Annotated in this window: 45 protein-coding genes and 1 pseudogene; 24 read left to right on the top strand and 22 right to left on the bottom strand. The window is 72.5% G+C overall.

Annotated elements, in window-relative coordinates; translation table 11 throughout:
- Positions 1-16 precede the first annotated feature (16 nt).
- The 3 genes from ACZ7J0_RS28895 (at position 17) to ACZ7J0_RS28885 (ending at position 3,816) form a co-directional block, all read left to right on the top strand.
- Positions 17-1,189 carry an acyl-CoA dehydrogenase family protein gene (locus ACZ7J0_RS28895; RefSeq protein ID WP_470892212.1) on the top strand — a complete coding sequence of 391 codons (1,173 nt, stop codon included), beginning with the start codon at positions 17-19 and terminating at the stop codon, positions 1,187-1,189.
- Positions 1,190-1,597: 408 nt separating this feature from the next.
- Positions 1,598-2,716, top strand: coding sequence for an Rv3169 family protein (locus tag ACZ7J0_RS28890; protein WP_470892303.1), 1,119 nt, complete (start codon positions 1,598-1,600; stop codon positions 2,714-2,716).
- 29 nt (positions 2,717-2,745) lie between these two features.
- Positions 2,746-3,816: a phosphotransferase family protein gene (locus ACZ7J0_RS28885; RefSeq protein WP_470892210.1), complete on the top strand. Its 1,071-nt coding sequence runs from the start codon at positions 2,746-2,748 to the stop codon at positions 3,814-3,816.
- A 9-nt stretch (positions 3,817-3,825) separates the two neighbouring features.
- Here ACZ7J0_RS28885 and ACZ7J0_RS28880 read toward each other — a convergent pair whose 3' ends face one another.
- Entirely contained in the window at positions 3,826-4,230 is a 405-nt protein-coding gene (locus ACZ7J0_RS28880) for a hypothetical protein (protein WP_470892208.1), read from the bottom strand.
- Positions 4,231-4,446: 216 nt separating this feature from the next.
- Between ACZ7J0_RS28880 and ACZ7J0_RS28875 the strand changes: the two genes are divergently transcribed.
- The 4 genes from ACZ7J0_RS28875 to fxsA all read left to right on the top strand — a co-directional run bounded on the left by ACZ7J0_RS28875 (position 4,447) and on the right by fxsA (position 8,503).
- A complete protein-coding gene (locus tag ACZ7J0_RS28875; RefSeq protein ID WP_393649683.1) occupies positions 4,447-4,887 on the top strand; it encodes an Lrp/AsnC family transcriptional regulator in 441 nt (146 codons plus the stop codon).
- A 66-nt stretch (positions 4,888-4,953) separates the two neighbouring features.
- Positions 4,954-6,564: an amidohydrolase gene (locus ACZ7J0_RS28870; RefSeq protein WP_470892206.1), complete on the top strand. Its 1,611-nt coding sequence runs from the start codon at positions 4,954-4,956 to the stop codon at positions 6,562-6,564.
- A 534-nt stretch (positions 6,565-7,098) separates the two neighbouring features.
- Positions 7,099-7,878 carry a polyprenol monophosphomannose synthase gene (locus ACZ7J0_RS28865; RefSeq protein WP_470892204.1) on the top strand — a complete coding sequence of 260 codons (780 nt, stop codon included), beginning with the start codon at positions 7,099-7,101 and terminating at the stop codon, positions 7,876-7,878.
- Between the two features lie 46 nt (positions 7,879-7,924).
- On the top strand, positions 7,925-8,503 hold the full coding sequence (gene fxsA, locus ACZ7J0_RS28860) for an FxsA family membrane protein (RefSeq protein WP_470892202.1): 579 nt from the start codon (positions 7,925-7,927) through the stop codon (positions 8,501-8,503).
- 113 nt (positions 8,504-8,616) lie between these two features.
- Here the strand turns inward: fxsA and ACZ7J0_RS28855 are convergent, their stop codons facing one another.
- The 4 genes from ACZ7J0_RS28855 to yczE form a co-directional block, all read right to left on the bottom strand.
- Entirely contained in the window at positions 8,617-8,991 is a 375-nt protein-coding gene (locus tag ACZ7J0_RS28855; RefSeq protein WP_026278069.1) for an RNA polymerase-binding protein RbpA, read from the bottom strand.
- Positions 8,992-9,245: 254 nt separating this feature from the next.
- Positions 9,246-10,613, bottom strand: a complete 1,368-nt coding sequence (locus ACZ7J0_RS28850) for an MFS transporter (RefSeq protein WP_470892200.1) — start codon at positions 10,611-10,613, stop codon at positions 9,246-9,248.
- A gap of 70 nt (positions 10,614-10,683) precedes the next feature.
- On the bottom strand, positions 10,684-11,448 hold the full coding sequence (locus ACZ7J0_RS28845) for a glycerophosphodiester phosphodiesterase (RefSeq protein ID WP_470892198.1): 765 nt from the start codon (positions 11,446-11,448) through the stop codon (positions 10,684-10,686).
- Complete coding sequence (yczE, locus tag ACZ7J0_RS28840; RefSeq protein ID WP_470892196.1) at positions 11,445-12,158, bottom strand: membrane protein YczE; 714 nt, start codon at positions 12,156-12,158, stop codon at positions 11,445-11,447. Before yczE ends, ACZ7J0_RS28845 begins: the two co-directional genes overlap by 4 nt.
- Before the next feature lie 64 nt (positions 12,159-12,222).
- Between yczE and ACZ7J0_RS28835 the strand changes: the two genes are divergently transcribed.
- The gene (locus tag ACZ7J0_RS28835; protein WP_470892194.1) at positions 12,223-13,737 is read left to right on the top strand and encodes an SCO1417 family PLP biosynthesis transcription factor; all 1,515 of its coding nucleotides are present in this window, start codon (positions 12,223-12,225) and stop codon (positions 13,735-13,737) included.
- 416 nt (positions 13,738-14,153) lie between these two features.
- Here the strand turns inward: ACZ7J0_RS28835 and ACZ7J0_RS28830 are convergent, their stop codons facing one another.
- Entirely contained in the window at positions 14,154-15,734 is a 1,581-nt protein-coding gene (locus ACZ7J0_RS28830; RefSeq protein WP_470892192.1) for a hypothetical protein, read from the bottom strand.
- 36 nt (positions 15,735-15,770) lie between these two features.
- A complete protein-coding gene (locus ACZ7J0_RS28825) occupies positions 15,771-15,965 on the bottom strand; it encodes a hypothetical protein (RefSeq protein ID WP_215073481.1) in 195 nt (64 codons plus the stop codon).
- A gap of 329 nt (positions 15,966-16,294) precedes the next feature.
- On the opposite strand from ACZ7J0_RS28825, the gene ACZ7J0_RS28820 reads away from it, so the two are divergent.
- The 4 genes from ACZ7J0_RS28820 (at position 16,295) to ACZ7J0_RS28805 (ending at position 22,345) form a co-directional block, all read left to right on the top strand.
- Positions 16,295-16,687, top strand: a complete 393-nt coding sequence (locus ACZ7J0_RS28820) for an ankyrin repeat domain-containing protein (RefSeq protein ID WP_470892190.1) — start codon at positions 16,295-16,297, stop codon at positions 16,685-16,687.
- A gap of 231 nt (positions 16,688-16,918) precedes the next feature.
- Positions 16,919-18,346 (top strand): HEAT repeat domain-containing protein, encoded by a 1,428-nt coding sequence (locus ACZ7J0_RS28815; protein ID WP_470892188.1) that lies wholly within the window; start codon positions 16,919-16,921, stop codon positions 18,344-18,346.
- A 67-nt stretch (positions 18,347-18,413) separates the two neighbouring features.
- Complete coding sequence (locus tag ACZ7J0_RS28810; protein ID WP_470892186.1) at positions 18,414-18,758, top strand: hypothetical protein; 345 nt, start codon at positions 18,414-18,416, stop codon at positions 18,756-18,758.
- Positions 18,755-22,345, top strand: a complete 3,591-nt coding sequence (locus tag ACZ7J0_RS28805; RefSeq protein ID WP_470892184.1) for a hydantoinase B/oxoprolinase family protein — start codon at positions 18,755-18,757, stop codon at positions 22,343-22,345. Before ACZ7J0_RS28810 ends, ACZ7J0_RS28805 begins: the two co-directional genes overlap by 4 nt.
- On the opposite strand, the gene ACZ7J0_RS28800 is transcribed toward ACZ7J0_RS28805, so the two are convergent.
- From ACZ7J0_RS28800 to ACZ7J0_RS28785, 4 genes are read right to left on the bottom strand one after another with little or no spacing between them, the layout of a single operon-like run.
- Positions 22,346-23,206, bottom strand: a complete 861-nt coding sequence (locus ACZ7J0_RS28800; RefSeq protein ID WP_470892182.1) for a 5-oxoprolinase subunit C family protein — start codon at positions 23,204-23,206, stop codon at positions 22,346-22,348.
- Positions 23,203-23,829, bottom strand: coding sequence for a 5-oxoprolinase subunit PxpB (gene pxpB / locus ACZ7J0_RS28795; RefSeq protein ID WP_470892180.1), 627 nt, complete (start codon positions 23,827-23,829; stop codon positions 23,203-23,205). Before pxpB ends, ACZ7J0_RS28800 begins: the two co-directional genes overlap by 4 nt.
- Entirely contained in the window at positions 23,826-24,590 is a 765-nt protein-coding gene (locus ACZ7J0_RS28790) for a LamB/YcsF family protein (RefSeq protein WP_470892178.1), read from the bottom strand. The genes pxpB and ACZ7J0_RS28790 overlap by 4 nt, the downstream gene beginning before the upstream one ends.
- A 26-nt stretch (positions 24,591-24,616) precedes the next feature.
- Complete coding sequence (locus ACZ7J0_RS28785; RefSeq protein ID WP_470892176.1) at positions 24,617-25,897, bottom strand: MFS transporter; 1,281 nt, start codon at positions 25,895-25,897, stop codon at positions 24,617-24,619.
- Positions 25,898-26,040: 143 nt separating this feature from the next.
- Here ACZ7J0_RS28785 and ACZ7J0_RS28780 point away from each other — a divergent pair, with 143 nt between their 5' ends.
- The 4 genes from ACZ7J0_RS28780 to ACZ7J0_RS28765 all read left to right on the top strand — a co-directional run bounded on the left by ACZ7J0_RS28780 (position 26,041) and on the right by ACZ7J0_RS28765 (position 34,647).
- Positions 26,041-26,757: a GntR family transcriptional regulator gene (locus ACZ7J0_RS28780; protein ID WP_470892174.1), complete on the top strand. Its 717-nt coding sequence runs from the start codon at positions 26,041-26,043 to the stop codon at positions 26,755-26,757.
- Between the two features lie 90 nt (positions 26,758-26,847).
- On the top strand, positions 26,848-28,374 hold the full coding sequence (locus tag ACZ7J0_RS28775; protein ID WP_470892172.1) for a hypothetical protein: 1,527 nt from the start codon (positions 26,848-26,850) through the stop codon (positions 28,372-28,374).
- A gap of 484 nt (positions 28,375-28,858) precedes the next feature.
- On the top strand, positions 28,859-29,764 hold the full coding sequence (locus ACZ7J0_RS28770) for a hypothetical protein (RefSeq protein ID WP_470892170.1): 906 nt from the start codon (positions 28,859-28,861) through the stop codon (positions 29,762-29,764).
- A 29-nt stretch (positions 29,765-29,793) separates the two neighbouring features.
- On the top strand, positions 29,794-34,647 hold the full coding sequence (locus tag ACZ7J0_RS28765; protein WP_470892168.1) for a hypothetical protein: 4,854 nt from the start codon (positions 29,794-29,796) through the stop codon (positions 34,645-34,647).
- A gap of 29 nt (positions 34,648-34,676) precedes the next feature.
- On the opposite strand, the gene ACZ7J0_RS28760 is transcribed toward ACZ7J0_RS28765, so the two are convergent.
- Positions 34,677-35,159 (bottom strand): hypothetical protein, encoded by a 483-nt coding sequence (locus ACZ7J0_RS28760; protein ID WP_470892166.1) that lies wholly within the window; start codon positions 35,157-35,159, stop codon positions 34,677-34,679.
- A 377-nt stretch (positions 35,160-35,536) separates the two neighbouring features.
- Here ACZ7J0_RS28760 and ACZ7J0_RS28755 point away from each other — a divergent pair, with 377 nt between their 5' ends.
- From ACZ7J0_RS28755 to ACZ7J0_RS28740, 4 genes are read left to right on the top strand one after another with little or no spacing between them, the layout of a single operon-like run.
- The gene (locus tag ACZ7J0_RS28755) at positions 35,537-38,374 is read left to right on the top strand and encodes a nitrate- and nitrite sensing domain-containing protein (RefSeq protein WP_470892164.1); all 2,838 of its coding nucleotides are present in this window, start codon (positions 35,537-35,539) and stop codon (positions 38,372-38,374) included.
- Positions 38,371-38,811 (top strand): roadblock/LC7 domain-containing protein, encoded by a 441-nt coding sequence (locus tag ACZ7J0_RS28750; RefSeq protein ID WP_470892162.1) that lies wholly within the window; start codon positions 38,371-38,373, stop codon positions 38,809-38,811. The genes ACZ7J0_RS28755 and ACZ7J0_RS28750 overlap by 4 nt, the downstream gene beginning before the upstream one ends.
- A 10-nt stretch (positions 38,812-38,821) precedes the next feature.
- Positions 38,822-39,370, top strand: a complete 549-nt coding sequence (locus tag ACZ7J0_RS28745; RefSeq protein WP_470892160.1) for a DUF742 domain-containing protein — start codon at positions 38,822-38,824, stop codon at positions 39,368-39,370.
- Positions 39,351-39,956 carry a GTP-binding protein gene (locus ACZ7J0_RS28740; protein ID WP_470892158.1) on the top strand — a complete coding sequence of 202 codons (606 nt, stop codon included), beginning with the start codon at positions 39,351-39,353 and terminating at the stop codon, positions 39,954-39,956. The genes ACZ7J0_RS28745 and ACZ7J0_RS28740 overlap by 20 nt, the downstream gene beginning before the upstream one ends.
- Before the next feature lie 111 nt (positions 39,957-40,067).
- On the opposite strand, the gene glpK is transcribed toward ACZ7J0_RS28740, so the two are convergent.
- The 6 genes and pseudogenes from glpK to ACZ7J0_RS28710 all read right to left on the bottom strand — a co-directional run bounded on the left by glpK (position 40,068) and on the right by ACZ7J0_RS28710 (position 45,908).
- Entirely contained in the window at positions 40,068-41,579 is a 1,512-nt protein-coding gene (gene glpK / locus ACZ7J0_RS28735) for a glycerol kinase GlpK (protein ID WP_470892157.1), read from the bottom strand.
- Positions 41,580-41,670: 91 nt separating this feature from the next.
- Entirely contained in the window at positions 41,671-42,432 is a 762-nt protein-coding gene (locus ACZ7J0_RS28730) for an MIP/aquaporin family protein (protein WP_470892155.1), read from the bottom strand.
- 216 nt (positions 42,433-42,648) lie between these two features.
- Positions 42,649-43,839: a lipid-transfer protein gene (locus tag ACZ7J0_RS28725; protein ID WP_470892153.1), complete on the bottom strand. Its 1,191-nt coding sequence runs from the start codon at positions 43,837-43,839 to the stop codon at positions 42,649-42,651.
- Between the two features lie 113 nt (positions 43,840-43,952).
- Positions 43,953-44,321 (bottom strand): annotated as a pseudogene (locus tag ACZ7J0_RS28720) (Zn-ribbon domain-containing OB-fold protein); the annotation flags it as partial.
- A gap of 289 nt (positions 44,322-44,610) precedes the next feature.
- Complete coding sequence (locus ACZ7J0_RS28715) at positions 44,611-44,958, bottom strand: Mpo1-like protein (RefSeq protein WP_470892151.1); 348 nt, start codon at positions 44,956-44,958, stop codon at positions 44,611-44,613.
- Positions 44,959-45,089: 131 nt separating this feature from the next.
- Positions 45,090-45,908, bottom strand: coding sequence for a M15 family metallopeptidase (locus tag ACZ7J0_RS28710; RefSeq protein ID WP_470892149.1), 819 nt, complete (start codon positions 45,906-45,908; stop codon positions 45,090-45,092).
- Between the two features lie 191 nt (positions 45,909-46,099).
- Here ACZ7J0_RS28710 and ACZ7J0_RS28705 point away from each other — a divergent pair, with 191 nt between their 5' ends.
- Complete coding sequence (locus tag ACZ7J0_RS28705; protein WP_470892147.1) at positions 46,100-46,630, top strand: NUDIX domain-containing protein; 531 nt, start codon at positions 46,100-46,102, stop codon at positions 46,628-46,630.
- Between the two features lie 111 nt (positions 46,631-46,741).
- On the opposite strand, the gene ACZ7J0_RS28700 is transcribed toward ACZ7J0_RS28705, so the two are convergent.
- A complete protein-coding gene (locus tag ACZ7J0_RS28700; protein WP_470892145.1) occupies positions 46,742-49,099 on the bottom strand; it encodes a glycoside hydrolase family 31 protein in 2,358 nt (785 codons plus the stop codon).
- Positions 49,100-49,313: 214 nt separating this feature from the next.
- Between ACZ7J0_RS28700 and ACZ7J0_RS28695 the strand changes: the two genes are divergently transcribed.
- Complete coding sequence (locus ACZ7J0_RS28695; protein ID WP_470892143.1) at positions 49,314-51,290, top strand: acetoacetate--CoA ligase; 1,977 nt, start codon at positions 49,314-49,316, stop codon at positions 51,288-51,290.
- Positions 51,291-51,315: 25 nt separating this feature from the next.
- On the opposite strand, the gene ACZ7J0_RS28690 is transcribed toward ACZ7J0_RS28695, so the two are convergent.
- Complete coding sequence (locus ACZ7J0_RS28690; RefSeq protein ID WP_470892141.1) at positions 51,316-52,635, bottom strand: aminotransferase class I/II-fold pyridoxal phosphate-dependent enzyme; 1,320 nt, start codon at positions 52,633-52,635, stop codon at positions 51,316-51,318.
- A gap of 112 nt (positions 52,636-52,747) precedes the next feature.
- Here ACZ7J0_RS28690 and ACZ7J0_RS28685 point away from each other — a divergent pair, with 112 nt between their 5' ends.
- Together ACZ7J0_RS28685 and ACZ7J0_RS28680 are read left to right on the top strand one after the other, a co-directional pair.
- Positions 52,748-53,956, top strand: a complete 1,209-nt coding sequence (locus tag ACZ7J0_RS28685) for an MFS transporter (protein WP_470892139.1) — start codon at positions 52,748-52,750, stop codon at positions 53,954-53,956.
- A 23-nt stretch (positions 53,957-53,979) separates the two neighbouring features.
- Positions 53,980-54,870 (top strand): hypothetical protein, encoded by an 891-nt coding sequence (locus ACZ7J0_RS28680; protein ID WP_470892137.1) that lies wholly within the window; start codon positions 53,980-53,982, stop codon positions 54,868-54,870.
- A gap of 87 nt (positions 54,871-54,957) precedes the next feature.
- Here the strand turns inward: ACZ7J0_RS28680 and ptsP are convergent, their stop codons facing one another.
- The gene (gene ptsP / locus ACZ7J0_RS28675; protein WP_470892135.1) at positions 54,958-56,628 is read right to left on the bottom strand and encodes a phosphoenolpyruvate--protein phosphotransferase; all 1,671 of its coding nucleotides are present in this window, start codon (positions 56,626-56,628) and stop codon (positions 54,958-54,960) included.
- A gap of 81 nt (positions 56,629-56,709) precedes the next feature.
- Positions 56,710-57,159: a PTS sugar transporter subunit IIA gene (locus ACZ7J0_RS28670; RefSeq protein ID WP_470892133.1), complete on the bottom strand. Its 450-nt coding sequence runs from the start codon at positions 57,157-57,159 to the stop codon at positions 56,710-56,712.
- Positions 57,160-57,671: the final 512 nt, after the last annotated feature.

Below are 57,671 nucleotides of genomic sequence, written 5' to 3'. Positions count from 1 at the left end.
GGAGGAGAGCGCCGCAATGCCCGACCGCGCCCCGCAGCCGGTGGAACGACAGCTGCCCACCGAGGAGTCCAGGGATCTCATCGCTCTGGTACGCGACATGATCCAGCGAGAGATCGCACCCCGCGCGGCCGAGGAGGAGGAAGCGGGGCATTTCCCCCGCGAGGTCTTCTCCCTGCTCTCCGAATCGGGACTGCTCGGTCTGCCCTACGACTCCGCGTACGGCGGCGGGGACCAGCCGTACGAGGTCTACCTCCAGGTACTCGAAGAACTCGCCGCCGCCCGGCTCACGGTCGGCCTTGGCGTCAGCGTGCACTCCCTCTCCTGTCACGCCCTCGCCGGCTACGGCAGCAAGCAGCAGCAGTCGGACCATCTGCCCGCCATGCTCGGCGGCGGACTGCTCGGCGCGTACTGCCTCTCGGAACCGGCCTCCGGCTCGGACGCGGCGTCGCTGCGCACCAAGGCCGTGCGCGACGGTGACGACTGGATCATCACCGGCACCAAGGCGTGGATCACGCATGGCGGAGTCGCCGACTTCTACACCGTGCTCGCCCGCACCGGCGCCGAGGGAGCGCGGGGGATCACCGCGTTCCTGGTCCCCGGGGACGCGGAAGGGCTGACCGCGGCCGCGCCCGAGAAGAAGATGGGCATGAAGGGCTCGCCCACCGCCCAGCTGCACTTCGACGGCGTACGGGTTCCCGACGCGCGCCGGATCGGCGATGAGGGCCAGGGCTTCGCGATCGCGCTCTCGGCGCTCGACTCCGGGCGGCTCGGGATCGCCGCGTGCGCCGTCGGCGTCGCGCAGGCGGCGCTGGACGAAGCGGTCGCGTACGCCACCGGGCGGCAGCAGTTCGGCCACCCCATCGCGGACTTCCAGGGGCTGCGCTTCATGCTGGCGGACATGGCCACGCGGATCGAGGCCGGCCGTGCGCTGTACCTGGCGGCGGCGCGGCTGCGGGACGCCGGCCGGCCCTTCTCCCGGGAGGCGGCGATGGCCAAGCTGTTCTGCACCGACGCGGCGATGCGGGTGACGACCGACGCGGTCCAGGTGCTCGGCGGCTACGGCTACACCGCGGACTTCCCGGTCGAGCGCTATATGCGCGAGGCCAAGGTGCTGCAGATCGTCGAGGGCACCAACCAGATCCAGCGCATGGTCATCGCCCGTCACCTTCTGGGGCCGGAGTCCCGCTGACCCGGGGGGCCCGGTCCGTCCAGGCGGGGGCCGCCGCGAGCCGGTTCCACTCCGGATCGCGGCGGCCGGGCAGTGTTCTGCCGTCCCTGGCCCACTGGTGGAGCATGACGCGGTAGATCGGCGGATCCGGCGGCTGCGGAACCGATTCTTCGAAGCCGGGCGTCGTCAGGCGCCGCCGCCGCCGACCGTGGCCGCCCGTGGAGTAGAGCGTGTTCATGCCGGGCCCAACGTGACCCGCCGCGCCCGGGTCACCCCCCGGCGCATTCGAGCGCCAGTTCGCGGCCTACCCGGTCGCCCGCCTCCCGCTGCCCCCGCGTCCGCCGCGGATGATCCGCGCACGCGAGTATGGCCTCCCGAAGGGTTTCTGACGTACCGTCAACTTCCCTTTCCGAGCAGGAGGCAGGCGTGCTGGACGACCGACCGATCGCCCTCGACGAGTACCCCGTGCACCAGGCACCGCTGTCGATGAAGCACCACGTCAGCGGCGACCGCAACGCCTACGACCGCTGCATCTTCCATGTCTTCGACCACAGCGGCCGCGCTCTGCTCATCGCCGGCCTCGGGGTCTACCCCAACACGGGCGTCATCGACGCCTACGCCACCCTCCGCGTCGGGGACCGTCTGCACGCCGTCCGCGCGTCCGACGCGCTCGGCGACGACCGGCTCGATCTCTCCGTCGGCCCGCTGCGCATCACCGTCGACGAGCCTCTGAAGAGGCTCACCCTGCACTGCGACGCGGACCCGGACGACCCGGACTCCCTCGCGTACGACATCACCTGGGCCGCTGCCTTCCCGGCCGTCTGGGAACCCCACCACACCCAGCGCCGGGGCGACCGTCTCACCCTCGAAGGGCGCCGCTTCGTCCAGGCCGGCAGCTGCACCGGCGTCATCCGGGTGGGTGGCGAGGAGATACCCGTGACGCCGGGGGAGTGGACCGGTACCCGCGACCGCAGCTGGGGCGTGCGCCCCATCCCCGGCGAAGAGCCGGGCCGCGGCGACGAGTTCCGCCCCGAGGGTTTCCACTGGCTCTGGATCCCGATGCGCTTCGAGGACCGGTTCCTCATGGTGATCGCCCAGGAGGACGCCGACGGCTACCGGACCCTCAACGAAGCCGTTCTCGTGCGCAACGGGCAACGCGACACCCAACTCGGCTGGCCCCGCACCGACATCACCTACCGGCCCGGCTCCCGTGATCCCGAGCGCGCCGTCATCCACCTCACCGACCAGAGCGGCGCGCCCCTGGAGATCGGCGTCGACATCCTCGCCTCCTCCCCGCTCGCCGTGGGCGCCGGCTATCCGCCCGCCGCCGACTGGCAGCACGGCACCTGGCAGGGACGAGGCTGGAGCGACCGCCGGGTCTACGACCTCTCCGACCCGGCCGCCCACCCGATGGCCGCCTTCGGTGTCACCGACCACGCCGCCCGCTTCACGCTCGACGGCCGGATCGGACACGGGATCTTCGAACACGGTTCCTTCGGCCGCCACGACCCGAGCGGCTTCAAGGACTACACGTCCACCGCCGACTGACGCCGACCAGACAAGCGAGGCAACCGAGAATGGCCACGGCCCCCCGTCCCCGCACCTCCACCCGCGACCCCGAGGAACTGGCCCGGCGGCTGACCGTCTGGCTGGAGCGCCGACTGCCCGGCGCGAAGGTCTCGGGTCTGAGGGTCCCCGAGTCCAACGGCATGTCCAGCGAGACCCTGCTCTTCGACATCGACCACCCCGAACCGCCCGTACGGGCCTGCGCGTTGCGCCTCGCCGCCGACCCCGAGGCGTACACGATCTTCCCCGTCTACGATCTGCGGACCCAGTACACGACGATGCGCGACGTCGCCCGGCACACGGACCTGCCCGTGCCGCGCGTGCTCTGGCTGGAGGAGGACCCCACCCACCTCGGCGCGCCCTTCTTCCTCATGGAACGCGTGGAGGGCCGCGTACCGCCCGACGTCATGCCCTACACGTACGAAGGGAACTGGCTCCACGCCGCCACCGACGCCGAACGGGCCGGCCTGGAAGAGGCCACCCTCTCCCTGATAGCCCGGCTGCACGACCAGTACCCGGCCGGACCCGTCGAGGGCAGCGCCCTGCGCCGCCATGTCCGGGCACAACGCGACTACTACGCCTGGGTCGTCGACGGACGGCCGCGCTCACCGCTCATCGAGAGCGCCTTCGACCGGCTGGAGGCCCTGTGGCCCGCCGACGAGGGCACCGCCGTCCTCAACTGGGGCGACGCCCGCATCGGCAACATCATCTACGACGGCTTCGCACCCGCCGCCGTCCTCGACTGGGAGATGGCGGCGCTCGCCCCGCGCGAGGTGGACCTCGGCTGGACCGTCTATCTGCACCGCTTCTTCCAGGACCTGACCGTCAGCTTCGGACAGCCTGGCCTGCCCGACTTCCTGCGCCGCGAAAGGGTGGAGCGCAGATACGCGGAACTCACCGGGCACACCCCGCGCGACATGGATTTCTACACCCTCTACGCGGCCCTGCGGCACGCCATCGTGATGCTGCGCGTGGCCTACCGTCAGGTCCACTTCAACGAGGTGAGCGTGCCGGAGAACCCGGACACGATGATCCTGCACCACGCCGAGCTGGCCGCCATGGTGCAGGGAACGTACTGGTAGGGCGAGGGCTCAGGCCGCGCGCCGCATCGGCGGCACCCTGAAGGGACGCGAGCCCGGACCGCCGACGTGCGAGAAGGGCTGCGTCCGCCAGTCGAGTCCCTGGGGGAGCGTCAGCAGCAGCGCCGTGTCCTGCTCGAGGACCTCGAGCGTCTCGTCCGCCGGACGCGCGTCCGCGGCGGCGCGGCCCGTGCCGGCACAGACCGACAGGACGAACGGGTTCCACGGCGTCGGGCACAGCGCGTGCTCCGGGAGCCGGTCCTCGTCCGCCAGCAGCGCGATCGGCTGGGCGCAGTCCGGGCAGATGACCCGGAACATCTCAAAAGTGTCGTATGCGTCGAGTTCGTCGGACTCTTCGATGTCGACGGAACTGACAGGCTCCGGTTCAGTACGTCCGGTGCGCTTCACGCTCTGCATGGGAATCTCCCCCTCGGGTGGGCCGATCAGGCACTCATGGCCTCGACCACAGCAAGCACTTCCCTTCGCGCGCGCCGGATAACCGTGAGGTCACGGCCGACTGCGGTCCCATACCTGTGGTCTTCGTCACATGCCCGTCGCAGATGCCCCGCAGATGCCCCTTCCGGCTCGTCTGCGACTGTGCCGTTTCCCCTCCGGGGCAATAGGTTGATCGGCATGGAGGAGCTGGATCGTCAGATCGTTGAATTGCTCGTCAAGGACGGGCGCATGAGCTACACCGACCTGGGCAAGGCCACGGGCCTGTCCACGTCGGCGGTTCATCAGCGCGTACGCAGGCTGGAACAGCGCGGGGTGATCCGGGGCTACGCCGCGGTCGTCGACCCCGAGGCCGTCGGCCTGCCCCTGACCGCCTTCATCTCGGTGAAGCCGTTCGACCCCAGCGCCCCCGACGACACCCCGGACCGGCTCGCCGACATCCCCGAGATCGAGGCGTGCCACAGCGTCGCCGGCGAGGAGAACTACATCCTCAAGGTGCGTGTCGCCACCCCCCTCGAGCTGGAACACCTGCTCACCCGGATCCGCACCCAGGCCGGAGTCTCCAGCCGCACGACGGTCGTCCTCTCGACGCCGTACGAAGCCCGGCCGCCCCGTATCTAGGGGCGGTCGTCGCAGCCCTCCGGGCGGACGACGCTCCTTCGAAAGGCCGCCCCTAGGCTGGTCACCATGACCGAGAGCGAACACCGCACCGTGCTGCTGCGCGGTGGAGACGTCCACAGCCCCGCCGACCCCTTCGCCACCGCCATGGTGGTGGAACGCGGACATGTCGCCTGGGTGGGCTCGGAGGGCGCCGCCGACGCGTTCGCCTCCGGCGTGGACGAGGTCATCGACCTCGAAGGCGCCCTGGTCACCCCCGCCTTCGTGGACGCCCACGTCCACACCACCGCCACCGGTCTGGCCCTCACCGGCCTCGACCTCACCGGCGCCGTGTCGCTCGCCGAGGCGGCGGAGCGCATTCGCGCGTACGCCACCGCCCGCCCCGCCGACCGGATCCTCATCGGGCACGGCTGGGACGCCTCCCGCTGGCCGGAGGGACGCCCGCCGCGGCGCGAGGAGCTGGACGACCTCACCGGCGGCCGGCCCCTCTACCTCACCCGCGTCGACGTCCACTCGGCCGTCGCCACCACCGCCCTGCTCGACCTCGTGCCTGACATCCGCTCCACCTCCGGCTACCGCGACGGCGAACCCCTCACCGGCGACGCCCACCACGCCGTACGCGCCGCCGCCTACGCCGCGCTCTCGCCCCAGCAGCGGACCGACGCCCAGCGCGCCGCCCTGCGGCACGCCGCCTCCCTCGGCATCGGAACGGTGCACGAGTGCGGCGGTCCCGACATCTCCTCCGAGGACGACTTCACCGGACTGCTGAAGACCGCCGCCGAGGAGGCCGGACCCCGTGTCGTGGGCTACTGGGCCGATCTCGACGTCGCCCGCGCCCGCGCCCTCGGCGCCCTGGGCGCGGCCGGAGACCTCTTCGCCGACGGCTCTCTCGGCTCGCACACCGCCTGCCTGCACGAGCCCTACGCCGACGCGGCCCACACCGGCGCGGCGCACCTCGACGCGGCCGCCGTCGCCGCCCATGTCGTCGCCTGCACCGAGGCGGGCCTCCAGGCCGGCTTCCACGCCATCGGCGACGCCGCCGTCACCGCCGTCGTCGACGGCGTCCGCACCGCCTCCGAAAAGCTCGGCCTCGCCCGCGTCCGGGCCGCCCGGCACCGCGTCGAGCACGCCGAGATGCTCACCCCCGAGACCATCGCCGCCTTCGCCGAACTCGGACTCACCGCCTCCGTACAGCCCGCCTTCGACGCGGCATGGGGCGGCGACGAGGGGATGTACGCCGAGCGCCTCGGCGTCGAGCGGGCCCGCACGCTCAACCCGTACGCGGCCCTGCTGCGCACCGGCGTCCCGCTGGCCTTCGGCTCGGACAGCCCCGTGACACCGCTGGATCCGTGGGGAACCGTCCGCGCCGCCGCCTTCCACCGCACCCCCGAGCACCGGATCTCGGTGCGTGCCGCCTTCACCGCCCACACCCGCGGCGGCTGGCGGGCCATCGGCCGCGACGACGCGGGGGTCCTCGTGCCCGGCGCCCCGGCCGACTACGCGATCTGGAGCGCCGACGAGCTGGTCGTCCAGGCGCCGGACGACCGGGTGGCCCGCTGGTCGACCGACCCCCGCTCCGGAACGCCCGGGCTGCCCGACCTCACCCCCGGCGGCGACCTCCCCGTCTGCCTGCGCACGGTGGTCTTCGGACAAACGGTTTTCGTGCGGCCGAACGCATGACATAGGCGCATTTCGTACCGCCGATCGATGCCCGCACTGCTCCTCCACGCACTCCGGAGTCTCCCCGCTGACCAGGCGGTATCGAGTATCGCCGCAGGTCGTACGACTGTTGACAGCGAGGCGCCACCGGCCGGTAGGTTCGGCCGAGTCCACCACAGGACGTCCGACCGGTCGAGCTTCCACGCAGTCGTCGAACGCCGCTGGGTCATGGGGTGGTGTGCCGCACCGGCGCACCATCACCGGGAGCCAGGTTCAGCGCCCGCGCCTCGGGAGCGAGGGAAGGTTTCTTCCGGATGGGGGTCCCCCCTGCTCCCTCAGGAGCTCGGGGGAGGGTGCGACCCGGGTGGGGCCCGGACGTTCAGTAGACAACGGCTCTCGGTCGACCCGCAGCCAGCGGGTCCCAGGTCGGCCCGAAGGACACCGGGCCCCGATCCGCAGTTCCGTCCGCGCGGCGCTCGAACACCGTGCCGCCGCGGCGCCGCCCCGAAGGCTCGCTATGGTGGGTTTCTGCGTACGGACATCAAAGGGGCAGTAGTGAACGACGGTGGCCAGAGGCGATACGGCCCGCTCGGCAGAGCCTTGGTGATCATCCCCACCTACAACGAGGCCGAGAACATCAAGCCCGTCGTCGCCCGGGTGCGCAAGGCCGTGCCCGATGCGGACATCCTCGTCGCCGACGACAACAGCCCCGACGGCACGGGCAAGCTCGCCGACGAGCTGGCCGCCGAGGACGACCACGTCCACGTCCTTCACCGCAAGGGCAAGGAAGGCCTCGGCGCGGCCTACCTGGCGGGCTTCCGCTGGGGCATCGAGAACGGCTACGGCGTTCTCGTCGAGATGGACGCCGACGGCTCCCACCAGCCGGAGGAGCTGCCCCGGCTGCTCACCGCCCTCAAGGGCGCCGACCTCGTCCTCGGCTCCCGCTGGGTGCCCGGCGGCCGGACCGTCAACTGGCCCAAGTCCCGCCAGTTCATCTCCCGGGGCGGCAGCCTCTACTCGCGGATCCTGCTCGACGTCCCGATCCGCGACGTCACGGGCGGCTACCGCGCCTTCCGCGCCGAGACCCTGGAGGGCCTCGGCCTGGACGACGTGGCCTCGGCCGGCTACTGCTTCCAGGTGGACCTGGCACGCCGCGCCGTCGGCGCCGGTTTCCATGTGGTGGAGGTGCCGATCACCTTCGTCGAGCGCGAGCACGGCGACTCCAAGATGAGCCGGGACATCCTCGTCGAGGCGCTGTGGCGGGTCACTGGCTGGGGCATCACCGCGCGGGCGAACCGCCTGCTCGGCCGGGGCTCCTCCAAGCCGTCCTCCTGATCACCCCTTTACGCCGCCCCGGCGGGCCGCCGGGCACACTGGGAGCATGACGACCGGCCCCACCGCCCCCTCGCCCGCACGCAAGCGCTCACGCGCCCGCACTTTCGTTCCCCTCGGCGTCGCCGCATGGCTGGTGCTCGAGATCTGGCTGCTCACCCTCGTCGCCGGCGCGGCCGGCGGCTTCGCCGTGCTCGGCCTGCTCGTCGCGGGCGCCGTCCTCGGTGCGGCGGTGGTCAAGAAGGCGGGCCGGCGCGCCTTCCGCTCCCTGACCGAGACGCTCCAGCGGCAGCAGTCGGGACTCGCGCCCGCCCAGGACCCCAAGAGCACCGGAAACGGTCTGCTGATGCTCGGCGGTCTGCTGTTGATGCTGCCGGGCCTGATCTCCGACGTGCTCGGTCTGCTGCTTCTCCTGCCGCCCGTCCGCACGGTCGTCGGCCGGTCCGCGCAGAAGACGCTGGACCGCACGATGCGCGGCGCCGTTCCCGGCGGCCTCGGGGGCGCCTTCCAGCAGGCCCGGATGTACCGCCCGGACGGCAAGGTCGTCCAGGGCGAGGTGATCCGTGAGAACGAGCCGGGCGGTCCTCGCGGCGGGACCGAGGGCTCGCGGCCGCCCCTCACCCCCTGAGCGTCACCCCGGGCACGGGGGAGCGCCCTTGACGGCACGCGAAAGAGCCGCGGGGCGCGGTACACACTCGGTGTACCGCGCCCCGCGGCTCAGTTTCGCCTGAAGTGGTGCGCTTAGGCGGACTTCCGGCTGTCGCGCGGATGCACGGCAATGTTCATGGCACCGGAGCGCAGGACGGCCAGCCTCTCGGCCAGCACCTCCTCCAGCTCTTCGCGGGTGCGCCGCTCCATGAGCATGTCCCAGTGCGTACGCGCGGGCTTGCCCTTCTTTTCCTCGGGGCCGTCCCCGTCTACGAGGAGTGCCTGGCTTCCGCAGACCTTGCACTCCCACTCCGGCGGAATCTCCGCCTCGACCGAGAAGGGCATCTCAAAACGATGTCCCTTCTCGCATGCGTACTCCACCGCCTGGCGCGGGGCCAGATCGATGCCGCGGTCGGTCTCGTAGCTGGTCACCACGAGGCGCGTGCCGCGAAGAGCTCGCTCACTCATGAATCGTGCCTCCCGGGCTTGTCGCCCACAGGACAGGTGTCGCTGTCGTCGTCATCCGGTCAACGTCCGGTCGGCGGTAAAGATTCCCGTTGCGGGTCATGCGTCGCCCGTCGTGCCGCCCCTTGTTGTACCCACCAGTGCCCGGTTTGTCACATCTGGCAGCAGATGTCACCCAGCGTCTTCACTTCTTGAGCACGCAGTAACGGTCCGCCTGGCAGGCCAAAGGCGTACACTACCGGTTTTCACTTCAACGGCTAAATCCGTTCCGGAACGGGGTTTCCCGCAGCGGCTACCGCACGCCTCACGGGTACCCGCGCCAGCAGCGCGAAACCCACCCCGAAAAAGATCACCAGCGAGATGATGGCATCCCGATAACTGCCGGTCAGCTGGTACGCGAGGCCGAAAACCAGCGGCCCCAGCCAGCTGAGACCGCGATCGCTCATCTCGTAGGCCGAGAAGTACTCGGCCTCCTTGCCGCGCGGCACCAGGTGTGAGAACAGCGAGCGCGACAACGCCTGACTGCCCCCGAGGACCAGGCCGATCGCCGCCGCCATACCGAAGAACCAGACCGGCGCCCCGGCCGGCAGGAAGTACCCGGCGGCCAGGATCAGCGTCCAGACGGCCAGCGACCCCAGGATCGTGCGCTTGGCGCCGTACGAGCGGGCCAGTCGTCCCATCCCCAGCGCCCCCGCCACCGCCAGGATCTGGACCAGGAGCACCGCGGTGATGAGCGTCGTCTGGTCGAGGCCCAGCTCCTCGGAGCCGTAGATCGACGCTTGCGAGATCACCGTCTGCACGCCGTCGTTGTAGATGAGATAGGCGAGCAGGAAGGACAGCGTCAGCGGGTGGCGGCGCATGTCCTTGAGGGTCGCCGTCAACTGGCTCCACCCGCCGCCGACCGCGCCCTCGCCGCCCTGCACCACCCGCCGGTCGCGCAGCCGCCGCAGCGGTACGAGCGTGAACGCGCCCCACCACAGGCCCGCCGACGCCAGACAGATCCGAATCGCCGCCCCCTCCGACAGGCCGAAGGAGTCGTGGCCGGAATACAGGACCAGATTGAGGACCAGCACCAGCGCGCCCGACGTGTAGCCGAAGGCCCAGCCGCGTGAGGAGACCGCGTCCCGCTCGTCCGGTTCCGCGATCTGCGGCAGATAGGCGTTGTAGAGCGCCATCGACACGGCGAGCGAGGCGTTCGCGACGATGAGCAGGAAGGCGCCCAGTAGATAGCGGTCACCGTCGAGGAAGAACATGCCGGTCGTCGCGGCCGCCCCGAGATACGCCGCGACGGCCAGCAGCGGCTTCTTGCGCCCCGTACGGTCCGCGGCGGCCCCCACGGCCGGCATCGCGAGCACGGCCACCACGATCGACGCCGAGACGGCGTACGCGAACAGCGACCCCGCGCGGACCGGGATGCCCAGCGGATGGACGAACCCCTCCGCGTCCGCCCCCGCCTTGGCGACCGAGGTCAGATACGGGCCCAGGAAGACCGTCAGCACGCTCGTCGAATAGACCGAACACGCGAAGTCGTAGAAATACCAGCCGCGTTGCTCGCGTCTGCGGTCGCCGGGACCGGCGGTGTGCCCGCCGGTGGCTCCCTCTGTGTCGACGGTGTCGCCGCTCACGCCCGCGCCCCCTCGTTCGTCCCCGTGGCGAAACGCCCCGCCCGGAGGGCCGGACCCGGACTCCCGGTCGTCAGACCCAGACTCCCCGGTCGGTGAGCACCGTGCGCAGCGTCTCCAGATGATCGGTCATGATGCCATCCACCCCCAGGTCGAGGAGAGTGCTCATGCGCTCCGGATCGTTGACCGTCCACACATGGACCTGGAGGCCGCGCGCGTGCGCCGTGTCGACGAACCGGCGGTCCACCACCCGTACGCCGTTCTGGCTCTCCGGGACCTGCGCGGCGACCGCGCCCCTCCGCAGCGCCGCCGGGATCCCGTACGACCGCAGACGCAGGCCGAGCACCCCGCCCACGCCGTACGACGTGGCCAGCCGGGGACCCGCCAGCCGCAGCGCCCTCGCCACCCGCCCCTCGTTGAACGAGCCCACGCACACCCGGTCCCAGGCGCCCCTGCGGCGTACCAGTTCCATCAGCGGCGCGAGGGCCGACTCCGCCTTGATGTCGACGTTCCAGCGGGCGTCCGGGAACTCCTCCAGAAGATCCTCGAACAGTGCCAGCGGCTCCTTGCCCGCCACGCGCGCCTGGCTCACCGCGCTCCACGGCAGATCCCGGATCCGGCCGCGGCTGTCCGTGACCCGGTCCAGGGTCGCGTCGTGGAAGGCGACCAGCGCGCCGTCCGCCGTCGTGTGCACATCCGTCTCGAAGTAGCGGTATCCGGCCGCGGCGGCCCGCCGGAAGGCGGCCGCGGTGTTCTCGAGACCCTCCGCCGTTCCGCCGCGGTGGGCGAACGGGATGGGCGCGGGGTGGTCCAGGTAGGGGTGGCGTACGCGAGTCACCGCCGCAGTATCGCCTGCTTCGGTGTCCCGGAGGCGACCACGGTGCTGCCGTCGCCCTGAGCGGGGATGGCGAAGACGCGCAGGAAGACCTGCGCGAGCGGGCCGATGGCGAGCGCGTAGAGGACCGTGCCGACGCCCAGCGAGCCGCCGAGCAGGAAGCCGGTGACGACCACCGCCACCTCGATCGCCGTCCGGACCAGCCGGATCGAGCGGCCGGTGGCCCTGTGCAGACCGGTCATCAGCCCGTCACGGGGTCCGGGGCCGAAGCGGGCCGAGATGTACAGACCCGTCGCCACCCCGTTGAGGACGATGCCGGCCGCCATCACCGCGATCTGCGCGGCCAGGCCGTGGCCGTCGAGGTCCGGGACGAGGGCGAGGGTGCCGTCCATCGCGATCCCGATCGCGAAGACGTTGGAGACCGTGCCCAGGCCCGGCTTCTGCCGGATCGGGATCCACAGCAGCAGCACCGCCGCGCCCACGATGATGGAGACCACGCCGATCGTGAGACCCGTGAGCTCGGCGAGACCCTGATGAAGCACGCCCCACGGCTCCAGTCCGAGGCCGCCGCGGACCAGAAGCGCCGAACTCGCCCCGTACAGAGCCAGTCCGACATAGAGCTGAAGCAGGCGACGGGTGAGATGCCGGCCGGGTCGGCCGGAGGCGTCGGACAAGATGTGCCCCCCTGGTGTGGTGGTAGTGGACTGGTTCATGACACTCTGTGGCTGTGGATCGGATGCCAACCAGGGCCAATTCGAGGAAGGTGGACTGAGTTCCATGGCGCAGTGGACTTCGGCGGTGGGACCGGCCCAGCTGGCCCGGCAGCTCAACGCGCAGCAGCCCCGGCCCGCGGGCCCCGGCACCCGAAAGCCTCCCGCCTACCGCGGGCTGGCCGACGGGATCCGCCTGCTCGTGCTCGAAGGCCGGGTCCCCGTGGCCGCCAGGCTGCCCGCCGAGCGCGAACTGGCGCTGGCACTGTCCGTGAGCCGCACGACGGTCGCCGCGGCGTACGAAGCCCTGCGCGCGGAGGGCTTCCTCGAGTCCCGGCGCGGCGCCGGCAGCTGGACGGCCGTACCCGCGGGGAACCCCCTCCCGGCCAGGGGTCTCGAGCCCCTGCCCCCCGAGTCCCTCGGCTCCATGATCGACCTCGGGTGCGCGGCACTGCCCGCCCCCGAGCCCTGGCTCACCCGCTCCATCCAGGGCGCGCTCGAGGAACTGCCGCCGTACGCGCACACCCACGGCGACTACCCGGCGGGCCTGCCCGCGCTGCGGCAGATGCTCGCCGACCGGTACACCGAGCGCGGCATTCCCACCATGCCCGAGCAGATCATGGTGACCACCGGGGCGATGGGAGCCATCGACGCCATCTGTCATCTCTTCGCCGGGCGCGGGGAGCGCATCGCCGTCGAGTCCCCCTCGTACGCCAACATCCTCCAGCTCATGCGCGAGGCCGGCGCCCGGCTCGTCCCCGTGGCCATGGCCGAGGGGCTGACCGGCTGGGACCTGCCCCGCTGGCGCCAGGTGATGAGGGACGCGGCGCCGCGCCTCGCGTACGTCGTCGCCGACTTCCACAACCCGACCGGCGCTCTCGCCGACGAGGACCAGCGGCGGCAGCTCGTCGACGCGGCCCGCTCGGCGGGGACCGTTCTCGTCGTCGACGAGACCATGTCCGAACTCCACCTCGACGACGTGGAGATGCCCCGGCCCGTCTGCGCCTTCGACCCCGCCGGCAGCACCGTCCTCACCGTCGGCTCGGCCAGCAAGGCCTTCTGGGCGGGCATGCGCATCGGTTGGGTCCGCGCGGCGCCCGATGTGATCCGCTCCCTGGTCGCCGCCCGTGCCTACGCGGACCTGGGTACGCCCGTCCTGGAGCAGCTGGGGGTCAACTGGCTGATGCGGACGGGTGGTTGGGAGGAGGCGGTGGCGATCCGCCGGGACCAGGCGCGCGAGAACCGGGACGCGCTGGTCGCTGCGATCCGCGCGCAGCTGCCGGACTGGGAGTTCGACGTGCCCAAGGGCGGGCTGACCCTCTGGGTCCGGACCGGAGGCCTGTCGGGCTCCCGGCTGGCCGAGGCCGGCGAGCGCGTGGGCGTCCGGGTGCCGTCGGGGCCGCGCTTCGGCGTCGACGGGGCCTTCGAGGGCTACGTCCGTCTGCCGTTCACGGTGGGCGGCCCGGTGGCCGAGGAGGCGGCGGCGCGGCTGGCGGCGGCGGCGCGGCTGGTGATCTCGGGCGGGGCGGGGACGGCGGGGACGGGGCCGGGGGCGGAGCCGCCGAGGACGTTCGTGGCGTAGGCCTGGGGCGGCCGGCGGGATTGCCCTGGGGGCCCCGATTGCCCCGGGCGTGGGGCGGTGCCCTGTGGTCGGTCCGGTCACCCCGTGGGCGGGTCCGGTTGCCGGGCCTGGCCCGGGGTCGGGCCGGTTGCCCTGTGGGTGGGCTGGTTACCCCCGGGGTGGTGCGGGGGCCGGGGGTCGACCTCGCGCCGGCGGGCGGCCTCGTGCCCCCGGGGCCCCGGACGCCTCCGCCTGTGGCCCGGCCTCGTGCCGGAGGGCGAGCTGGTGCCGGACCGGGCGTCCGACATCCGCCACCTGCGGCCCCGGCCCGCTTGGGTCGTGGCCTCGTGCTGGACCGGGGCTCCGGACGCTTCCCGCCTGTGGCCTTGGCCCGTGCGGGACCGAGGGCAACCGCGCGACCGGGTCGACCCGGGCGTTCAGCCCTCCGCCGGGACCGGGGGGAGGGACTCCGCCGCCGGGCCTGGGTCCGGGCCGGGGACGGAGCTCATGGGGGCCTGGCGCTCGGGGAGCAGGTTCAGGACCGCCTGGCGGTGCGCCTCGGTCGTCTCGTCGTCGTAGGGATCGGGCGTGGCCGGCACCTGGAGCCGCAGGACTTCCCCCGTACCCAGTCGGGCGTACCCGCGGCCCGGGGGGACTGTCGGCGTAGGGGTCGTGTGGGGCTCGGCGCCCAGGACGGACGCGATCTGCTGGGGCGACGCGGGCCCCAGGACGACCCGGGCGCGCGTGTGGGTCCGTACCGTCTCGCTCAGCGCCTCCACGCAGTCGAACTGCTCGGCCACGACGACCGTCACCTGGGCCGTCCTGCCGTGCCGCAGGGGCACCTGGAGGAGTTCCTGGGGGTCGGGCCGCCCGTCGGCCGCCGCGAGGTGGCCGAGGACGCTGGGGCGGTCCAGCAGGATCCACAAAGGGCGCTTGGTGTCGTCGGGCGGCGGGTGGCCCGCCTGGCGTGCCCGGTTCGCGGCGATCAGGCGGCGTTCGGTCTCGTGCGCCGCCCACTCCAGGCTTCCCAGCGCCCCGGCGAGCCCGCACTCGACCGTGAGGACCCCGGCGCGGCCGGTGAGGCAGGCGTACTCCCCGGTGCCGCTGCCCTCGACGATCAGTACGTCGCCGTGCGGCAGGGCCTGGAGGGCGATGGAGCGCAGCAGTGTGGTCGTGCCGCTGCCGGGCTGGCCGACGGCCAGCAGGTGCGGCTCGGTCGAGCGCGGGCCGGTGCGCCAGACGACCGGGGGTGCGTCGAGGGGGCCGTCGTCGGTCGTGACCGGGACCGTGCGCGGGACGGCGCCGGCGTCGGTGAAGCCCAGCACCGTCTCACCGGGGGCGGTGACGAAGTGCTGGGCGGCGATCGTGGTGGGCAGGGCGGGCAGGACGCTCATGTGGAGCTGGTTGCCCTCCTCGTCCCAGTCGAAGAGGTACTCGCGGCCGCGCCCCGACTTGGCGCGCAGCAGCTGTTCGATGCGGGCCCGGGCGGCCGGCTCGCCGTCGGTGAAGTACGCCGGGTAGGCGATCCGCAAGCGGGTGGGCCGCCCGGCGTCGTCGAAGGCGTGGTCCGCGAAGACGGCCGACCAGTCGCCGCCGTGGGTGAAGAGCGGCGCCGGGTCCTCCGGCACGGAGAAGTACGGGACCAGCGCCTCGTACACGCCCCGGAGGCGTTCGCGCTCGGAGTCGTCGGGTCCGGTCTTGGCGACCGTGCGCTCGCGCCCCTTCCACGCGGCCGCCGCCATCACCGAGACCAGGGCGAGAAGCGGCCCGTACGGCACGAGGGCGACCACCAGGACACAGGCCGCGACCAGGAACAGCAGGGGACCACGCCGGTCCGTGGGGGTCGCGGCCCACTTGGCGCGCGTGAGCGCGGCCAGCCTCCGCAGACCACGGGTGATCATGATCAGCGGATGGAGGACGTCGGTGGCGCTGTCGGCGGCCGTGCGCGCGATCTCTCGGCTGCGAGCGATCTGGGCGCTGCCGCTGCTCAGAATGCGGGGAAGTGGTCGCCGGGCCACGTCGTACTCCTGAGGTGTGGAAGGGGGCGCGAGGCGTCAGAAGTTGATCCCGCCCAGGAGGCTGGCCAGGCTCTGGCCGCCTGCCGTGATGCTCGGCGCGATCGCGGTGCCCGCGAGGTAGAAGCCGAAGAGCGAGCAGACGAAGGCGTGGGAGGCCTTGAGCCCGTCCTTCTTGAAGAACAGGAAGCAGATGATTCCGAGCAGCACCACACCTGAGATGGACAGGATCATGAGAGTTCTCCTGGTTGAGGGGGACAGTCACCATGAGTCCTTCCAGATTCACAGGAAGTATCTATGCGATAAAAGGTGCTAATGGGTGAAAGTCAGACGTTTTCACTTGACTGGCCGAGGGGCGGAGATCTCTCGGGTGGCGGCCCGGCGCGCGAGCGGGTCCTCGGACGGTTGGGCAGGCCCCGGGCCGGGAAGGGTCGCCGTGATCTTTGCCATGGACGGGCCGGGTCATGTCGCCGTACGAGCAGTACCCTGTCGATTCACTCGTACGGCGGCCCTGCCGTGCAGGTCGGCATGGGAAACCAAGCAAGCGAGAGGTGGTCGGTCCGATGAGCGAAGCCCCGGACTCCGAGGTGATCGAGCTGGCGTCCAAGATCTTCGATCTGGCGCGCCGGGGGGAGGCGGAGGCGCTCGCCGCGTACCTCGACGCCGGTGTCTCCGCGAACCTCACCAACGACAAGGGTGACTCGCTGGTGATGCTCGCCGCTTACCACGGCCACGCCGAGGCGGTGGAGGCCCTGCTCGCCCGGGGCGCCGACGCCGACCGTGCCAACGACCGCGGCCAGACCCCGCTCGCCGGCGCGGTCTTCAAGGGCGAGGACGCGGTCGTCCGCGCGCTCCTCGCCGGCGGCGCGAATCCGGAAGCCGGGACTCCGTCCGCCGTGGACACCGCACGTATGTTTGGGAAGGCGGAACTCCTGGAGCTGTTCGGCTCCCGGTGAACGGGGGTTGAACCGCAGGTGAGAGCCGTGCCGTAAATGTGGTCGCGGTGGCGAAATGGGTGGGTCATCATGACGTCGGGCCCGCATGGGGCCACCGACGAGAGGCAGAGGAAGATGGGAAACAGCAAGCGGAAGACGACGGGCGGCCACCCATGTTGCTGCGCGGCCTAGGCGATCACCTTGTTCCGGTATTCCCCGGTTGCGTCGACAGCTTGATGTGAGGCATCTTCCATGTTCGATCCAGTCATAGCGCCGAGCGGCACCCTGCTCGGCCTGCTGCAGAGAGGCCGTGGCGACGGCACACTGCACGCGCTCGCGGCGCCTCGCGCCGAAGCGCTGGCCGCCCTCAACCACTGCGTTCTCCACGACCCCCGCCACGACTGGCAGGTCGAGAACCGCTCCCTCTACTACGCCCGTCTCTTCCTGGACCTGCACGGCGGACTCCAGGAGATCGAGGCGCACCTCTTCTGCGCCGAGGACCACTTCGACGACGAGGAGTCGAGGACCGGGCTCGCGCTCGCCGTCCTCGGGCACCTCGCCTCCTACGGCCGCAAGGACGCCCTGGTGCTGCTGCGGCGCTACGCCGCCTCCGGTGCCAACTGGGCATGGGCCCTCGACGAGCTCGCCCTGCGCGACGACGACTCCGGGCTGCGCTCCCTCGCCCTGCCGGTCCTCGCCCGTTTCCCGGCGACGCCGGAGGGCGAGGGCGAGCTGGGCGCCGCCGTACGGGACGCCTTCGAGCCCCGGCCGTGGCGGCTGTGGGCCGAGGACCCCCGGGACGCGGTCGGCACCCGGGTGCGAGCCGCCCAGGAGCAGGGTTCCTTCGACCGCTGGCAGCGGCAGATGCGACCCAGTGGCCCCCGGCCCGGCTGGAGCGTCCAGGCCGTCTTCGACTGGGCCCAGCAGGGTCTGGAGCGCGGCAGCCCGCTGCATGTGCCGGCCGCCCGCTGCCTCACCGCCGTCGCCGGCCCCGAGGACCGGCCGCTGATCCTCGACGCGGCGCGCGGCGGCCCGGACGGCGCCCGGTGCACGGCACTCCACTACCTCGCCGAATCACGCGACCCCGCCGTGCTCGACCTGATCGAAGCCGCCGCGGGCAGCGCCTCCAGTACCGTCGCGGAAGCAGCCGTCAGCGCCTTCGAGCGCATGTGCGGCGAGGAGGCGGTCGACCGGGCCCGCGGCTGGATCCACCGGCCCGACGCGCTCGGAGCCTCCGCCGCCGGCGTCCTCGCCTGCCGCGGTGGCGCCCGGGACGCCCAGCTCGTCCTCGGCGCCCTGCGCGAGACCGTACGGGCCGAAGGCCCCGACGCCACGCCCCTCTACACCCTCGTGGACGGCGCGGGCCGGCTCGGCATCGCCTGCGCCGCGCCCGTACTGCGCCATGTCTACCGGGAGACCTCGTCCTCGCAGCTGCGCGGACGCACCGCCCGCGCCCTCGCCGCGACCGACCCGACCTTCCCCACCGGCTTCGCCGTCGAATGCCTGTGGGACTGCGAGGAGACGACCCGCGAGGTCGCCGCGCTCCACGCCGAGACCGGCGATGTGCGGGTGGCCGAGCGCCTGCGGCGACTCGCCGCGGACCCGGCCGAGGAGGCCGACGTACAGCTGGCGGTACGGAGCCGCATCGGCGGAGGCGGCCAGGAGACACCCGCCGTGTGAGCGGAATGGCCGGAAGGGACCGGAGCGCGAGCGACAGGCCGTGTGACCGGGCGCCGGACAGGCCGGAGTGACGTTCCCGCGGTGTGACCGACCGGCGGGACGGGGGAACGGCCGCCCTTCGGCTGCCGCCCACTGCGGCAGGATCACGCGCGACCCGGCGCCGGGCCACGAACCGGAACAGCCGCCCCGCAGCCGCAGGGACACCCTGCTCTGGCTGGCCACCGCCGGAACCGGCTGGGTGGCCCGGCGGTGCCACGACCTGCTGCCCCAGCTCCTGCGGCTGGCCGGCGCCGAGCTGCGCCACTGGGCCGACGGCACCGGCGCCCGCCTCGACCGGCATGCCGAACACGCGCTGAGCGCCGCACTCGCGGCGGTGTCCCTGGAGGCTCCGGCGGCCAGAATGGGGGAATGAGCGGGCGCTGGGAGTTCTGGATCGACCGTGGCGGCACCTTCACCGACGTGGTGGGCCGGAGGCCGGACGGCCGGCTCGTGACCCGCAAGCTGCTCTCCCACGACCCGGATCGCCGTCAGGACGCGGCCGTAGCCGGGATCCGGCTGCTGCTCGGGCTCGGACCCGACGACGCCGTACCCGCCGACCGGATCGACATCGTGAAGATGGGCACGACCGTGGCCACCAACGCCCTGCTGGAGCGGCGCGGCGAGCCGACCGTGCTGGTCATCACCGAGGGTTTCCGGGACGCGCTGCGGATCGCTTACCAGAACCGGCCGCGGCTCTTCGACCGCCGCATCCTGCTCCCGGAGGCGGTCCACGAACGTGTCGTCGAGGTGCCGGAGCGGATCGACGCCCATGGCGGCGTCGTGCGCCCCCTCGGAGAGGAGCCCGTGGCCGAGCAGTTGAGGGCCGCCCATCGGGACGGCTTCCGCAGCGCCGCCGTCGTCCTGATGCACGGATACCGGCACCCCGGTCACGAGATCCGTGTCGCCGCCCTCGCCCGCGCCGCCGGGTTCACCCGGATCAGCTGCTCCCACGAGGTCAGCCCGCTGATCAAACTGGTGCCGCGAGGCGACACGACGGTCGTCGACGCGTATCTGTCGCCGATCCTGCGCCGCTATGTCGACGAGGTCGCCGCCGAACTCGACGGGATCCGGCTGATGTTCATGCAGTCCAACGGAGGCCTGCGGGAGGCGGCGCACTTCCGCGGCAAGGACGCCGTCCTGTCCGGACCGGCCGGTGGTGTCGTCGGCATGGCCCGTACGTCGCGGCAGGCGGGGTTCGACCGGGTCATCGGCTTCGACATGGGCGGCACCTCCACCGATGTGTCGCACTACGCGGGTGAGTTCGAGCGTGAACTGGGAACGCAGGTGGCCGGCGTGCGCATGCGGGCGCCGATGATGAACATCCACACCGTCGCGGCGGGCGGCGGCTCGGTCCTGCACTTCGACGGCCGCCGCTACCGCGTGGGCCCCGACTCGGCGGGCGCGGTCCCCGGCCCCGCCTGCTACCGGCGCGGCGGGCCGCTCACGGTCACCGACGCCAACGTGATGCTGGGCCGCGTCCAGCCGGCCCACTTCCCCGCCGTCTTCGGGCCCGGCGGCGACCAGCCGCTCGACGCCGAGATCGTCCGCGAGCGCTTCCAGGCCCTGGCCGACGAGGTGGGTGGTGGCCGCTCGCCCGAAGAGGTCGCCGCGGGCTTCCTGGAGATCGCCGTCCTCAACATGGCGAACGCCGTCAAGAAGATCTCCGTCCAGCGGGGCCACGACGTCACCCGATACGCACTGACCAGCTTCGGCGGCGCCGGAGGCCAGCACGCCTGCGCCGTCGCCGACGCCCTCGGCATCGACACCGTCCTCGTACCGCCCCTGGCCGGGGTGCTCTCCGCGTACGGCATCGGACTCGCCGACGCCACCGCCATGCGGGAGCGGTCGGTCGAGGCGGAGCTGGACGGCGCGACGCTGGAGCGGGTCCGGGAGATGTGCGCGGACCTCGCCGAGCGGACCCGGCAGGAGCTGCGCGCCGACGGCCTTCCGGACGACGCCGTCACGACCCACGCGCGCGTGCTGCTGCGCTACGCGGGCACGGACGCGAGCCTGCCCGTGCCGCTGGCCTCCGCCGAGGAGATGCGCGCGACCTTCACCGCCACCCACCGCGCGCGATACGCCTTCACCATGGACAAGCCGCTGGTCGTCGAGGCGGTCTCGGTGGAGGCCGTCGGTCTGGCCGGACCGCACGGACCCGCGGCGGCCGGCGACGCCGCCGGAGAGGGCGTTCTCGGGCCGCGGGCGACGGTACGGATGTACGCGGACGGCGCGCCCGCCGACACCCCGCTGTACCGACGGGAGGACCTGCGGCCCGGGGACACCGTCACCGGGCCCGCGATCGTCGCGGAGGCCGACGCCACCACCGTCGTCGACCCGGGCTGGCGGGCCTCGGCGGGCGACACGGGGCATCTGCTGCTCAGCCGCGTGACACCGCGCCCGGCCAGGGTCGCCGTCGGCACGGAGGTCGACCCGGTCCTCCTCGAGGTCTTCAACAACCTCTTCATGGCCATCGCCGAACAGATGGGCGTGCGCCTGGAGAACACCGCCCACTCGGTCAACATCAAGGAACGGCTCGACTTCTCCTGCGCCCTGTTCGACGCGGAGGGCAACCTGATCGCCAACGCGCCGCACATCCCCGTCCACCTCGGCTCGATGGGGGAGTCGATCAAGGAGGTGCTGCGCCGCAACGGCTCGTCGATGCGGCCGGGTGATGTGTACGCCATCAACGACCCGTACCACGGCGGCACCCACTTGCCCGATGTCACCGTTGTGACACCGGTTTTCAGCGAATCCGGTGACGAGCTGCTCTTTCTCGTGGCCACACGCGGACACCACGCCGAGATCGGGGGCATCACGCCCGGCTCCATGCCCGCCTTCAGCCGCACCGTCCACGAGGAGGGTGTCCTCTTCGACAACTGGCTGCTCGTGCGGGACGGGCGGCTGCGCGAGAGCGAGACCCGAGCCCTGCTCACCGGCGCCCCGCATCCCTCCCGCGACCCGGACACCAACCTCGCCGACCTGCGCGCCCAGATCGCGGCCAACGAGAAGGGCATCGAGGAACTACGCGCCATGGCGGCCCACTTCGGGCTCGATGTCGTCCACGCCTATATGCGGCACGTGCGGGACAACGCCGAGGAGTCCGTGCGGCGCATCGTGGCCGGCCTGCGTGACGGCGCCTACCGCTACGAGACCGACAACGGAGCCGTCATCGAGGTCGCGGTGCGCGTCGACCGGGACCGGCGGTCCGCCGTCCTCGACTTCACCGGCACCTCGCCCCAGCAGCCCGGCAACTTCAACGCGCCCACCGCCGTGGTGATGGCCGCGGTGCTCTACGTCTTCCGCACCCTCGTCGCCGACGACATCCCACTGAACAGCGGCTGCCTGGTTCCTCTCGACGTGCGCGTCCCGGACGGCTCGATGCTCGCGCCCGCCTACCCGGCGGCGACGGTCGCGGGGAACGTGGAGACCTCGCAGGCGGTGACGGGCGCCCTGTACGCGGCGCTCGGCGTCCAGGCCGAGGGCTCCGGAACCATGAACAACGTAACGTTCGGAAACGACCGCGTGCAGTACTACGAAACGGTGGCGAGCGGTTCCGGCGCGGGTGACGGCTTCGACGGCGCCGACGCCGTGCAGACCCACATGACCAACTCGCGCCTCACCGACCCCGAAATCCTGGAGTGGCGCTTTCCCGTGCGCGTGGAGAGTTTCGCGGTACGGCGCGGCAGCGGCGGGCGCGGCCGGTGGCACGGAGGCGACGGAGTGATCCGCCGGATCCGCTTCCTGGAACCGATGACGGTGGCTCTGCTCACCGGCCACCGCCGGTCCGCCCCGTACGGGATGGCCGGCGGGGCCCGCGGCGCGCTCGGCGAGAACCGGGTGGAGCGGGCCGACGGCACCGTCGAGGTCCTGGGCGGCGTCGACACCGTAGAGGTCGGGCCGGGCGACGTACTGGAGATCCGCACGCCGGGAGGCGGTGGGTACGGCGGCGCGGCGGACTGATCAGAGCACCACGAACCGCAGCGGCGTACCCGGAACGGCCTGCGCCGCCGCCGCCAGGTCGCGTTCGCGGACCACCGCCACCACGGGATACCCGCCCGTGGTCGGATGGTCGGCGAGGAACACCACGGGACGTCCGTCCGGCGGCACCTGGACCGCGCCCAGCACCATCCCCTCGCTCGGCAGTTCTCCGGTGACGGCCCGTTCCAGCCGCGGGCCCTCGGTGCGCAGGCCGATCCGGTTGCTCGCCGCCGAGACCCGGAACGCGCCCCCGGAAAGGAGCCGCAGGGCCGTGTCCGGGAACCAGTCGTGGCGGGGCCCGAGCCGCACCCGCAGCACCACCTCGTCCGGAGGTCCGGGCCAGGGCACCGGATCGAACCGGGCCGGTCGCCCCGACGGCCTGCCCAGCGGCAGTACGGCGCCGTCGCCGAGCGGCTCGGGACCGAGGCCGGACAGCAGATCGGTGGAACGGCTCCCGAGCACCGGCCGGACCGCCACGCCGCCCGCGAACGCCACGTAGGAGCGCAGGCCGCGTGCCGCCGGGCCGATGTCGAGCAGGCCGCCCGCCGGGACGCGTACCGCCGCCCCCCAGGAGGCCGGCCGCCCGTCGACCGTGACCGGACAGGGCGCCCCGCCCACGGCGACGGTCACCGCGCGACGCGGCCGCACAGCACAGCCGTTGACCGTGGTCTCCAGCACCGCCGCGCTTTCCGGATTGCCCACGAGCCGGTTGACGAGACCCGCCGCGCGCGGATCGAGCGCCCCGGAGCGCGGCACGCCCAGGTGGGCATGGCCCGGCCGCCCCAGATCCTGCACGGTGGTGAGCGCCCCGGCCCGTACGACCGCGAAGGCCCGGTCGGTCATCGCTGCTCCGCCGGCTCGGGCACGAAACGGACCCGGGTCCCGGGCGCCAGCAGCGCGGCGGGCTCGCGCGCCGGCTCCCACAGGGAGACCCGGGTCGTGCCGATCAGTTGCCAGCCGCCGGGCGACGAGCGGGGGTAGACGCCGGTGTACGGGCCGGCCAGCGCGACCGAACCGGACGGGACGGAGGTACGGGGGGTGGCCCGGCGGGGTACGGCGTACCGCTCGGGAAGCCCGGTCAGATAGCCGAAGCCGGGGGCGAACCCGCAGAATGCGACGCGGAATTCAGTAGCCGAGTGGATGCTTACGGCCTCTTCCTCGCCGACACCCCACAGAGCGGCGACCTCGGCGAGGTCGGGACCGTCGTAGCGCACGGGCACCTCGATCGCGGGCGCCTCGCGCGTGTGCGGCGGTGGAACGGTCCAGGAGACGATCTCCGCGGCGAGCCTGCCGGGTTCGTCGAGACCGTCGAGCAGGACGGTCCGGGCGGCCGGCACGATCTCCCGCACCGGCGGCAGCGCACCGGACGCGCGGCGGCGCACCAGCTCCGCGTGGAACGCCTCGGTCTCCTCACCGCTGTCCAGCTCGACGAGCAGGGCCCGGTCACCGACCGGCAGGGTCCTCATACGAACGCCTCGACGCGGACCCCGGACGCCTCCATCCGGTCACGGACGCGGCGGGCGAGCTCCACCGCGCCCGGGGTGTCGCCGTGCAGGCAGAGCGAGCGTGCCCGTACGGCGATGGACCGCCCGCAGCGGGAGGCCACGACCCCGAAGCGGGCCAGGGAGACGGAACGCTCCACAACGGCCTCCGGGTCGGTGATGACGGCGCCCTCCTGTCCCCTCGGCACCAGGGTTCCCTTCGATGTGTACGCCCGGTCGGCGAAGGCCTCGGGGACCACCGGCAGCCCGGCCTTCTCGGCCATCGCGTGCAGCCGGGAGCCGGGAAGCCCGAGCACCGGAAGCCGTTCACCGGTCAGCAGCACCGCGTCCACCACGGCCTGCGCCTGCTCCTCGTCGTGAACGACGCGGTTGTAGAGCGCGCCATGAGGTTTCACGTACGACACCCGGGAGCCGGCCGCCCGGGCGAAGACCTCCAACGCGCCGATCTGGTAGGCCACTTCGGCGGCCAGCTCGTCCGGCGGGACGTCCATGGAACGACGCCCGAAGCCCGCCAGGTCGCGGTACGAGACCTGGGCCCCGATCCGTACGCCGCGCTCGGCCGCCAGCGAGCAGACGCGCCGCATGGTGACGGCGTCCCCTGCGTGAAAGCCGCAGGCGACGTTCGCGCTGGTGACGACGGACAGCAGTCGCTCGTCGTCGGTCAGTTCCCAGCGGCCGAAGCCCTCTCCGAGGTCGGCGTTGAGGTCCATCGAGGCCCAGGTCATCGTCGTTGTCTCCCGTCGTGCGCGGATCAGACCAGCTCGCGGCCGCGCGTCTCCGGCAGCCCCAGCAGCGCCAGCACGGCGATGCCGTAACCGACGGCGCCGAAGACCAGCGCGCCGCCCACGCCCCAGCTCTCGGCGAGGAAGCCGACGAGGGTCGGGAACAGCGCGCCCACGGCACGTCCGGTGTTGTACGTGAACCCCTGCCCCGTGCCGCGTACCGCCGTCGGGTACAGCTCGGCGAGGAAGGAGCCGAACCCGCTGAAGATCGCCGACATGCAGAAGCCGAGCGGGAACCCGAGGACGAGCAGCAGGGTGTTCGCCCCGGAGGGGATGTGGGTGTAGGCGAGGACGCACAGCGCGGACAGCACGGCGAACAACGCGATGTTCTTCTTCCGGCCCAGCCGGTCCGTCAGATGGCCCCCGGTCAGATATCCGATGAAGGCGCCGGAGATCAGGAGCGTGAGGTACCCGCCGGTGCCCACGACGGTCAGCCCGCGCTCGGTCTTCAGGAAGGTCGGGACCCAGGTGGCGAGCGTGTAGTAGCCGCCCTGCACACCCGTGGACAGCAGCCCCGCGAACACCGTGGTGCGCAGCAGGTCCCGCTTGAAGATCGTGGTGAAGGAGCCGCGCGCGGCGCTGGCGAGGCGGGCCTTTGCCGCCTCCGGCGCGTCCTGCACATTGCGCCGTACGTAGACGACCAGCAGGGCGGGCAGTGCGCCCGTCCAGAACATCACGCGCCACGCGGTGTCCGCGTCCAGGAAGTGGAACACCAGCGTGTAGACGACCACGGCGAGGGCCCAGCCGGCCGCCCAGGCGCTCTGGACGCCGCCGAGCGTACGGCCCCGGTGCTTGGCCGAGGCGTACTCGGCGACCAGGATCGCGCCGACCGCCCACTCGCCGCCGAAGCCGAGGCCCTGGAGGGCGCGCAGGACAAGCAGCGTCTCGTAGTTGGGCGCGAAGCCGCACAGGACGGTGAAGAGCGCGTAGGTGATCACCGTGATCATCAGCGCCTTCACCCGCCCTATGCGGTCGGCGAGGATCCCGGCGACCGCGCCGCCGATGGCCGACACGACCAGGGTGACCGTGGTGAGCAGGCCTGTCTGGCCGCTGTCGAGGCTGAAGTAGGCGGAGATCGCCACCATGGACAGCGGCAGCGTGAAGAAGTCGTAGGAGTCCAGGGCGTATCCGCCGAAGGCACCGCCGAACGCGCGTCGCCCGCGCGGGCCGAGGGCGCGCAGCCAGGCGAACGCGCCGGTGTCCTCCGGCAGTTCACCGTGCGCGGATCGGTAGGTCCGGGTCGTACTCATGTGCACCTCGCAGAGGGGGAGGAGCGTGCTGAGTGGGGTGACCACAAGGTAGAGGATCGTTGAACGATCCGACAAGAGTCGTGTTGTCTCGTTCTTGTTTCTGCGCTTGACTCGCCGCGGGACGACGGAAGGGAAGAGGCGCTGTGGGCACAGGCGGGGCCGAAACCGGCGCGCTGGCGGACGACCGCCCGCTGCTGGGACGTACGAGCACGGCGGAACGCGTCGCCGACATCCTGCGCACCCGGATCGCGGAGGGTTTCTTCCCGCCCGGCGCGCGCCTCTCGGAGGAGAGCATCGGTGGCGCCCTCGGTGTGTCCCGCAACACACTGCGCGAGGCCTTCCGCCTGCTCACCCACGAGCGGCTGCTCGTGCACGAACTCAACCGGGGCGTCTTCGTCCGGGTCCTCGCCGTCCACGACGTCGTCGACATCTACCGCACCCGCCGGCTCGTCGAGTGCGCCGTCGTCCACGACCTGGGCGCCCCGCCGTTCACGCTCGACGGGCTGGTCGCCGCCGTGACCGACGGCGAGCGGGCCGCCCGCGCGAAGGACTGGAAGGGCGTCTCGACCGCCAACATCCACTTCCACCGGGAACTGGTGGCCCTCGCGGGCAGCGCCCGCACCGACGAGCTGATGCGCGGGGTGCTCGCCGAACTGCGTCTCGCCTTCCATGTCGTCGACGATCCGCGCGGCCTGCACGAGCCCTATCTCATAAGGAACCGGGAGATTCTGGACGCCCTTCGGGCGGGCGAACGGTCCACGGCGGAGCGGCTGCTGGCCCGCTATCTCGACGACTCCAGGACCCAGCTCGTCGACGTGTACGCGCGGTTGGTCGAAGAAGGAGACAAAAGGGATATTTGAGCGGGCGTGCCGCCCGGAGCGGCGGCAGGTACCGGGGTCGCTTCTGCGCCGTTTCGACCGGTGTCAGTGCGAGGACCTAATCTGTGCAGCGTGACTTCGCCTGCCTCGACGGACTTCGTTCCGCCCCAGCTCAGCGCGGGGCCGCGGCCCGCGCAGGGCCCGGCCGCCGACGAAGGGCTCGCGCGGCGGCTGCGTGCGCTCGCGTGCACCGCGCCGCTGCACGACCTGGACACCCGAAAGGCGAACCTGGCCGGGGAGTACTCGGTCTACGCGATGGCGGAAGTGGCGCTCGCCGCGATCGACCTCGTCACCCTCAACATGGACTTCGACACCGGCGCCGACCACGAGCAGATCGTCGCCCGGCTCCTGCCGCGCGTCGCCGCGCAGGCGCCCCACCGCCCGGCCGTCGAGCACGAGCGGGTCGCCCGCTGGGTGCTGGAGAACCTGATCAACGTCGGCAGCGTGGACCGCGGCTTCCGCGCGGTGTACGGCACGTTCGGCGCGGACGGGGTCTACGTCCGCCGGGACTACGACTTCAAGCTCATCGAGGAAGTCCCCGGGGGCGGCGGCAGCGTCTTTCTCCGCACCACCGACGAAGCGGTCAACGTGCTGGTCGGCGCACTCGACACGGATGTGACCAGCGCCCAGATCGCCGCCGAGGTGAAGCTGGAGGTGCTGATCAGCAGGGGCCGGCTGGCAGACGCCCAGCTCGCCGCCGAGCAGGCGCGGTACCGGACGGTGCAGTACGCCGAGACGCTCCGCAGGACCCTCGAGGCGACCCGGCGCAATGTCCGCGCGGTCGACTGGCTCAACCAGGTACCGGACATGATCGCCGAGGCGCTCGACCATGTCGCCGACCGCTACCGCCACGAGAACGCGATCCTCACGAACATCCGCAAAGCGCGTGACGAGGCCGAGGACCACGAGCACAAACGGCGCGCCGCCGAGCTCGTCGACATCGTCAAGGACTGCATCCGGCGCCACACCCAGCTCCAGTCCCGGCTCCTGGAGGCGGGCCCGCTGTTCCGCGCCGAACAGGACCGCCAGGCCTTCGCCACGCCCGCCGCGCACAGCGGCACGGACCTGTACGGGCAGCTCCTCGCCCCGCTGCTGCCCCTCCCCGTCGAGCGGGCGATCCGCGTCACCGACGCCTTCTTCGCCCACGGCACCGGCCTGCGGACCCCCGCGTCCGTGCGCGTCGGCGATCTCGTGGACATACTCCTCACGCCCCCCGTCGAGCGCGAGCACCTCGGTGCCGAGATGCCTGAACCGGACCTGATCGCGACCCCCGACGACAGCCGCTTCAGCGAAGAGCAACTGGCGAGCGCCAAAGAACTGCTCGACCTCGAACACGACGCCCCCCGCCGTCTCTCCGGCCTCCTGGCCGAGGCCCGTCGCCGTGACCCCGAACTCCCGTACCTGGTCGCCCTGCTGGCCGTCCACGCGGCGAGCCCGCCGGTCGGCACGGCCTACCGCCAGGGCGAGGAGCGCCTCCTCTTCGCCGTCGACGACGGCACCGAACTCGACGACCCGGAATTCGGCGGAGCCGACCTCATAGTGGGCACGGCCCTCCTGGACGCGGCGGGCATGGCCGCGGACCGGAAGGAGTCCGCATGACCGGGCCGGGAGCACGCAGGGGCGCGACGGCGGCCGCCGGGACCGCCGGGGCGGCATCCGCGCGGGTGGCGGTTCTTGCCGGGCACGCCGCCGCGCTGGGCGGCGTGCCCGCCTCGGCGCGAGGGGCGGTCGCCGTCGCGCCCCGCTGCGACGGATTCGCGGAGGTCCTAACTGAACATGTTCGTGCCGGGCGCGCCCTCGGGCCGTGTGGGAGGCCGGCGCGCGGGGCAGCGGCCGTACGCGCCTTGCCGGCCGCTGCCGGGCGGGGTGCGGCCCTGCCGCTTCGACGGGCGGCCGTACTAGCCGGGCGCGCCGCGGGGCCGTGTGTGGCGCCGGCCCGCGGGATCGCCGCGGGCGCCGGGGCCGCCGCGCCGCCGGCGCCGGTGGCCGGCGGCCCAGCCGTCCCCGCCACCCCGCCGGCGGAGCCCGCCCGCCCCCTCCACCGTCCCGCCCTCCCCACCTTCCGTACCGAGGAGTCCCCGTCGTGAGTGACCACCACGCAGAGCACGCCGACGCGTGGAGCGAGCCCGACGGGGCGGGCGCCGCCGCCACCCCCAGCGGTGCCGCCGCCGTCACCCCCGCCGACGCCGCCGACGCCGCCCGGCTCGTGTCCTTCGGGCTGCAGCCCAAGCTGCTGCCGGCCCGCGACGCCGAGTACAGCGACCTGCTGCGCCGCTACCGCGAGGAGCCCGCCTTCGCGCGCCTCGCCGACGCCGTCGCGACCGGCCTCGGCCTCGTCGTCCTCGAAGTCTCGCCCCGCGCCGGAATGGCCGTCACCGCCGGTGAGGACTCCGTCTTCGCCGTCCGGATGGGCGACTACGCCCGCCGCGCCTCCGCCGACTCCGCCGATCGGTTCCTGCACGGCCTAACCCATCTCGCCGTCGCCGCCATGGCGTTCCCGCGCCCCGAGGACCTCGCCGACGACGGTTACATCGGCCGGCTCACCGTCAACGGCGTCGACGCGTTCGTACGCCAGGCCTGCCGCCGCCTGGAGGAGCGCGCCGACGCGGAGGGGGAGAACACCGACCCGGCCTCCGACGCCCCCGGACTCGAGGCGGCCTGGCGGATCTACGCCCGCCGCAGCGCCACGGGTGCCACCAAGGACGCCCGCCGGCTCGCCGGATCCACCACCGGGATCGTCGGCAAGGCCGTCGCCTTCCTCACCGACTCCGGCTTCCTCCAGCGCACCGGCGACGACGCCGGCGGCTCCTACCGCACCACCGCCCGCTACCAGCTCCAGGTCCGTGACATGGCCGGCAGCGCCGCGATGGCCGAGCTCCTCGAACTCGGCGTCGTCCCCGTCGGCGACGGCACCGCCACCCTGCTGCCGCCGCCCGACGGCGACGACCTCGAGCTCGCCGCCGACGCCGGCCTGCCCTTCCACGCGTAACCACACCTCCTGACGACGAGAGTCCGCCGATGTACGAGCTGTCCCGGGTCCGCCTCTACTCCATCGGTCCCGCCGGTGCGCGCTACGCCGACACCGTGCTGGACCTGCGAGGAGTCGGCGAGCCCGTGCCCCACCCGGCCCCGGCGCAGGCGGAGTTCTTCGAGGAGGAGCCGGTCGGGCCGCCGCGCCGCCCCGCACCCGCCGGCGTGCTCTTCCTGGAGAACGGCGGCGGCAAGTCGGTCCTGCTCAAGCTGATCTTCTCGGTCATGCTGCCCGGCCACCGCAACACCCTCGGCGGCGCCAGCTCCGGCGTGCTGCGCAAGTTCCTGCTCGCCGACGACTGCGGCCATGTCGCCCTGGAGTGGCAGCACACCCTCACCGGCGAGCTCGTCGTCGTCGGCAAGGCCAGCGAGTGGCGCGGCCGTCAGGTCTCCAACGATCCGCGCAAGTTCGCCGAGGCCTGGTACTCCTTCCGCCCCGGGCCCGGACTCAGCCTCGACTCGCTGCCCGTCGCCGAGGCCACCTCCGTCCGTCCGCCCGTCGAGGGCGCCTCCGGTGCCCAGGGCCGCCGCCGCACCATGAAGGGCTTCCGCGACGCGATCACCGAGGCGGGCAAGGTGTATCCGCACCTGGAGGTGTACTGGGAGGAGATCCACGACCGCTGGAACGAACACCTCGGCGATCTGGGCCTCGACCCCGAGCTCTTCCGCTACCAGCGGGAGATGAACGCGGACGAGGGCGAGGCCGCCGGCCTCTTCGCGGTCAAGAAGGACTCCGACTTCACCGACCTGCTGCTCCGCGCGGTCACCGACACCCGCGACACGGACGGCCTCGCCGACCTCGTCAGCGGCTTCGGCAACAAGCTCGGCCGCCGCGCCGAGCTCACCGCCGAGCGCGACTTCACCGCCGGTTCCGTCGACCTCCTCGGCCGGATCGTCGAGACCGCCGGCATCCGCGCCCGGACCCGCGACATCCATGCCGGCGCCGAGCGCCGCACCCGCACCCTCGCCCGCCGGCTCTCGGCCCGCGCCGGCGAGGAGCGCGGCCGCGCCGCCGAGCTCTCCCAGCAGGTCACCGCCGCCGCCCATACCGTCACCGAGACGGAGCAGGCCCGCAGCCGCAGCTCCCTGATCTCCGCCGAACTGGCCTATCGCCACGCCTCGCTGGCCCTCACCGCCGCCGAGAAGGGCGCGGCATCCCAGCGGCGCGAGCTGACCGACGCCCGTACGCTGCACGCCGCCTGGCAGGCCGCCGAGTCGGTCCTGCGCCACCGCGCCGCCGCCGACCGCTCCGCGCGGGTCGCCGCCGCCATCCGCGAGGCCGAGCGGGACGCCGCCCCGGCACTCGCCGCGCGCGCCAGGGCCGCGGGCGACCTCGTACGGGCCCTGCACGCCGCCGCCGAGGACGGCGAGCGCCACGCGACGGAGGAGGAGGAGCGCTCCGCCGCCCTCCAGGAGGCCGGCGAGGCCGCGCACCGCGACGCCACCGCCGCGGCCACCGAGGCGCAGCGCGCCCGCAGCGAGGCGGGCCATCTGCGCCAGCGCCTGGCCGAGGTCGAGCAGGAGACCGCCGAGGCGGTCCGGGCCGGCTGGCTCGACGACACCGCCCCCGACGCCGACCCGGCCCGCGCGGCGCTCGCCGCGAGCGATGCCGAGAAGACGGCGGTCGCCGTCTGGGACACGGCCCGCGACGCCGCCCGTGCGGCCGCCGAACGTGCCAGGGAGGCCGCCGCCACCGAGAGCCGCGCCGAACTGGCGGCCGCCCGCGCGGCCGACGCGGCCCGCGCCGCGGAGAACGCGTACGGCGCCGAACACCGCGCAGCCGAATCCCTCGCGTCCGACGAACGCCTCGCTGAATTGCTGAGCTTCCCCACGGCCCCGACCAGGTCGGCGCTTCCCGGCCAGCGGGTCTCGGGCACGGGCGCGGCCGACCCCGGCGACAGCCGCTCCGGCTCGGTCGCAGCCGCATACGGCCAGGGTCCAGGTGCCCCCGGCTCAGGCACGTCCGCCGGTCGTGCCGCCTCCGCCGGCGACTCCACCTCCATGGCCGGCACCGAGCCCGGCCCCCTCCCCGCCGCCGCGAACGGTCACCCCGCGCCCACCCCCGATGGCCCCCTCACCGTCGCGGAGTTCGACCGGTACGCCGACGAGCTGCGTGAACTGCTCGACCAGTCGATCGCGTCCGCCGAGCGAAGCCTCTTCGACCTGCGTACGGCCGCCGCCGACGACTCCCGGATCCTGGGGGCCCTCGGTGACGGAGGTCTGCTGCCGCCCGGCCCCGACGTCCTCGCCACGGTCGAGTACCTCGGAGAGCACGGCATTCCCGCCCTCCCCGGCTGGCGCTACCTCGCGCAGGCCGTCGACCCGGCCGACCACGCGGCGGTACTGGCCGCGCGCCCGGAGCTCGTCGACGGTGTGGTGATCACCGACCCCGTCTCGTACGCCCGCGCCCGTGACGTCCTCGCCCGCGCGGCCCTGCTGCCGCGTTCCGCCGTGGCCGTCGGTACGACCGCCGCGCTGCTCGCGCCCGTGCCCGGACCGCGGACCGGAGAGGACGCGGGCGTCTTCCTCGTACCGCCGAATCCAGCGATGCACGACGAGCACGCCGCCGACGAGGAGCGCCAGGCACTGCGCGCCCGCGCCGCCGCCCGCGACGAGGAGATCCGTACGCTGGCGGCCCGGCTCACGGCCGACCGTTCGCTCGCGGCCCGTATCGGCTCGTGGCGCGCGGACTGCCCGCCGGGCATGTTGGCCGAGCTCGCCGAGGCGGCGGCCGGCGCACGTGAGGCGGCCCAGGCCGCCGAGGCGGAGCTCGCCGAGGCCCGGGCCGCCCGGACGGAGGCCGACGAGGCCGCCGCCGACACCGCCCGCGTACGCGACGAGCGCCAGGAGACGGCCCAGCGGGCCCGCCGCGCCGCCGACGCCCTCGCGGGCCTGGCCTTCCGGCTGCGCGAGCGGGCCGGATGGCAGGCACAACTCCGTGAACTCGCCGATGACGCGGCCGAGTCGGAGGCCCGCGCCCAGACGTTGCTGGAGCGCGCCCGCGCCGCCGACGAGGACCGCCGTGCTGCCCAGCGCGCCGCCGACGACGCCCACCGCACCGCCCGCGCCCTGCGGGCCGAGCGCGCCGAGATCGCGGGCGCCCCGGAAACCCTCCCGGAGGCCGACCCCGACGCCCCGCGCGTCTCCCTGCCCGCGCTGCGTGAGGCGTACCGCGCCGCGTCGCAGCTGTACGAGAAGGTCGGCGTCGGCGCCGACCTGCGTGCCGAGCAGGCCCGTGCCGAGAGCGACGAGAGCGCCGCCCTCGCCGAGCTGGACCGGCTCACCAACAAGGTCCGCACCCGTGCCGAGCACCTCCTCGAATCCACCGACGGCGCCGACGGCCCGTCGCGTCAGGCGGCCGCCGCACGCGCGGAATCGCTCGTGCAGATGCTGGAGACACGCGCGTCGGAGGCGAGCGAGAAGCTCGGCCGGCTGCGCGGTGAGGCCGAGCGGCTGGCCCCCGCCGACGGCGAGGCGCACACCGAACTCCCCGAGGAGCTCGTCCCCGCCGACGCCGAGCAGGCGCAGACCCTGCTGCGATCCGCTGCCACCGAACTCGCCGCCCGCACCGACGCCCTGGAGACCGCCCGCGCCACCCACGCCGGGCTGCTGCGGGCCCACCGCGCGTCGGAGGACGCCGCCGGAGGCTTCGACGAGACATCGGCCCTCCTGCGCGACCTCCTGCGCGACCACGCGGAGGAGGAGCAGGAGGAGACCGAGCCGTACGCCGGCACCCTGGAGGAGGCCAGGCACACCGCCGCCGAGGCCCGCCGTTCCCTGCGGGGGTGTGCGGCCGACCTGTCCGCCGCCGACGCCGCCGTACGGGAAACCTGCGACGTGCTCGTACGGCACGCCAACTCCACCCGCTACGAACAGGTGCGCACCCCCGCGCGCCAGCAGATCCGGGAACTGCCCGCCGCAGCGCTGCCGGAGCACGCCGCCAAGTGGGCCGAGGCGTTCGCGCCGCGCCTGCGCGTCCTCACCGACGAGCTGGCGCAGCTGGAGCGCAACCGCGACTCCATCGTCGACCGGCTGCGCGGCCTCGTGGAGTCGGCGCTCACCACTCTGCGCTCCGCGCAGCGTCTGTCCCGGCTCCCCGAGGGGCTGGGGGAGTGGTCGGGCCAGGAGTTCCTGCGGATCCGCTTCGAGGAGCCGGACCAGGCCACCCTCACCGAGCGGCTCGGCGAGGTCATCGACGAGGCGACCCGCGCCGCCGTCAAGAAGAACTCCGACCTGCGCAGGGACGGAATGTCACTGTTGCTGCGCGGAGTCCAGGCAGCCCTGGAACCCAAGGGCATCGCCGTCGAGATCCTCAAGCCGGACGCCGTGCTGCGCGCCGAGCGGGTCCCGGTCGGGCAGATGGGCGACGTCTTCTCCGGCGGACAGCTGCTCACCGCCGCCATCGCGCTCTACTGCACGATGGCCGCCCTGCGCAGCAACGACCGGGGCCGCGACAAGCACCGCCACGCGGGCACGCTCTTCCTCGACAATCCGATCGGCCGCGCCAACGCCACCTATCTGCTGGAGCTCCAGCGGGCGGTCTCGGACGCCCTCGGTGTCCAGCTCCTGTACACCACGGGGCTGTTCGACACGACGGCCCTCGCGGAGTTCCCGCTGGTCATCCGCCTGCGCAATGACGCGGACCTGCGAGCGGGGCTGAAGTACATCAGCGTCGAGGAGCACTTGCGCCCCGGGCTTCCGCAGCAGAACCCGGACGGCGAGCCGGTGCACGGCGAGATCACCGCCACCCGGATGTTCCGCCGCGGTGGGACGGAACCGACGGCGGCCGGGCCGTCGCGGGAGCCGGCGGGCAACCAGGTGGCCGACCCGGCCTCGGCCTGACGACAGTCGTCTCCGCGGGGTACGGGAGTTCAGGCCCGGGAGAGCCTGCCCGTGCCCCGCCGCCGTATCCGGGCGCGCGTCGCCTCGCGCCCCGACGCCCGCGCATCGCGCCGCGCCCTGCGGCGCTCCCGCCGGAGCTCGCGCGCGGTGCTGCTCGGCATGGAGACCACGCCGTGGCGCTGGTTCCACACCTGGCGCGTCACCCACACGTCCAGCACGCTCCACGTCGCCACGACCGTACTGGCCACACTGCTGAGCACCATGGGAAAGGCCAGCCAGGAGCCGGTGAGCGTGCCGAAGAAGGCCACCATCGCCTGAATGAGCGTCACGGACGTCAGCAACACCGCGCGCACCGCGGCCGTTCTCACCGGATCCGGCATCCGGCGCCGCGGCGCCGGCTCCTCCACCCACAACTGACGCGGGGCTTCCCGCCCGTCCGCCTCGGCCGGTATCGCCGCTCGCGTTCCGTCCGTCTCCGGCGCCGCCTCTGCCCGGCGCTCGTACGTGTCCATCGCTTCCGTCACTCCCCACCACTGACCGACTTCAGGGTGGCTGCCCGTCTTCAGGCGCTTTACGCAGACAGTCCTCGTCCCCGTACATAAGGACGACTGGTCGGAGAAGAAGATTCCCTCCGAAGCGCTCTCCGGACGAAGACTTCCAGCCATCCGTCCCCAGGGGAAAAACGAGGCTCCGCCTGGTGTCCTGCGCCACGGCGAGAACGCCAACTCGCCGAATACCAGGACAACTCATGATCAAGGTGCCCCTGCTCGGCCGAAAATCGTCCGGACGTGTCTTCGAGTTGGCTGGGAGGCAGTAGTAGGCTCACGCCGTTTGTTGCCGGTTGACGCGAGAACACCCGTTCCAAGCGGGGGTTGAGCTGGGGGAGGCCATGCGCTTTCGCGGGAAGTCCATCCGCAGGAAGATCGTGGCGTTGCTCCTTGTGCCGCTCGTCTCCCTCACGGGTCTCTGGGGTTTCGCGACCGTGCTCACGGGACGCGAGGCCAACCAACTCCTCGACGTCGGCTACGTCATCGAGAAGATCGGCTATCCGCTCGAGGACGCCGTCCGCGTCATCCAGAAGGAACGCCGACAGACCCTGGTCTATCTCGCCGACCCCCGCGCCTCCGACGCCCTCGCCGCTCTCCGGCAGGAGCGCACCGCCACCGACACGGCCATCGCCAGGATCCGCGTCAACGCCGAGGACGCCGACGTCCGCCAGGCGCTGCGACCCCCGGCGAGCCAGCGGATGAACTCCCTCCTCGAAGCCCTCGACGGGCTCACCGCCCTGCGCCGCTCGGTGGAGAACCGCAGCCTCGGCCGGATGCAGGCCCTCGAGTTCTACAACCGCCTCGTCGACCCGTGCTACGGCTTCATGATGACCCTCCACGCGCTGGAGAACGTGGAGATGGACAAGCAGGGCCGAGCCCTCGTCGGTATCGCCAGGGCCCGGGAGACGCTCGCCCGCGAGGACGCCCTCGTCGCCTCCGCCCTCATCACCCGCCGCGTCACCACCGCGGAGCTCCGCGCCGTCTCCGACCTCATCGCCAGCCGCAAGCAGTTCTACGAGGTCAACCTCGAGGTCCTGCCGGCCTCCGAACGCGAGATCTTCGAGCAGTACTGGCGAAGCCCCGACACCGAGCCGCTGCGCGACGCCGAGGAAGCCCTCATAGCGGCCGGCCCCAGCAAGAACCCCCGCACCACCGACGCCACCCGCTGGCAGGAGATGGCAGGCCCCGTCCTCGACGACCTCGCACGCGAGGACACCGAGGCCGGTGACCGCTACCAGGACCGCGTCCAGCCCGCCGCGTACAGCGTCCTGCTCAAGGCCGGCGTGGCCGGCGTCCTCGGCTTCATGGCGCTCCTCGTCTCGGTGATCGTCTCCGTGCGCATCGGCCGGGAACTGGTCCGCGACCTGCGGCGCCTGCGCAAGGAGGCCCATGAGGTCTCCGGCGTCCGGCTGCCCAGCGTGATGCGCCGGCTCGCCGCCGGCGAACACGTCGACGTGGAGACCGAGGCGCCACACCTCGAATACGCCAAGGACGAGGTCGGCGAGGTCGGTCAGGCCCTCAACACGCTCCAGAGGGCCGCCGTCGAGGCAGCCGTCAGGCAGGCCGCCATGCGCCGCGGCGTCGCCGAGGTGTTCGTGAACCTCGCCCGCCGCAACCAGGTACTGCTCCACCGCCAGCTCACGCTCCTCGACGCCATGGAGCGGCGCACCGAGGACACCGACGAGCTCGCCGACCTGTTCCGCCTCGACCACCTCACGACCCGGATGCGGCGCCACGCCGAGGGTCTGGTGATCCTCTCCGGCGCCGCCCCCTCCCGCCAGTGGCGCAAGCCGGTTCAGCTCATGGACGTCGTACGGGCCGCTGTGGCCGAGGTCGAGGACTACGAGCGCATCGAGGTACGGCGACTGCCACGCCTCGGCGTCGGCGGCCCCGCCGTCGCCGACCTCACCCACCTGATCGCCGAACTCCTGGAGAACGCCACGGTGTTCTCGCCCCCGCACACCGCGGTGCAGGTCCTCGGCGAGCGCGTGACCAACGGCTTCACCCTGGAGATCCACGACCGCGGCCTCGGCATGGCCCCCGATGCGCTGCTGGACGCCAATCTGCGGCTGGCGGAGACCCCGGAGTTTGAGCTCTCCGACACCGACCGGCTCGGCCTCTTCGTGGTCAGCCGCCTCGCGCAGCGACAGAACGTACGCGTCTCGCTCCAGCCCTCCCCCTACGGCGGCACGACCGCGGTCGTCTTCATCCCGGCCACGCTGCTCACCGACGCCCCCGAGACCGAGGGCACGGGCTTCCGCCTGGACCGCAAGGGCAACGGCGAGAACGCTCCGCGCCGCCCGATGCTCTCCAAGGTGCCTTCGCCCGGCGGGAAGCGCGTTCTCGACGGCCCGGTCGAACTCGAACCGCCCCTTGGCATACCGGGGTTCGACGACCGGCCACTGCCGGGCCGGCGGCGGGGGAGCGGGACGCGCCCGCCCTACGGCGACCGGCCCGCCCTCACCGAACGTCCGGCCTTCACGGCCGCCGACTCGCTCCTCGACCCGATGGCCGACCCGCTGACCGATCCCCTCACCGGGACCAGGAGCGGCGCGGTGCCCGGCCGGACGGCCGATCCGAGTGCCGACCTCGACGACACGGAGAGCGAGCGCGGCGGCATCTTCCGGGCCCGGGCGCATCTGCGCCGGATGCCCTCGGAGCAGCACCAGCAGGCGGCCGACCAGCTGCCCGAGCGCGCCACCGAAGGCCCCCTCCCGCTGCCCCGCCGCCGCCCGCCGACGCTGATCGCCGATCACGGCCGCCGGGTGGACGAGCCGGGCCGTGCGCACCCGGCGCCTCCCCAGGGCCCGGACGGCCGGTCCGCCCAGCTGCCCGGGCATCCGCTCACGCCCACGACCCAGCGGCCGTCGCCGACCGCACCGGCGCTCTCCTCAGTGCCGACGCCGGACGATCCGCCGGCCGGACTCGGTGGGCTGCCCCGCCGGGTCCGCCAGGCCAGCCTGGCCCCCCAGCTGCGGGAAACCACCGCCACGGGAGCGGCCGGCCGTGCGGGCGCCCCGGCGGAGACGGACAGCGACATCGAGCGCGACGCGGAACAGGTACGCGACCGGATGGCATCGATGCAGCGAGGCTGGCAGCGGGGCCGCCGGCAGAACGCCGCCATGGACCAGACCGGCGGGACAGCACCAGGAACGACACCGGAGGGGGACGGTCGATGACCGCACCGAACGCCGCAGCACAGCACGCCACCGGAAACGGTTCCGGCGAACTCAACTGGCTCCTCGACGAGTTGGTCGACCGCGTCGGGTCCATCCGCAAGGCCCTCGTGCTCTCCAGCGACGGGCTCCCTACCGGCACGTCCAAGGACCTGACCCGCGAGGACAGTGAGCACCTCGCCGCCGTCGCCTCCGGATTCCACAGCCTCGCCAAGGGCGTGGGCCGTCACTTCGAGGCGGGCAGGGTGCGCCAGACCGTCGTCGAACTCGACGACGCCTTCCTCTTCGTCACCGCGGCCGGGGACGGCAGCTGTCTCGCGGTGCTGTCCGACGCGGACTCGGACGTCGGCCAGGTCGCGTACGAGATGACGCTCATGGTCAAGCGGGTCGGGGTCCACCTCACGACGGCGCCCCGGACCGGCCTGCCCGCCGGAGGGTGAGTGGGACGGCATGAGTGACACTGGCCGCCGTACCCAAGAGGACGCCCGGGCCCATGAGGCCACCGGGGGCCCGGGACACCCCCCGGCCTCCGGGGGGCCGCGGACCGCCGAGGACGCCCGGACCTTCACCGACGCCCGGCACCCCGGCGGCGCCCCGTCCTCCGACGACGTCCAGGACGGGCACCCGCACCACTGGTTCGACGACGAGGCGGGGCCGGTGGTCCGCCCGTACGCCATGACCCGGGGGCGCACCAGCAGCGCCTCCCGCCACCGGCTCGACCTCATCGCCCTGGTGGTGCCCGAGCCCGCGGCCGACGACCCGGGCCGGGACCAGACGCTCTCCCCGGAACACGTCGAGATCGTCGAGCGGTGCAGTGACCTTCCCCAGTCGATCGCCGAACTCGCCGCCGGGCTCGACCTCCCCGTCGGGGTGGTACGGGTCCTGGTCGGCGACCTCGTCGAGGACGAGCTCGTCCACGTAACCCGCCCCGTTCCGCCGGCCGAACTGCCGGACGTGAGCATTCTCCGCGAGGTGATCAATGGCCTTCGGGCGCTCTAGCCGCAAGAAGCGGCTCGTCGAACCGGTGACGCTGAAGATCCTCGTCGCCGGCGGCTTCGGGGTGGGCAAGACCACCCTGGTGGGTGCGGTCAGCGAGATCAGACCACTGCGCACCGAGGAGACGCTGAGCGAGGCCGGCCGCCCCGTCGACGACGTGCACGGCGTCGAGAGCAAGACGACGACCACGGTCGCCATGGACTTCGGACGGATCACCCTCCGCGAGGACCTCGTGCTCTACCTCTTCGGAACGCCCGGCCAGGACCGGTTCTGGTTCCTCTGGGACGAGCTCGCGCAGGGGGCGCTGGGGGCCGTCGTCCTCGCGGACACCCGCCGCCTGGAGGACTGCTTCGCGGCCGTGGACTACTTCGAGCGGCGCGGGATTCCCTTCACGATCGCCGTCAACTGCTTCGAGGGAGCCGACCGGTTCCCGACCGAGACGGTACGCGCCGCGCTCGACCTGGACCCCGAGGTCCCGCTGATGATGTGCGACGCGCGCGACCGGGAGTCCGTCAAGGACGTCCTGGTGTCGGTGGTCGAACACGCGCTGCTCCTGGCCGCCCGGGAGCGTGAGCCGGCCGCGACCTGACCCACGACACGCCCCATGGGAACGACGCCGGGAGCGGCGTCGGGCGCGACTGCGATGTCACGCCCGACGCCGCTCAGCGGCGCCGGTGCATGCGCCATCGGCGGCGCGATGTCACGCCCCGCCGGCCTCCTCCCACCCGAAGCTCCGCTCCACCGCCTTGCGCCAGTTCGCGTACTCCCGCTCCCGCGCCGGCGCCTCCATCCGCGGCGACCACTCCACGTCCCGCTGCCAGTGGGCCTTCAGCTCATCCGTGTCCGACCAGACGCCCGTGGCGAGCCCAGCCGCGTACGCCGCGCCCAGGCACGTCGTCTCCGACACCCTGGGCCGGATCACCGGCACGCCCAGCACATCGGCCTGATGCTGCATGAGCAGCTGGTTGGCGGTCATGCCGCCGTCCACCTTGAGCGTGGTGATCGGTACCCCCGAGTCCTGGTACATCGCGTCCACCACCTCACGCGTCTGCCAGCTCGTCGACTCCAGGACCGCCCGCGCCAGATGCGCCTTGGTCACATAGCGGGTCAGACCGGTGATGACCCCGCGGGCGTCGGAGCGCCAGTAGGGCGCGTACAGCCCGGAGAACGCCGGCACGATGTACGCGCCGCCGTTGTCCTCCACGCTCGCGGCGAGCGTCTCGATCTCGTCCGCGCTGCGGATGATGCCGAGCTGGTCACGGAACCACTGCACCAGCGCGCCCGTGATCGCGATCGAGCCCTCCAGGCAGTACACCGGGGCCTGTTCGCCGATCTTGTAGCCGAGCGTGGTGATCAGCCCGCTCTTGGACGGCACGGGCCGCTCCCCGGTGTTCAGCAGCAGGAAACTGCCCGTGCCGTACGTGTTCTTGGCCGTGCCGGCGTCGTAGCACGCCTGCCCGAAGACCGCGGCCTGCTGGTCGCCGAGCGCCGAGGCCACCGGCACCCCCTGGAGCTGACCGACAGCCGTCCCGTACACCTCGGCGGAAGAGCGGATCTCCGGCAGGATCGCGGCGGGCACCTTCATCGCGGCGAGGATGGAGGCGTCCCACTCCAGGCTCTTCAGGTTCATCAGCATCGTGCGGGAGGCGTTGGTCACGTCGGTGACGTGGACGCCGCCCTCCGCACCGCCCGTGAGATTCCAGATCAGCCAGGAATCGATCGTGCCGAAGGCGATCTCGCCGCGCTCGGCACGCCCGCGCAGGCCGGGGACGTTGTCCAGCAGCCAGGCCGCCTTGGGGCCGGAGAAGTAGCTGGCGAGCGGAAGCCCGGTGGCGTCCCGGAACCGGTCCTGCCCGTGCGCGCCGCCCAGCTCCTCGCAGAGGGCGGCGGTCCGGGTGTCCTGCCAGACGATCGCGTGGTGCACGGGCTTCCCGGTGGCGCGGTCCCACAGCACGGTCGTCTCGCGCTGGTTGGTGATCCCCAGCGCGCTCAGCTGCTCCGCCCGCAGCCCGGCCTTGGCGAGCGCGCCCGCCACGACGGCCTGGACCTTGGACCAGATCTCGGTGGCGTCGTGCTCGACCCATCCCGGCCGGGGGAAGATCTGACGGTGCTCGCGCTGGTCGACGGCGACGATCGCGCCGTCCTGGTTGAAGATGATGCAGCGGCTCGACGTGGTGCCCTGGTCGATCGCGGCGACGAACGTGTCCGTCATGTCAGCTCCTAGGACGAGGGATCACGCGGGAAGGCGGAGATGCGCGGGGGGCGGGCGGCCGGAGATGGCTGCCGATGGCCGAAGAGGGCAGCTAGAAGGCCAGGTTGAAGACGACCCCGGCGAGCAGGCCCCCCACGAGGGGGCCGGCCACCGGAACCCACGCGTAACCCCAGTCCGACGTTCCCTTGTGGGGGATCGGCAGCACGGCGTGGACGATCCGGGGACCGAGGTCACGGGCGGGGTTGATGGCGTAGCCCGTCGGGCCGCCGAGGGACATGCCGATGCCGACGACCAGCAGCGACACGAGCAGGATGGAGATACCGGAGCCGTAGATGCCGGCGGCCTGGCCCGGCACCTGCCCGACGCCGATGCCGTCGTTCTTCCCGAAGGCCAGGATCGGCAGGACGAGCGCCATGGTGGCGATGATCTCGGTGACCAGGTTCGCGACCGGATCGCGGATCTCCGGCCCGGTGGAGAAGATCCCGAGCGTCGGCTGGGCGGTCTCCCGGTCCGTGTTGGCCCGGAACTGCGCCAGGTACACCAGCCACGCCAGTACGGCGCCGAGCATCGCGCCGACCATCTGACCGAGGATGTAGAGCGGCACCTTGTCCCACTCACCGGTGTCGACGGCTACGCCGACGGTCACGGCCGGGTTGAGATGGCCGCCGGAGAGGGGTGCGGAGGTGTACGCGCCGGCCAGGACGCCGAAGCCCCAGCCGAAGGCGATGACGGCCCAGCCCGCGGCTTTGGCCTTGGAGAAGTTGAGCGTGACGGCGGCGCACACTCCCGCGCCGAAGAGGATGAGAATCGCGGTACCGATGACTTCACCGACGAAGATGTCCCCATTGCTCATGGCGGCTCCTAGGCAGGGTGCGTTGTCCCATGGCGTGGTGAGCGTGCCTATGTGCGGCGCTGTGGCGCTGTGACGGGCGGTCGCGGGCGTTGCCGACGAGGACGCAGTTTTCTCCGGCTGTGAGGGGGCGTCAAGGTCGCGTACACGGGCCACGGTTCCTGCGCGGGACTGAGCGTCCGGACGCGACGGTGAAGCATCCCCCCGTGTCCGCCGGTCTCAGCGCACCACGACGACCGCCGACCCGTGCCCGAAGAGCCCCTGGTTCGCGGTGAGGCCGACACGCGCGCGCGGAACCTGCCGGTCACCCGCCGCGCCGCGCAGCTGCCAGGTGAGCTCGCAGACCTGGGCGATGGCCTGCGCCGGCACCGCCTCCCCGAAGGAGGCCAGCCCCCCGCTGGAGTTCACGGGGACGCGTCCGCCGAGCGCCGTGACACCCTCGCGTACGAGCTTCGCGCCCTCGCCGGTCCCGCACAGCCCGATGTCCTCGTACCACTCCAGCTCCAGCGCGGTCGAGAGGTCGTACACCTCGGCCAGCGACAGATCCTCGGGGCCGATACCGGCCTCCTCGTAGGCGGCCCTGGCGATGGAGGACCGGAACGTGTGGGGCGAGGGGCTGACGGCCGCCGCCGAGTCGGTGGCGATGTCGGGCAGGTCGAGGATCGCCTTCGGATACGTCGGCGTGACGGTGGAGACGGCCCGGATACGAACAGGGGCGGCGGCCCCGTGCCGCCGCGCGAACTCCATGCTGGACAGCACCAGCGCCGCCCCGCCGTCCGATGTGGCGCAGATGTCGAGCAGCCGCAGCGGATCGGCCACGATCGCCGAGGCGGCGACCTCCTCGGCCGTCACGGCCCTGCGGTACCGGGCCCGGGGGTTGAGCGCCCCGGCGGCCGCGTTCTTCACCTTGACGTGCGCGAAGTCCTCCGGAGTGTCGCCGTACAGTGCCATGCGACGGCGGGCGTACAGCGCGAAGTACGCGGGGTTGGTCGCCCCGAGCACACGAAAGCGCAGCCAGTCGGGATCGTCCCGCCGGTCTCCTCCCGGGGGAGCGAAGAAGCCCTTCGGAGCGGCGTCGGCGCCGACGACCAGGACGACGTCCGCCATACCGGCGAGGATCTGCGCGCGCGCCGTGTTGATGGCCTGGGCCCCGGAGGCGCAGGCCGCATACACGCTGGTCACCCGGGCCCCTTGCCAGCCGAGTGCCTGGGCGAAGGTGGCTCCGGCCACGTATCCCGGATAGCCCCCGCGGACGGTGTCCGCGCCCACCACGGACTGGACGTCCTGCCATCCGATTCCGGCATCGGCGAGCGCCTCGCGGGCCGCCGCCGTGCCGTACTCCACGAAGCCGCGCCCCCACTTCCCCCAGGGGTGCATTCCGGCGCCGAGCACGGCGATGTCACTCATCACGCCACCTCTCGAGGAGTCACCTGGTCCGAAGACGCCGCGCGCCGCCGGTCCGAAGCCCGGTCCGACGCGGCAGGCACCGGCGTGGCCCGCTCGGACGTGTCTCGCTCCCGCGCCACCGGTCGCCAGTGCCAGGTGGTCCAGATCGTGTGCGCGTCCTCGTTGAGGACACCCGGTACGACCTCGACCTCCATGCCGACGGCCAGATCCCCGACGCCGACTCCTGGCGCGGCCTGCCCCAGCACGACCATCGCCTCGGCCTCCAGCTCGACGGCGACCAGGGTGTACGGCTCCCACTGCGCCTCCGGATCGGAGACGTACGGTGCGGGCGGCCGGTACCGGCCGTCGGTGTACGACCAGACGCGGCCACGCTTGGAGAGCGGCACCTCTGCCAACTCCGTGCCGTCGCAGGCCGGATTGCGGCAGAAGGAGTCCTCGCGGGGGAAGAAGACCGAGGCGCAGGCCGTGCAGCGGGTGCCCAGCAGCCGGAACTCCTCCTCGCCAGTACCGACGTCGCCGCCGGTCCCGAGGTCGCCCGCAGAGAGACCGCCCGTGCCGGGGTCACCCGCCCCCGGCCGGCCGCCGCCGTGGGTGGTGAACCAGCCGGCGACGACCGGCGTACGTGATGCGCCGGGCGCACCCGCCCCACCAGCCGCCTCCACCCCACCGGCCGCATCCGCTGCCCTGGTCGTGCTCGCCGACTGCGTCAAGACCCCTCCCCGGCTCCACTTATCTGACGGATCGTCAGGAGTGTGCCATGGATCGCCGCAGGGGTCAGCGGTTCTCCGCGAGCCATTTGGCCGCGATCTCGGCCAGCTCCGCGTCCCGCCCGGCCAGCATCATGCGGATCATCTGCGCGTCGCCCCGCAGCGACCACCCCGGATGCCCGAAGGTCGCCGGGTTGTTCTTCTCGATGAAGAAGTGCGCCGGCCACGCGGTGCCGTACCCGATCAGCGGCAGCGCGGCCAGATACCGCTTACGCCCCCGGGCCAGCCCGTACGCGCTGATCGCGAGCCCGGTCAGGGTGCCCGTCAGATGCACCCACCGGGTCGCCGCCCGGGAGTGCATGGCCACGTAGTAGGGCCAGAACTCCTCGTACGAATCAAAGGTCTGCTCAGTCATGGGGGAACCGTAGTGCCGTTCCTGAGAACCGGATACGGGCCCACGGCGTCCGTCAGAGAAGAACGGGCGGCCGGGATCCACGGGGGTGGTCCCGGCCGCCCGTTCGCCTCTCCTCTACGGTCGGCGCTCGCTCAGTGGCCGGCCACCGACCGCCGGGCGACCGGGAAGTCGAAGTAGGTGGACGGGAACGGCTCGGGCTTGAAGGTGAAGTGCCACCACTCCTCGGGCAGGTTCACGAAGCCGAGATCGCCGAGGGTGGTCTTGAGCAGCTGTCGGTTGGCCCGCTGGGCGCCCTGGACGCGCGGGTCGTCCGTGTGCGAGAGCGTGTCGAAGCAGTCGAAACCCGTTCCCATGTCGACGGAGTTGTCGGGGAAGCGCTCGGCCCGAGGGGCGTAGCACTCCACCAGCTTCTCGCCCGGGACGTACGGTCGCGTCGGCGCCGCCGGCAGCTTCACCAGGGTCAGGTCGACCGTCGAACCCCGACTGTGTCCGGACTTCTCCGCGATGTAACCGTCCGCGAACAAGCGCGACTTGTCGACATGGGGATAGAACTCCGCCTTCATCTTCTCGTCGGCCAGGTCCTTGGCCCAGCGAACGAAGTGATCGACGGCCCGCTGAGGCCGGTAACAGTCGTAGACCTTCAGGGAGTAGCCCTGCCTCAGCAGCTTCATCTGCGCCCGGTGCAGCGCCTGTGCGGCGGGCCGGGTCAGGATGCACAGGGGCTGGCGGTAGCCGTCCACCGGTTCACCCACGAAGTTGTGCTCGGTGGTGTAGCGCATCTCCTGGATGATCGTGGGGTCCACCGAGCGCAGTGCCACGAACTCCTCGGGGGCCTTCGGCTCGGGCGTGGCCCGTGCGGCGGGCGCGGAGGCGGTGAGCGCGCCGGCCGCGACGATCCCGGCCGTGGCGGTCGCGAGCAGGGAACGGAGGGCGTAAGCAAGTCCTGTCATGTGCACCGTCTATCAGTTCAGGACCGGGTCGGGAAAGACCGATCGCGTACGGCCCGGCCGACCAGCCTCGCCTCTTCACGGCCCCGCTCTTCCCCTCGGCCTGCTCCCCCCGGCCCGCCCGTCCCTTGAGCGCGCCGCCCACGCACCGGGCCGCCCCCACGCGCCGCGCACCTCCGCTATCGTCCGCGCCCGTGAAGAACTCCCATTGCTCCGCCTGCGGCACGCCCTACGCCTCCACCGACGCCTGGCCCCGCGTCTGCGCTGCCTGCGGTGACCTCGCGTACCGCAACCCACTGCCCGTCGCGGTCACCCTGCTCCCCGTAACGGACCCCGACGGCACGTCACTCGTCGTCATCACCCGCACCATCGAGCCCCAGCGCGGCGGCATCGCACTCCCGGGCGGGTTCATCGACCACGCCGAGGACTGGCGCCACGCCGTCGTCCGCGAGCTGAGGGAGGAGACCGGGATCGACGCGGCCGAGAGCGAGGTCCGCCTCGCCGACGCGATGAGCTCCCCGGCGGGCCATCTGCTGCTCTTCGGCCTGCTGCCCGCGCGCCCGGTCGCCGAACTCCCGCTGTCCGCCGCCACGGACGAGACCGAGGGCTGGCATCTGCTGCGCGCGCCGGCGGAGCTGGCCTTCCCGCTGCACACGACGGCGGTACGGAACTGGTTCGCGGGCAGCTACTCCCCACCCGAGCCCGAGCCCGAGCGCCTGCCTTAGCCCCGGCCCTCGTACCTCCAACTCGGGCAGCTACTCCCCACCCGAGCCCGAGCGCCTGCCTTAGCCCCGGCTCTCGTATCTCCAACAGCCCCGACCCCTGTACCCCCACCCTTAGTCCCTGGCCACCCCCCGCACCCGTACCCGGTCCGTCACCTCCACCGCTCCCTCGTCCGTGATCCTTTCCACCACCACCCGGTCGTCCACCAGCCGCGTCGTGTACCGCTCGATCTCCGCCGGCTCCCACCCGTCACCCGTGTCCCGTACGACGAGTCCGCCCCCGGTGCGCCCCGCCGCCGGAGCCCATACCTCCAGCTCCACGTCACCGTCCTCGCCGCGCACCGCGAGTACCGCGCCCGCCCTCGCCAGTACCGGGATACGCGAGAGCGGCGCGTCGACGAGCACCTGTCCGGGCCCCTCGTACGCCGCGCCGGTCACGGTGTCGTACCACCGGCCCCGCGGCAGCCGGACCGCCCGCCGGTCCGTGCCGCGCTCGAGAACGGGCGCGACCAGCAGGGCGTCTCCCAGGAGGAAGGCGTCCTCGCAGTCGCGCAGCGCGCGGTCCTCCGGCGCGCCCCACCACAGCGGCCGCGCATAGGGGGCGCCGGTCAGCCGGGCGAGCTGCGCCAGGGTGACGAAGTATGGTCGCAGCCGTTCCCGCTCCGCGAGCGCCGCGCGCGCGTGCTCCAGCACGGCCGGACCGAACTCCCACGGCTCCCGCCGCCCCGCGTCGATCGCCGCGTGCGTGCGGAACAGCGGCAGCCACGCCCCGAGCTGGAACCATCGCAGGAACAGCTCCGGTGTCGGGCTCCCGTCGAATCCGCCGACGTCAGGGCCGGAGTACGGCACGCCGCACAGCCCCATGCCGAGGACCAGCGACAGCGAGGCCCGCAGTCCCGGCCAGCCGGTCGTCACGTCTCCGGACCAGGTGCCGCCGTAGCGCTGCATCCCCGCCCACCCCGACCGCGAGAACAGGAAGGGCCGCTCGTCGGGCCGCAGCCGCCGCAGCCCGTCGTACCCGGCCCTCGCCATCGCGAGGGCGTAGACGTTGTGGGCCTCGCGGTGATCGCCCCCGTGTCCCTCCAACACGTGCCGTGCCGAACGCGGCAGCGTCCGGTCGCCGAACGGCGCGAACGACACGGGCTCGTTCATGTCGTGCCAGATCCCCGAGAAGCCCTGCGCGAGCCGCTCCGCGTACAGGCCGCCCCACCACTCCCGTACGGCCGGATCGGTGAAATCGGGATAGGCGCACTCCCCGGGCCAGACGACGCCCCGCACCTCGTTCCCCCGGGCGTCCCTGACGAACGCGCCCGCTGCCCTGCCGCTGTCGTAGACCATGTTTCCGGGCTCGGCCTTGACCGCGGGGTCGACGATCGACACCAACCGCACCCCCTGGGCACGCAGCTCCTCGGCGAGCGCGGGCAGGCCGGGAAACCGCTCCCGGTCGACGGTGAAGACCTGATGCCCGTCGTAGTGGTCGATATCGAGGTGCAGCACCGACAGCGGCAGGCCCCGGTCCTGGTATCCGGCCACCACCCGGCGTACCTCCCGCGCGCTGCCGAAACCCCATCGGGCGTGCTGCGGGCCCAGTGCCCACGACGGCGGCAGCGCCGGCGCGCCCGTGAGCGTCGCCCAGCCGTGCAGCACGCGCGCGGGGGTGCCCACGACCACCCAGCAGCGCAGGGGCCCGCCGCCCATCCGTACTTCGCTGGTGGCAGGCCGGTCGTGCCCGGACCCGGCTCCCTCCTCGCCCTCGCGCAGCGTGACCTGTCCGTCCCAGGAGTTGTCGTGGAACGCCAGATGCGTCCCGGCGTCCGCCACCACCAGCTGCACCGGCATCGTGATGTACAGCGGATCCGCGCCGGGGAAGACCCCGCCCCGGGGGTCGGTGTTCCACAGCCGGTACGTGCCGTCCCGCAGCCGCGGCCCGGACGCCCGCCCGCCGAGTCCGAAGAAGCGGGCGTCCGCCGGAAGCTCGGACCGCTGCACCCAGCGGGCGGGGCCGCCCGCCACCGGCTCCCACCACCGGGGCGGCAGGTCCCGCCGCAGCACCACACCTCCGGGCGTACGGATCTCCACGGCACCGTGCCGGGACACGGCGACGGTGACCCGCTCCGAGACCACCCGCCAGCCGCCGTCCTTGTCGGGCTCCAGCTCGGCGCGCGGATCCGGCTCGGGCGGCTCGCCCGCGAGCGCGTACGAGGGCAGCGGCTCCGCTTCGTCCCAGCCCCAGAAGACCGCCCCGCCGGTGGTCACGGACACGCGGAGCACGGACCGGGCGAACCGGACGGTCCCCCCGCCCGCCATGGGCTTCGCGCCCTCGACCTGCCCGGGCACGCGCGCCCTCTCCGGACCACGCGGCGGCAGCCCCAGGGCATCCGTCCGCCGCTGCCGCCACGCCGACCGCATGGCCCGCAGCCCCGCCACCGACCCGATTTCCCGCACCGAACGCACCAGCTCACGACCGTCCATGGCGCTCACCCTGCCATTTGGACCAGGTCGTACGGGGTGCGTTCAACTGCCGTTCACCCGTGGTGAGACCACATATTCAGCTGTCCGACCATGGGTGGGAAGCCCTGGTGCGAAAGACGATCACATGGCATCGTCCTGTCAGCCGCGTCACGCGCACACCCCAGCACGTGCGCGGGACACACGCCGACACCGCGTACAGCCCGGGAGCCGCCCCATGACGTCAGAGACCACCGAACCGCTCTGGCAGCCCGACCAGGACCGCGTCGACGCCGCGGCCGTGACCCGCTTCCAGGCGTGGGCCGCCGAACGGTACGGCGCACCGGCCGACGGCGGGTACCCGGCCCTGCACCGCTGGTCCGTCGACGAGCTCGAAACGTTCTGGCAGGCCGTCGCCGAGTGGTTCGACATCCGCTTCTCGACGCCGTACGCGCGCGTCCTCGGCGACCGCTCGATGCCCGGAGCCCAGTGGTTCCCCGGTGCGACGCTCAACTACGCCGAGCACGCCCTGCGGGCCGCCTCCGAGCGCCCCGACGAGCCGGCGCTGCTCCACGTGGACGAGACGCAGCGACCGACGCCCATCAGCTGGGCCGAGCTGCGCCGCCAGGTCGGCGCCCTCGCCGCCGAGCTGCGCGCCCTCGGCGTACGCCCCGGAGACAGGGTCAGCGGCTACCTGCCGAACATTCCGCAGGCCGTCACCGCCTTCCTCGCCACCGCCTCCGTCGGCGCCGTCTGGACCTCCTGCGCCCCCGACTTCGGCGCCCGCAGCGTCCTCGACCGCTTCCAGCAGGTCGAGCCGGTCGTCCTGTTCACCGTCGACGGCTACCGCTACGGCGGCAAGGAGCACGACCGCCGCGACACCGTCGCAGAGCTCCGCGCCGAGCTGCCCACCCTCCGCGCGGTCGTCCACATCCCGCTCCTCGGTACGGAAGCGCCCGAAGGCGCTCTCTCCTGGCCCGACCTGATCGCGGCCGACACCGAGCCGGTCTTCGAACAGGTCCCCTTCGACCACCCCCTGTGGGTCCTGTACTCGTCGGGCACCACCGGTCTGCCCAAGGCCATCGTTCAGTCCCAGGGCGGCATCCTCCTGGAGCACTTCAAACAGCTCGGACTGCACTGCGATCTCGGACCGGAGGACCGCTTCTTCTGGTTCACCTCCACCGGCTGGATGATGTGGAACTTCCTCGTCTCCGGCCTGCTCACCGGCACCACGGTCGTCCTGTACGACGGCAGCCCCGGCTACCCCGACACGGGCGCCCAGTGGCGGATCGCCGAGCGGACGGGCGCCACCCTCTACGGCACCTCCGCCGCGTACGTCATGGCCTGCCGCAAGGCGGAGGTCCACCCCGCCCGTGACTTCGACCTCTCCCGGATCACGTGCGTCGCGACCACCGGCTCCCCGCTCCCCCCTGACGGCTTCCGCTGGCTCCACGACGAGTTCGCGGACGCGGGCGCCGATCTCTGGATCGCCTCCGTCAGCGGCGGCACGGACGTGTGCTCCTGTTTCGCCGGGGCGGTGCCCACCCTCCCCGTCCACATCGGCGAGCTCCAGGCGGCCTGTCTCGGCACCGACCTCCAGGCCTGGGACCCCCAGGGCAAGCCGGTCGTCGGCGAGGTGGGGGAGCTGGTGGTCACCAACCCCATGCCGTCCATGCCGATCCGCTTCTGGAACGACCCCGACGGCAGCCGCTACCGCGAGAGCTACTTCGAGATGTACCCGGGTGTCTGGCGGCACGGCGACTGGATCACGATCACCGACCACGGCTCGGTGATCATCCATGGTCGCTCCGACTCCACCCTGAACCGTCAGGGCGTCCGTATGGGCAGCGCCGATATCTATGAGGCCGTCGAACGACTCCCCGAGATCCGCGAGACCCTCGTCATCGGCCTCGAAGAGCCGGACGGCGGCTACTGGATGCCCCTCTTCGTGCATCTCGTCCCGGGCGCGACCCTCGACGACGCCCTGCGGGACAGGATCAAGCAGACCATCCGCACCGAACTCTCGCCCCGGCACGTTCCCGACGAGATCATCGAGGTCCCGGGGGTCCCGCACACTCTGACGGGCAAGCGCATCGAGGTCCCGGTCAAGCGCCTCCTGCAGGGCACGGCGCTCGCGAAGGCCGTCAACCCGGGGTCCGTGGACAACCTCGAACTGCTCCGCTTCTACGAGGAGCTGGCCAAGAAGCGCCGCTGAGCCCCGCCGCTCCGGCCCTGCCCGGCTAACCCCCGTAGGTGGCCTCGGACTCGCCCAGTACCGCGGCGAAGTCCGAGGCCAGCCGGGCGGCCTCGGCGGGCTTCAGCGTCGCCGTGGTGATCCGTACGGCAGGCGGCGCCGCGATCCGGAACCGTGCCCCGGCCGCCACCCACCAGCCGCGCGAGCGCAGCCCGTTGACGACCCCCGACTCGTCCCGCACCGGCACCCACACGTTCAGCCCGCTCGCCCCGTGGGCGGCGATCCCGCGCCGCGCCAGCTCTCCGATCAGGGCCTCACGCCGCTCCGTGTACGCCCCCTCCGCCGAGGCCACCAGCGCGCGCACGTGCTCGTCGGCCAGCAGGCCCGCCACGGTCTCCTGCAGGACATGACTGACCCAGCCGGAGGTCAGCAGCAGCCGCCCGTCGTGCCGCGCGAGCGTGGCGGCGTCGCAGGCCAGCCCGGCCCACCGCAGATCGATGCCGAGATGCTTGGACACCGTGCGGATCTGCGCCCAACGGGCCGGTCCCGCGGCGGCGAGGGAGTACGCCGGAGCGCCGGACACGTCGGCGTTGTGGTCGTCCTCGATCACCAGGACCTCCGGGAAATCACGCAGCACGCGCGCGAGTTCGTCCCGCCGGGCCTTCGAGAAGCAGGCGCCCATGGGGCTCTGTCCGCGCGGACTGCACACCAGGGCCCGCACCCCCGCGCGCAGCGCACCGCGCAATGCCTCGGGCAGGAGTCCCTCGTCGTCCACGGCCACCGGGACCATGCGCAGCCCGAGCGCCGGGACCAGGTCCAGCAGATGGTGGAATCCGGGGTCCTCGACCGCCACCGAGTCACCCGGCCGCAGCTCCGTGGACAGCAGCCGGCCGATGCAGTCCAGCGCTCCGTGCGCGAACGTCACGTGCTCCGCGGGTACCGCGTCCCGCGCGAACCACGCCCGCGTCAGCTCCTCCAGCCGGGCCAGCCGGGGCGACGCGCGGTGGGACCCGTACACCGGGCTCACGACCGCCGGCGGGCGCAGCTCCGGCATGAAGGCCGGATCGGGATGACCGCCCGCGAGATCGCGCAGCCCCGCGGGGACCTTCGGCGGCCGGCGCGAGGCGACCGACGGAGCCGCGGCCACCACCGTCCCTCCGCGCCCCCGCGTCACCACCACGCCGCGCTGCCGCAGTTCCTTGTACGCGGTCGCCACCGTGCCGGGACTCACGCCCAGCTCGTCGGCGAGCCGCCGTACGGGAGGCAGCGCCGCCCCCGGCCCGAGCCCTCCCTCCGCCACGCCCCGCTCGACGGACGCGGCAATTCCCCTGGCTGTCGTCCCACTGATCGCATATTGTGTTGCCACGTACACAAGTCTGTACTGATACATAACTGAAGTCAAGGGGGAGACAGTGAGCCTGCACCGCCAACGAGCAGCACTCGCGGCGCGCATACCGGGCGGCCGCGACGGACGCCGCATGCTCGTCGTCGCATTCATCGACAAGACGGGCACCGGCCTCTGGGCAGCTGCCATCGCCCTCTACTTCACCTATGTCACCGGACTCTCCGTGGCCCGGATCGGCCTGCTCATCGGCGTCTCCGGAGCCATCGGCATCGCCGGCGCACCCCTCGCCGGCCGCCTCGCCGACCGCTTCCCCGTCACCCACGTCCTCATCGGCGCCCAACTCCTGCGCGCCGCCGCCCTGCTCGCCCTGCTCACCACCGACACCTACGCCCTGCTGGTCCTCTACTCGGCCGTCGGCTCCCTTCCCGACCGCGCGGCAGGCGTCCTCACCAAGCTGTACGCCGCCCGCGCCGCCGGCAAGGACCGCGTCCGCTACCAGGCCATCAACCGCACCGTCGCCAACCTCGGCTGGGCCGTCGGCGGCCTCGCGGCAGCCGCGGCCCTCACCCTCCACACCAGCGCCGTCTACCAGCTCCTCCTCATCGGCAACGCCCTCTCCTACCTCGTGATGGCGGCCCTCACCCTGCGCTGCGGCGAGCCCCCAGCGCCCTCCCGCGTCGTCGCCGACTCGACCACCACCACCCCCGCCCGCACACCGTCCAATCCCTGGCGTGACCGCACCTTCCTGCTCTTCACCGCCACCGAAGCCGCCCTCTTCCTCGACGACACGATCCTCCAGGTCGCGATGCCCCTGTGGATCATCCACGCCACCGACGCCCCCGTCGGCCTGGCACCGCTCCTCCTCGTCCTCAACAGCGTCCTGGTCGTGGCCTTCCAAGTGCCCCTCGCCCGCTTCGGCCCCACGCCCGCGGCCGCCCGCACCCTCCTCATCCCCCTCGCCGGACTCTTCGCCGCCGGAACCCTCGCCCTCGCCGCCTCCACGTCCGGCGGCCGGTGGCTCGCCATCGCCACGCTCACCGCAGCGGCCGTCGTCCTCACCTTCGCCGAGATGATCCACGCCACCGCTTCCTGGGAACTCTCCGTCGCCCTCTCCGCCGACGACGCGCAAGGGGCGTACCTCGGCGTCCACGGCCTGGCCGGCGCGGTCCAGCGCAGCGCGGGCCCCCTGCTGCTCTCCGCCGTCATCGCCGCGGGCCCCCTCGCGTGGCCCGCCCTCGGCGTCGGGCTCGTCGCCACCTGCGCCCTCCAGCACCGGCTCGTCCGCGGCCGGCTCATCCGAAGGTCACTGTCAGTGCCGACAGTTACGGTGAGTGAGCACTGATCGACAGCGCTCAGGGGGGACACATGGCGCACACCAGCACGACCACGTCCATGCGACGCGCACTGCGCCGCGAAGTACCCAGCACCGTCGGCCTCCTCGCCGACGAAGAGGACTTCGCGGCCATGCGCCACTACCGCACCTTCACCTTCGACGACCACACGGCGTACCTCCGCCAGGTGGAAGGCCTGCTGCGCGCACTCGCCTCGCAGGGCGGCCACACCACCGTCGCCCTCTTCGATCCCGAGGAGTACGCGTCGTACTGCGAGGACACCGGACTCGACCCCGACACCGCGGCGAGCCGCAGCCGCTACATCGCCGAGATCGCCGCCACCGGCGCGCGCGTCCCCTACACCGGGCAACCGATGGACACACTGCTGCCCACCCTCATCACGACCGCCGTCCGCCAAGCCACCTGGGAATACGCCACCATGCTCCTGGCCGACCTGGGGGAGTGCGCCGACTGCGGCCAGGACGTCGGGAGAGCCGCCTTCGACCGGGCCTCCCACCTCCTGATGACCCTCCTCGAGGCAGCGGGACCGGGCACCCACCACCTCGTGTGCAGCGTCCCCTCGACCGACGAACCCCTCATGGCGGCCCTGCACGCCACCCGCGACCCCGGCACCCCCGCCCACCTCGACGCGACCGAAGGCGCCGAATTCGTCACCGTCCTCGCCGCCGGCATCGCACTCGACAGCCCGGGCGGAGTCGTCCTGCGCACCACCGCCCCCGGCACCCCGGACCGGCTCCACGGCTGGCGCCTGCGCCGGGGCACACTCCACTCCCTCACCGAGGGCGAGGTGTTCAGCGCCTACTGCACCGACGCGGACACCGGCGAACCCCTCTCCCCGGAACCGGGCGTCGAATACCGCGGAGGCTTCCCGCTCCCCGCCGACGACTGGCCGAGCCACCACTGAGCCCTCCGGACGAGAACAGGAAGGAACAGAAGAAGGGGCTCCCCGCCGCGACCGGCGGGAAGCCCCTTCAGAACCCAACAGCCCGGATCACTCCCCGGACAGCACCGCCTGCGCGGCCACACGGGCTTCCTCGGCGGAATCGGCGGCACGCGCGGCGGCAGCCGCACGCTCGCACTGGGCCAGCGTGTGCTTGGCCAGCGTCGCCCGCACATAAGGAATCGACGCCGCGCCCATGGACAGGCTGGTCACACCCAGACCTGTGAGCACACAGGCCAGCAGCGGGTCCGAGGCCGCCTCTCCACACACACCACAGCTCTTGCCCTCGGCCTTGGCGGACTCGGCCGACATCGCGACGAGGTCCAGCAGCGCCGGCTGCCACGGGTCCTGCAGTCGCGACACCGCACCGACCTGACGGTCGGCGGCGAAGGTGTACTGCGCGAGGTCATTGGTGCCCAGGGAAAGGAACTCGACCTCCTGCAGGATCGAACGCGCCCGCAGCGCGGCGGACGGAATCTCCACCATCGCGCCGAACTTCGCGTTCAGCCCCGCCGCGCGGCACGCGTCGGCGAACGCCTTCGCATCCGTACGGTCCGCCACCATGGGGGCCATGACCTCCAGGTACACCGGCAGACCCTCAACCGCCTTCGCCAGCGCGGTCAGCTGCGTCCGCAGCACCTCCGGGTGATCCAGCAGCGTCCGCAGACCCCGCACACCCAGCGCCGGATTCGGCTCGTCGGCCGGAGTCAGGAAGTCGAGCGGCTTGTCGGCGCCCGCGTCGAGCACCCGCACCACCACGCGCCCCTCGGGGAACGCCTCCAGCACCTTGCGGTACGCCTCGACCTGCTTCTCCTCGGACGGCGCCTGCTTGCTGTCGTCCAGGAACAGGAACTCCGTACGGAACAGACCCACACCCTCAGCCCCGGCGTCCACGGCGGCCGGCACGTCGCCCGGCCCGCCGACGTTCGCCAGCAGCGGCACCTTGTGCCCGTCCGAGGTCGCACCCGGACCACTGGACGCGGCCAGCGCGGCCTTACGCGCGGCAGCCGCCTCCTCGAGCTCCGCGCGCTTCCCGGCAGTGGGCTCGACGAAGATCTCGCCGGTGCTCCCGTCGACCGCGATGAGCGTGCCCTCGGCCAGCTCACCCGCCCCCGGCAGTGCCACCACCGCGGGCACCCCCAGCGCCCGCGCGAGAATCGCGCTGTGGCTGGTCGGCCCGCCCTCCTCAGTCACGAAACCAAGGACGAGCGCGGGGTCGAGCAGAGCCGTGTCGGCGGGGGCAAGGTCCCGCGCGATCAGTACGTACGGCTCGTCACTGTCCGGCACACCCGGCATCGGCACACCGAGCAGGCGGGCCACGATCCGGTTCCGCACGTCGTCCAGGTCGGCAACCCGCCCGGCCATGTACTCGCCGGCACCCGCCAGCAGCTCCCGGTAGTGGGAGAACGCGTCGTAAATACCGCGCTCCGCCGTGCTGCCGACCGCGATCCGGCGATCGACGTCGGCGATCAGCTCCGGGTCCTGAGCGATCATCGCCTGGGCCTCGAGCACTGCCTGCGCCTCGCCCCCCGCCAGATTGCCTCGCGCGATCAGATCGGCGGCGACAGCTTCGACGGCCTGGCGAGCGCGCCCCTGTTCGCGCTCCGCCTCCTCCGCCGGAATCTGCTTAGCCGGCGGCTCCAGGACCGCCGTGCCCATGTGCCGGACCTCGCCGATCGCCACACCGTGGCTCACACCGACGCCTCGCAGCGTTGTCTCCATCTCACCCGTCTCCGATTGAGCGGCGGCCCCAGCCGCCGCGTGGAATGTCCAGCTCGCGGTCGTCACGGGGACGACGCCGGCCTACTGCCAGCTGAAGAGCGAGTCCCCGGCCTTCACATCGCCCGCGTCGACGACATCGGAGAGCGAGTCCGTCGTGGCCTCGAGCGCGACGACGGGGCAGATCGCGGACTTGCCCGCGGCCTCGACCGCGGCGGGGTTCCAGCGCACGACGCCCTGTCCGCGCGTGACCGTGTCCCCCTTGCCGACGAGAAGCTCGAAGCCCTGGCCATTGAGCTGAACGGTGTCGATACCGAGGTGGGTGAGCACCCCGTGCCCGTCGCCGTCCACGACGACGAACGCGTGCGGGTGCAGAGAAACAATGACGCCGTCGACGGGCGAGACCGCCTCCGACGGCTCACGTACGGGATCGATGGCGGTACCGGGCCCGACCATGGCACCGGAGAAGACCGGGTCGGGTACAGCGGCAAGACCGATGGCGCGTCCAGCAAGTGGCGACGTCACGGTTGTCATGGGAAGCCTCCCAGGGGCGGAGATTGTGTCGCCGTCACTACCTGTCCCGGACGGCGTACTGATCAGAAGGGTAAGTCATAAGAAGTCCTAGTTCCGCACAGGAAGCACCAGTTGGCGGCCTAGGGACTACCGGAAGCGATTTGCCTCTACTGACGGTGGGATGTACTGTCGTAGTCCTGCCTGGCCCCAACGCGACGTTGAGTCGTAGGTCGGCAGCACCGATTGAGTCGAGATTCTAACTGGTCTAAACCACTCCTGGTCTACACCTCTGCGCGTCTGCAGGGTGGTGGTCAGGGAGACGGAAAAGTCCTGCTAGAGTCTGACCCGCCGGAAAGGGAATCGCGAAAGCGAGGAACTGGAAAGCAAATCGAACCCCGCTCCGACGGGGAATCGGACACGAAAGAGTCTGATAGAGTCGGAAACACGAAAGACCGAAGGGAAAGCCCGGAGGAAAGCCCCAGAAGATGTTCTGCGGGTGAGTACAAAGGAAGCGTCCGTTCCTTGAGAACTCA

The organism is Streptomyces sp. NPDC038280 (assembly GCF_055600045.1).
This window is presented reverse-complemented; position numbering and strand designations above follow the sequence as displayed.

Bases quoted from the DNA above. Each gene is read 5' to 3' on its own strand.
- ACZ7J0_RS28895 (WP_470892212.1), top strand. From the start codon at position 17: ATGCCCGACCGCGCCCCGCAGCCGGTGGAACGACAGCTGCCCACCGAG.
- ACZ7J0_RS28885 (WP_470892210.1), top strand. From the start codon at position 2,746: ATGGCCACGGCCCCCCGTCCCCGCACCTCCACCCGCGACCCCGAGGAA.
- ACZ7J0_RS28880 (WP_470892208.1), bottom strand. From the start codon at position 4,230: ATGCAGAGCGTGAAGCGCACCGGACGTACTGAACCGGAGCCTGTCAGT.
- ACZ7J0_RS28875 (WP_393649683.1), top strand. From the start codon at position 4,447: ATGGAGGAGCTGGATCGTCAGATCGTTGAATTGCTCGTCAAGGACGGG.
- ACZ7J0_RS28870 (WP_470892206.1), top strand. From the start codon at position 4,954: ATGACCGAGAGCGAACACCGCACCGTGCTGCTGCGCGGTGGAGACGTC.
- fxsA (WP_470892202.1), top strand. From the start codon at position 7,925: ATGACGACCGGCCCCACCGCCCCCTCGCCCGCACGCAAGCGCTCACGC.
- ACZ7J0_RS28855 (WP_026278069.1), bottom strand. From the start codon at position 8,991: ATGAGTGAGCGAGCTCTTCGCGGCACGCGCCTCGTGGTGACCAGCTAC.
- yczE (WP_470892196.1), bottom strand. From the start codon at position 12,158: ATGAACCAGTCCACTACCACCACACCAGGGGGGCACATCTTGTCCGAC.
- ACZ7J0_RS28835 (WP_470892194.1), top strand. From the start codon at position 12,223: ATGGCGCAGTGGACTTCGGCGGTGGGACCGGCCCAGCTGGCCCGGCAG.
- ACZ7J0_RS28825 (WP_215073481.1), bottom strand. From the start codon at position 15,965: ATGATCCTGTCCATCTCAGGTGTGGTGCTGCTCGGAATCATCTGCTTC.
- ACZ7J0_RS28820 (WP_470892190.1), top strand. From the start codon at position 16,295: ATGAGCGAAGCCCCGGACTCCGAGGTGATCGAGCTGGCGTCCAAGATC.
- ACZ7J0_RS28815 (WP_470892188.1), top strand. From the start codon at position 16,919: ATGTTCGATCCAGTCATAGCGCCGAGCGGCACCCTGCTCGGCCTGCTG.
- ACZ7J0_RS28805 (WP_470892184.1), top strand. From the start codon at position 18,755: ATGAGCGGGCGCTGGGAGTTCTGGATCGACCGTGGCGGCACCTTCACC.
- ACZ7J0_RS28800 (WP_470892182.1), bottom strand. From the start codon at position 23,206: ATGACCGACCGGGCCTTCGCGGTCGTACGGGCCGGGGCGCTCACCACC.
- pxpB (WP_470892180.1), bottom strand. From the start codon at position 23,829: ATGAGGACCCTGCCGGTCGGTGACCGGGCCCTGCTCGTCGAGCTGGAC.
- ACZ7J0_RS28790 (WP_470892178.1), bottom strand. From the start codon at position 24,590: ATGACCTGGGCCTCGATGGACCTCAACGCCGACCTCGGAGAGGGCTTC.
- ACZ7J0_RS28785 (WP_470892176.1), bottom strand. From the start codon at position 25,897: ATGAGTACGACCCGGACCTACCGATCCGCGCACGGTGAACTGCCGGAG.
- ACZ7J0_RS28765 (WP_470892168.1), top strand. From the start codon at position 29,794: ATGTACGAGCTGTCCCGGGTCCGCCTCTACTCCATCGGTCCCGCCGGT.
- ACZ7J0_RS28760 (WP_470892166.1), bottom strand. From the start codon at position 35,159: ATGGACACGTACGAGCGCCGGGCAGAGGCGGCGCCGGAGACGGACGGA.
- ACZ7J0_RS28755 (WP_470892164.1), top strand. From the start codon at position 35,537: ATGCGCTTTCGCGGGAAGTCCATCCGCAGGAAGATCGTGGCGTTGCTC.
- ACZ7J0_RS28750 (WP_470892162.1), top strand. From the start codon at position 38,371: ATGACCGCACCGAACGCCGCAGCACAGCACGCCACCGGAAACGGTTCC.
- ACZ7J0_RS28745 (WP_470892160.1), top strand. From the start codon at position 38,822: ATGAGTGACACTGGCCGCCGTACCCAAGAGGACGCCCGGGCCCATGAG.
- ACZ7J0_RS28740 (WP_470892158.1), top strand. From the start codon at position 39,351: ATGGCCTTCGGGCGCTCTAGCCGCAAGAAGCGGCTCGTCGAACCGGTG.
- glpK (WP_470892157.1), bottom strand. From the start codon at position 41,579: ATGACGGACACGTTCGTCGCCGCGATCGACCAGGGCACCACGTCGAGC.
- ACZ7J0_RS28730 (WP_470892155.1), bottom strand. From the start codon at position 42,432: ATGAGCAATGGGGACATCTTCGTCGGTGAAGTCATCGGTACCGCGATT.
- ACZ7J0_RS28715 (WP_470892151.1), bottom strand. From the start codon at position 44,958: ATGACTGAGCAGACCTTTGATTCGTACGAGGAGTTCTGGCCCTACTAC.
- ACZ7J0_RS28710 (WP_470892149.1), bottom strand. From the start codon at position 45,908: ATGACAGGACTTGCTTACGCCCTCCGTTCCCTGCTCGCGACCGCCACG.
- ACZ7J0_RS28700 (WP_470892145.1), bottom strand. From the start codon at position 49,099: ATGGACGGTCGTGAGCTGGTGCGTTCGGTGCGGGAAATCGGGTCGGTG.
- ACZ7J0_RS28695 (WP_470892143.1), top strand. From the start codon at position 49,314: ATGACGTCAGAGACCACCGAACCGCTCTGGCAGCCCGACCAGGACCGC.
- ACZ7J0_RS28685 (WP_470892139.1), top strand. From the start codon at position 52,748: ATGCTCGTCGTCGCATTCATCGACAAGACGGGCACCGGCCTCTGGGCA.
- ACZ7J0_RS28680 (WP_470892137.1), top strand. From the start codon at position 53,980: ATGGCGCACACCAGCACGACCACGTCCATGCGACGCGCACTGCGCCGC.
- ptsP (WP_470892135.1), bottom strand. From the start codon at position 56,628: ATGGAGACAACGCTGCGAGGCGTCGGTGTGAGCCACGGTGTGGCGATC.
- ACZ7J0_RS28670 (WP_470892133.1), bottom strand. From the start codon at position 57,159: ATGACAACCGTGACGTCGCCACTTGCTGGACGCGCCATCGGTCTTGCC.